Source organism: Paenibacillus sp. LBL (assembly GCF_029893715.1).
GTDB lineage: Bacteria > Bacillota > Bacilli > Paenibacillales > Paenibacillaceae > Paenibacillus_AQ > Paenibacillus_AQ glucanolyticus.
The window spans coordinates 576,714-634,384 of sequence record NZ_JARXYU010000003.1 but is presented as its reverse complement, the minus strand read 5'-3'; the positions used below and the strand labels follow the sequence as shown (position 1 = coordinate 634,384).

51 protein-coding genes, 1 tRNA gene and 1 riboswitch (2 of these 53 cut by a window edge) are annotated in these 57,671 nt (G+C 50.2%); of the genes, 19 read left to right on the top strand and 33 right to left on the bottom strand.

Annotated features, from left to right (window positions below):
- On the top strand, nucleotides 1-5,633 hold the 3' portion of the coding sequence (locus M2277_RS11125) for a WIAG-tail domain (protein WP_280754770.1). Its footprint begins 247 nt before the window's first position; 5,633 of the gene's 5,880 nt are visible here — the last part of the coding sequence; its start codon lies off the left edge, out of view; its stop codon occupies nucleotides 5,631-5,633.
- A gap of 118 nt (nucleotides 5,634-5,751) precedes the next feature.
- Here M2277_RS11125 and M2277_RS11120 read toward each other — a convergent pair whose 3' ends face one another.
- Nucleotides 5,752-6,999, bottom strand: coding sequence for an MFS transporter (locus M2277_RS11120; RefSeq protein ID WP_006208036.1), 1,248 nt, complete (start codon nucleotides 6,997-6,999; stop codon nucleotides 5,752-5,754).
- 356 nt (nucleotides 7,000-7,355) lie between these two features.
- Here M2277_RS11120 and M2277_RS11115 point away from each other — a divergent pair, with 356 nt between their 5' ends.
- On the top strand, nucleotides 7,356-7,874 hold the full coding sequence (locus M2277_RS11115) for a sigma-70 family RNA polymerase sigma factor (RefSeq protein WP_006208035.1): 519 nt from the start codon (nucleotides 7,356-7,358) through the stop codon (nucleotides 7,872-7,874).
- Complete coding sequence (locus M2277_RS11110; protein WP_280754769.1) at nucleotides 7,871-8,719, top strand: hypothetical protein; 849 nt, start codon at nucleotides 7,871-7,873, stop codon at nucleotides 8,717-8,719. Before M2277_RS11115 ends, M2277_RS11110 begins: the two co-directional genes overlap by 4 nt.
- 352 nt (nucleotides 8,720-9,071) lie before the next feature.
- Here the strand turns inward: M2277_RS11110 and M2277_RS11105 are convergent, their stop codons facing one another.
- The 3 genes from M2277_RS11105 to M2277_RS11095 all read right to left on the bottom strand — a co-directional run bounded on the left by M2277_RS11105 (nucleotide 9,072) and on the right by M2277_RS11095 (nucleotide 14,412).
- Nucleotides 9,072-10,133 (bottom strand): NAD(P)-dependent alcohol dehydrogenase, encoded by a 1,062-nt coding sequence (locus M2277_RS11105; RefSeq protein WP_280754768.1) that lies wholly within the window; start codon nucleotides 10,131-10,133, stop codon nucleotides 9,072-9,074.
- Between the two features lie 39 nt (nucleotides 10,134-10,172).
- On the bottom strand, nucleotides 10,173-11,849 hold the full coding sequence (locus M2277_RS11100) for a glycoside hydrolase family 13 protein (protein WP_280754767.1): 1,677 nt from the start codon (nucleotides 11,847-11,849) through the stop codon (nucleotides 10,173-10,175).
- Nucleotides 11,850-12,159: 310 nt separating this feature from the next.
- On the bottom strand, nucleotides 12,160-14,412 hold the full coding sequence (locus M2277_RS11095; RefSeq protein WP_280754766.1) for an ATP-binding cassette domain-containing protein: 2,253 nt from the start codon (nucleotides 14,410-14,412) through the stop codon (nucleotides 12,160-12,162).
- 291 nt (nucleotides 14,413-14,703) lie between these two features.
- Between M2277_RS11095 and M2277_RS11090 the strand changes: the two genes are divergently transcribed.
- Together M2277_RS11090 and M2277_RS11085 are read left to right on the top strand one after the other, a co-directional pair.
- Nucleotides 14,704-15,279 carry a 5' nucleotidase, NT5C type gene (locus M2277_RS11090; RefSeq protein ID WP_006208029.1) on the top strand — a complete coding sequence of 192 codons (576 nt, stop codon included), beginning with the start codon at nucleotides 14,704-14,706 and terminating at the stop codon, nucleotides 15,277-15,279.
- Nucleotides 15,276-15,506, top strand: a complete 231-nt coding sequence (locus M2277_RS11085) for a hypothetical protein (RefSeq protein WP_006208028.1) — start codon at nucleotides 15,276-15,278, stop codon at nucleotides 15,504-15,506. The genes M2277_RS11090 and M2277_RS11085 overlap by 4 nt, the downstream gene beginning before the upstream one ends.
- 46 nt (nucleotides 15,507-15,552) lie before the next feature.
- On the opposite strand, the gene M2277_RS11080 is transcribed toward M2277_RS11085, so the two are convergent.
- The 4 genes from M2277_RS11080 to M2277_RS11065 all read right to left on the bottom strand — a co-directional run bounded on the left by M2277_RS11080 (nucleotide 15,553) and on the right by M2277_RS11065 (nucleotide 19,897).
- Entirely contained in the window at nucleotides 15,553-15,708 is a 156-nt protein-coding gene (locus M2277_RS11080) for a hypothetical protein (protein WP_006208027.1), read from the bottom strand.
- 109 nt (nucleotides 15,709-15,817) lie between these two features.
- Nucleotides 15,818-16,093 carry a phage holin family protein gene (locus tag M2277_RS11075; RefSeq protein ID WP_006208025.1) on the bottom strand — a complete coding sequence of 92 codons (276 nt, stop codon included), beginning with the start codon at nucleotides 16,091-16,093 and terminating at the stop codon, nucleotides 15,818-15,820.
- A 256-nt stretch (nucleotides 16,094-16,349) separates the two neighbouring features.
- On the bottom strand, nucleotides 16,350-18,155 hold the full coding sequence (locus M2277_RS11070) for an ABC transporter ATP-binding protein (RefSeq protein ID WP_280754765.1): 1,806 nt from the start codon (nucleotides 18,153-18,155) through the stop codon (nucleotides 16,350-16,352).
- Nucleotides 18,152-19,897 (bottom strand): ABC transporter ATP-binding protein, encoded by a 1,746-nt coding sequence (locus tag M2277_RS11065; RefSeq protein WP_280754764.1) that lies wholly within the window; start codon nucleotides 19,895-19,897, stop codon nucleotides 18,152-18,154. Before M2277_RS11065 ends, M2277_RS11070 begins: the two co-directional genes overlap by 4 nt.
- A gap of 346 nt (nucleotides 19,898-20,243) precedes the next feature.
- Here M2277_RS11065 and M2277_RS11060 point away from each other — a divergent pair, with 346 nt between their 5' ends.
- Nucleotides 20,244-20,576: a hypothetical protein gene (locus tag M2277_RS11060; RefSeq protein WP_006208022.1), complete on the top strand. Its 333-nt coding sequence runs from the start codon at nucleotides 20,244-20,246 to the stop codon at nucleotides 20,574-20,576.
- Nucleotides 20,577-20,825: 249 nt separating this feature from the next.
- Here the strand turns inward: M2277_RS11060 and M2277_RS11055 are convergent, their stop codons facing one another.
- From M2277_RS11055 to M2277_RS11045, 3 genes are all read right to left on the bottom strand, one after another.
- Nucleotides 20,826-21,557 (bottom strand): N-acetylmuramoyl-L-alanine amidase, encoded by a 732-nt coding sequence (locus M2277_RS11055; protein ID WP_280754763.1) that lies wholly within the window; start codon nucleotides 21,555-21,557, stop codon nucleotides 20,826-20,828.
- A 247-nt stretch (nucleotides 21,558-21,804) separates the two neighbouring features.
- A tRNA-Thr gene (locus tag M2277_RS11050) sits at nucleotides 21,805-21,876 on the bottom strand.
- A gap of 107 nt (nucleotides 21,877-21,983) precedes the next feature.
- A complete protein-coding gene (locus tag M2277_RS11045; protein ID WP_006208019.1) occupies nucleotides 21,984-22,289 on the bottom strand; it encodes an MTH1187 family thiamine-binding protein in 306 nt (101 codons plus the stop codon).
- 357 nt (nucleotides 22,290-22,646) lie between these two features.
- A riboswitch (cobalamin riboswitch) is annotated at nucleotides 22,647-22,878 on the top strand.
- Nucleotides 22,879-23,067: 189 nt separating this feature from the next.
- On the opposite strand from M2277_RS11045, the gene M2277_RS11040 reads away from it, so the two are divergent.
- Nucleotides 23,068-25,401: a ribonucleoside-diphosphate reductase subunit alpha gene (locus tag M2277_RS11040; RefSeq protein WP_280754762.1), complete on the top strand. Its 2,334-nt coding sequence runs from the start codon at nucleotides 23,068-23,070 to the stop codon at nucleotides 25,399-25,401.
- A gap of 726 nt (nucleotides 25,402-26,127) precedes the next feature.
- Nucleotides 26,128-27,159, top strand: coding sequence for a ribonucleotide-diphosphate reductase subunit beta (locus M2277_RS11035; protein WP_006208017.1), 1,032 nt, complete (start codon nucleotides 26,128-26,130; stop codon nucleotides 27,157-27,159).
- 393 nt (nucleotides 27,160-27,552) lie between these two features.
- On the opposite strand, the gene M2277_RS11030 is transcribed toward M2277_RS11035, so the two are convergent.
- From M2277_RS11030 to M2277_RS10985, 10 genes are all read right to left on the bottom strand, one after another.
- Nucleotides 27,553-28,815 (bottom strand): MFS transporter, encoded by a 1,263-nt coding sequence (locus M2277_RS11030; RefSeq protein WP_006208016.1) that lies wholly within the window; start codon nucleotides 28,813-28,815, stop codon nucleotides 27,553-27,555.
- A gap of 405 nt (nucleotides 28,816-29,220) precedes the next feature.
- The gene (locus tag M2277_RS11025) at nucleotides 29,221-30,162 is read right to left on the bottom strand and encodes a GNAT family N-acetyltransferase (protein ID WP_006208015.1); all 942 of its coding nucleotides are present in this window, start codon (nucleotides 30,160-30,162) and stop codon (nucleotides 29,221-29,223) included.
- A 122-nt stretch (nucleotides 30,163-30,284) separates the two neighbouring features.
- Nucleotides 30,285-30,428 carry a hypothetical protein gene (locus M2277_RS11020; protein ID WP_006208014.1) on the bottom strand — a complete coding sequence of 48 codons (144 nt, stop codon included), beginning with the start codon at nucleotides 30,426-30,428 and terminating at the stop codon, nucleotides 30,285-30,287.
- Between the two features lie 154 nt (nucleotides 30,429-30,582).
- Nucleotides 30,583-31,380 carry a DUF817 domain-containing protein gene (locus M2277_RS11015; protein ID WP_006208013.1) on the bottom strand — a complete coding sequence of 266 codons (798 nt, stop codon included), beginning with the start codon at nucleotides 31,378-31,380 and terminating at the stop codon, nucleotides 30,583-30,585.
- A 303-nt stretch (nucleotides 31,381-31,683) separates the two neighbouring features.
- Nucleotides 31,684-33,111, bottom strand: coding sequence for an MDR family MFS transporter (locus M2277_RS11010; protein ID WP_006208012.1), 1,428 nt, complete (start codon nucleotides 33,109-33,111; stop codon nucleotides 31,684-31,686).
- An 82-nt stretch (nucleotides 33,112-33,193) separates the two neighbouring features.
- A complete protein-coding gene (locus M2277_RS11005; RefSeq protein WP_006208011.1) occupies nucleotides 33,194-33,601 on the bottom strand; it encodes a MarR family winged helix-turn-helix transcriptional regulator in 408 nt (135 codons plus the stop codon).
- 259 nt (nucleotides 33,602-33,860) lie between these two features.
- Nucleotides 33,861-34,628 (bottom strand): AAA family ATPase, encoded by a 768-nt coding sequence (locus M2277_RS11000; RefSeq protein WP_063478500.1) that lies wholly within the window; start codon nucleotides 34,626-34,628, stop codon nucleotides 33,861-33,863.
- Nucleotides 34,629-34,808: 180 nt separating this feature from the next.
- The gene (locus M2277_RS10995; protein ID WP_036643755.1) at nucleotides 34,809-35,399 is read right to left on the bottom strand and encodes a P-loop nucleotide/nucleoside kinase family protein; all 591 of its coding nucleotides are present in this window, start codon (nucleotides 35,397-35,399) and stop codon (nucleotides 34,809-34,811) included.
- A gap of 53 nt (nucleotides 35,400-35,452) precedes the next feature.
- Nucleotides 35,453-35,998, bottom strand: a complete 546-nt coding sequence (gene ssuE / locus M2277_RS10990; RefSeq protein WP_006208007.1) for an NADPH-dependent FMN reductase — start codon at nucleotides 35,996-35,998, stop codon at nucleotides 35,453-35,455.
- Between the two features lie 327 nt (nucleotides 35,999-36,325).
- On the bottom strand, nucleotides 36,326-37,141 hold the full coding sequence (locus tag M2277_RS10985) for a VanW family protein (protein WP_006208006.1): 816 nt from the start codon (nucleotides 37,139-37,141) through the stop codon (nucleotides 36,326-36,328).
- A gap of 214 nt (nucleotides 37,142-37,355) precedes the next feature.
- Here M2277_RS10985 and M2277_RS10980 point away from each other — a divergent pair, with 214 nt between their 5' ends.
- Entirely contained in the window at nucleotides 37,356-38,264 is a 909-nt protein-coding gene (locus M2277_RS10980) for an SDR family oxidoreductase (protein WP_006208005.1), read from the top strand.
- Between the two features lie 27 nt (nucleotides 38,265-38,291).
- Nucleotides 38,292-38,774: a hypothetical protein gene (locus tag M2277_RS10975; RefSeq protein WP_006208004.1), complete on the top strand. Its 483-nt coding sequence runs from the start codon at nucleotides 38,292-38,294 to the stop codon at nucleotides 38,772-38,774.
- A 49-nt stretch (nucleotides 38,775-38,823) separates the two neighbouring features.
- Here the strand turns inward: M2277_RS10975 and M2277_RS10970 are convergent, their stop codons facing one another.
- Complete coding sequence (locus M2277_RS10970; RefSeq protein WP_280754761.1) at nucleotides 38,824-40,572, bottom strand: NAD(P)H-hydrate dehydratase; 1,749 nt, start codon at nucleotides 40,570-40,572, stop codon at nucleotides 38,824-38,826.
- A 72-nt stretch (nucleotides 40,573-40,644) separates the two neighbouring features.
- On the bottom strand, nucleotides 40,645-41,277 hold the full coding sequence (locus M2277_RS10965) for an NAD(P)-dependent oxidoreductase (RefSeq protein ID WP_006208002.1): 633 nt from the start codon (nucleotides 41,275-41,277) through the stop codon (nucleotides 40,645-40,647).
- Between the two features lie 341 nt (nucleotides 41,278-41,618).
- On the opposite strand from M2277_RS10965, the gene M2277_RS10960 reads away from it, so the two are divergent.
- The gene (locus M2277_RS10960; RefSeq protein WP_280754760.1) at nucleotides 41,619-42,515 is read left to right on the top strand and encodes a hypothetical protein; all 897 of its coding nucleotides are present in this window, start codon (nucleotides 41,619-41,621) and stop codon (nucleotides 42,513-42,515) included.
- 394 nt (nucleotides 42,516-42,909) lie between these two features.
- Here M2277_RS10960 and M2277_RS10955 read toward each other — a convergent pair whose 3' ends face one another.
- The gene (locus M2277_RS10955; protein ID WP_006208000.1) at nucleotides 42,910-43,662 is read right to left on the bottom strand and encodes a MerR family transcriptional regulator; all 753 of its coding nucleotides are present in this window, start codon (nucleotides 43,660-43,662) and stop codon (nucleotides 42,910-42,912) included.
- A 22-nt stretch (nucleotides 43,663-43,684) separates the two neighbouring features.
- Nucleotides 43,685-44,668, bottom strand: coding sequence for an alpha/beta fold hydrolase (locus M2277_RS10950; RefSeq protein WP_063478497.1), 984 nt, complete (start codon nucleotides 44,666-44,668; stop codon nucleotides 43,685-43,687).
- Between the two features lie 148 nt (nucleotides 44,669-44,816).
- On the opposite strand from M2277_RS10950, the gene M2277_RS10945 reads away from it, so the two are divergent.
- Nucleotides 44,817-45,728 (top strand): hypothetical protein, encoded by a 912-nt coding sequence (locus M2277_RS10945; RefSeq protein ID WP_063478496.1) that lies wholly within the window; start codon nucleotides 44,817-44,819, stop codon nucleotides 45,726-45,728.
- Nucleotides 45,729-45,988: 260 nt separating this feature from the next.
- Here the strand turns inward: M2277_RS10945 and M2277_RS10940 are convergent, their stop codons facing one another.
- From M2277_RS10940 to M2277_RS10925, 4 genes are all read right to left on the bottom strand, one after another.
- A complete protein-coding gene (locus M2277_RS10940; RefSeq protein WP_006207997.1) occupies nucleotides 45,989-46,210 on the bottom strand; it encodes a YezD family protein in 222 nt (73 codons plus the stop codon).
- 147 nt (nucleotides 46,211-46,357) lie between these two features.
- Nucleotides 46,358-47,224 (bottom strand): sulfate ABC transporter permease subunit CysW, encoded by an 867-nt coding sequence (gene cysW / locus M2277_RS10935; protein WP_280754759.1) that lies wholly within the window; start codon nucleotides 47,222-47,224, stop codon nucleotides 46,358-46,360.
- Between the two features lie 15 nt (nucleotides 47,225-47,239).
- Nucleotides 47,240-48,088 carry a sulfate ABC transporter permease subunit CysT gene (gene cysT, locus M2277_RS10930; RefSeq protein ID WP_006207995.1) on the bottom strand — a complete coding sequence of 283 codons (849 nt, stop codon included), beginning with the start codon at nucleotides 48,086-48,088 and terminating at the stop codon, nucleotides 47,240-47,242.
- Between the two features lie 37 nt (nucleotides 48,089-48,125).
- Nucleotides 48,126-49,205, bottom strand: a complete 1,080-nt coding sequence (locus M2277_RS10925) for a sulfate ABC transporter substrate-binding protein (RefSeq protein WP_006207994.1) — start codon at nucleotides 49,203-49,205, stop codon at nucleotides 48,126-48,128.
- Between the two features lie 358 nt (nucleotides 49,206-49,563).
- On the opposite strand from M2277_RS10925, the gene sleB reads away from it, so the two are divergent.
- Nucleotides 49,564-50,223, top strand: coding sequence for a spore cortex-lytic enzyme (gene sleB / locus M2277_RS10920; RefSeq protein WP_280754758.1), 660 nt, complete (start codon nucleotides 49,564-49,566; stop codon nucleotides 50,221-50,223).
- Between the two features lie 170 nt (nucleotides 50,224-50,393).
- On the opposite strand, the gene M2277_RS10915 is transcribed toward sleB, so the two are convergent.
- A complete protein-coding gene (locus M2277_RS10915; protein ID WP_006207992.1) occupies nucleotides 50,394-51,458 on the bottom strand; it encodes a lactonase family protein in 1,065 nt (354 codons plus the stop codon).
- Between the two features lie 240 nt (nucleotides 51,459-51,698).
- Here M2277_RS10915 and M2277_RS10910 point away from each other — a divergent pair, with 240 nt between their 5' ends.
- The 4 genes from M2277_RS10910 to M2277_RS10895 all read left to right on the top strand — a co-directional run bounded on the left by M2277_RS10910 (nucleotide 51,699) and on the right by M2277_RS10895 (nucleotide 54,334).
- A complete protein-coding gene (locus tag M2277_RS10910; protein ID WP_280754757.1) occupies nucleotides 51,699-52,859 on the top strand; it encodes a stalk domain-containing protein in 1,161 nt (386 codons plus the stop codon).
- Between the two features lie 144 nt (nucleotides 52,860-53,003).
- Complete coding sequence (locus tag M2277_RS10905) at nucleotides 53,004-53,378, top strand: hypothetical protein (RefSeq protein WP_006207990.1); 375 nt, start codon at nucleotides 53,004-53,006, stop codon at nucleotides 53,376-53,378.
- A gap of 158 nt (nucleotides 53,379-53,536) precedes the next feature.
- Nucleotides 53,537-53,953, top strand: a complete 417-nt coding sequence (locus M2277_RS10900) for a hypothetical protein (RefSeq protein ID WP_006207989.1) — start codon at nucleotides 53,537-53,539, stop codon at nucleotides 53,951-53,953.
- Between the two features lie 171 nt (nucleotides 53,954-54,124).
- Nucleotides 54,125-54,334 (top strand): DUF6199 family natural product biosynthesis protein, encoded by a 210-nt coding sequence (locus M2277_RS10895; protein WP_280754756.1) that lies wholly within the window; start codon nucleotides 54,125-54,127, stop codon nucleotides 54,332-54,334.
- Between the two features lie 2 nt (nucleotides 54,335-54,336).
- Here M2277_RS10895 and M2277_RS10890 read toward each other — a convergent pair whose 3' ends face one another.
- From M2277_RS10890 to M2277_RS10880, 3 genes are all read right to left on the bottom strand, one after another.
- Complete coding sequence (locus M2277_RS10890; RefSeq protein ID WP_006207987.1) at nucleotides 54,337-55,734, bottom strand: DUF4179 domain-containing protein; 1,398 nt, start codon at nucleotides 55,732-55,734, stop codon at nucleotides 54,337-54,339.
- Nucleotides 55,727-56,257 carry a sigma-70 family RNA polymerase sigma factor gene (locus M2277_RS10885; protein WP_076151160.1) on the bottom strand — a complete coding sequence of 177 codons (531 nt, stop codon included), beginning with the start codon at nucleotides 56,255-56,257 and terminating at the stop codon, nucleotides 55,727-55,729. The genes M2277_RS10890 and M2277_RS10885 overlap by 8 nt, the downstream gene beginning before the upstream one ends.
- 219 nt (nucleotides 56,258-56,476) lie before the next feature.
- Nucleotides 56,477-56,668 (bottom strand): hypothetical protein, encoded by a 192-nt coding sequence (locus M2277_RS10880; protein WP_006207985.1) that lies wholly within the window; start codon nucleotides 56,666-56,668, stop codon nucleotides 56,477-56,479.
- Between the two features lie 244 nt (nucleotides 56,669-56,912).
- On the opposite strand from M2277_RS10880, the gene M2277_RS10875 reads away from it, so the two are divergent.
- Both M2277_RS10875 and M2277_RS10870 read left to right on the top strand, forming a co-directional pair.
- On the top strand, nucleotides 56,913-57,632 hold the full coding sequence (locus M2277_RS10875; protein WP_063478491.1) for an MBL fold metallo-hydrolase: 720 nt from the start codon (nucleotides 56,913-56,915) through the stop codon (nucleotides 57,630-57,632).
- Nucleotides 57,629-57,671 carry the beginning of a TetR/AcrR family transcriptional regulator gene (locus M2277_RS10870; protein WP_036643796.1) on the top strand. It continues 533 nt past the right edge of the window, so only the first 43 of its 576 coding nucleotides appear in the window; the start codon lies at nucleotides 57,629-57,631; the stop codon falls past the right edge of the window. Before M2277_RS10875 ends, M2277_RS10870 begins: the two co-directional genes overlap by 4 nt.

The following is a 57,671-nucleotide window of genomic DNA, read 5'->3' as shown; positions in this document are numbered from 1 at the left end:
ACCAAAATTCCCTTTTGCAAACTGCCCCAGATTCAGATTCGACCAATGAAACCCCTGCCTTCGATCTAGCATCACAAGCTGTCGATTCCAGCAATCCTGCTGCTTCGGATGTCGATCTCAGTTCTCCTGCAGTATCGGATGCCGAGCAAGTGCAGCTCATAACGGAAAAAGAAATGCCAGGAATCAAAGGAGCATTCATATTCACTGAAGATATTGGTGAATTTGCCATAACCGAAAACCGGATCGCTTCCAAAGCGGTCACAGCATCCAAACTGGCGCGCGCATCGGTGGGTCCCGAAGCCATCCAGGACCATAGCGTTACCAGCCTTCACCTGGCCGACGAAGCGGTGACCTCGGGTAAAATCGCGCCATTATCGGTCACGGGAGATCATCTGATGGATGGTATCTTATCCACGCGCAAGCTTCGGGACGGCTCTGTGAATGCCAGTAAAATCAAGGATAGCAGCATCACTTCACAGAAGCTGGCAGACCACGCTGTGACTGGCGATAAAATCGCGGATGGTGCCATATCTGCCCGTCACCTTGAGCAGCTTCTCATTACAACCGAACTGCTTGATAACCAAGCGGTTCACGGGGACAAAATCGCATCAAGCGCCGTGGAAACGCGCCATCTCGCGAATGAGACCGTGCACAACTCCAAGCTGGCCGACCTTGCGGTTACCTCTTCCAAAATCCGTGACGGTGCCGTCACCGGAAATAAAATTGCCAACGATGCCGTAAGTGGTTCCCACATCCTGCCGCAGAGCGTTGACAGTGAGCATCTGGCGAAGAAGGCCGTCACAGAAAAGCATATCGCACTCGGCAGCATTGGATCAGAGCAAATCGCGACTGGAGCTGTTAACGCTGCACATATCAAAGAAGGTTCGTTGAACGCCCGCCATCTGGAGGATGGAGCCATTGGATCAGAGCAAATCCAGCCGGGTGCCATAGGACCGGTCCAAATCAATAAAAACGCTGTATCCGCCCACCATCTGGCCGATTTCAGCGTAACCAGCTCCAAGCTCGCCGATCAGTCTGTTCATACGGCAAAGCTGGTTGAGCAAGCCGTTACGGCTTCGAAAATCGCAGATCAGAGCATTCTCCCGCACAAAATCGCCAATGAGGCTGTTCAAACGCGCCATCTGGCCAAGGGAGCTGTGGAATCCAGCCAAATTGCAGCAGCGGCTGTTCAAACCGAGCATTTTGCTGCACAGGCAGTGAATGCAGAGCATATTGCAAAGGGCAGTATCCTACCTCAGCATTTGGCTCCTCAAAGCGTGCCTGGCACTGCCATTCAGTCCAAAACGATAACGGACCAGCATCTGGCTGACGGAGCTATCGGGAAACGGCATCTTCAGGCCGCATCCGTCGAAGAAGATACGCTGGCACCCGAGAGCGTAACCAGCCAAAAGCTCGCGCTAGGTTCGGTTGGCGGGGCCATTATTGCACAGGATGGCGTGACCTCCAGCAATATTGCCAGCCAATCGATACAGCAGCAGCACTTGGCCGTAGGCAGCGTAGGTACGAGAGCCTTGCAAGAAGGGGCCGTTCACGAGTCCCACCTGGCTGAGAGTTCCATTGCAAGCCGTCATCTGCAGAAGGAAAGCGTACGGACAGAATCGCTCGGATTCGGCTCCGTAACGACAGATAAAATCGCGGCTGGCAGCATTCTGGAGTCCTCCATCGGCGATGGAGTTATTGCGCCTCGGCATTTGGGTGACCATGCAGTAACTTCTCTGAAGCTGTCTCCGGAAAGTGTATCCACGGATAAACTGACCGACCTTGCCGTAACGACATCCAAGCTTGCCGAGGGCAGCGTATCTGCTGGAAAAATTGCAGCACAAGCGGTTCAACCCATTCATCTGTCGCCTGATGCTGTAACCGCGGAAGCGATTCAGAATCAGGCCGTAACCTCAGATAAGATTGCACCGCAAGCCGTAGAGGGCGCCCATCTGGGACTGGAAACCATCTTGGGTAAACACATTGTGCAGGAAGCCATTCATGGTTATCACTTGAAAAAGAAATCCGTCACCTTAAGCCATCTGGCCGACGAAAGCCGTTCTGCAGAAGTGTTATTTGCCGATGCCAGCATTCCGGGCACTAAGCTTGAGTCACAGTCCATTACAGAAAACCACCTCTCGCCTTCATCGGTCTCGGGTACAACACTGCAAGCACATGCCGTGAGTGGCGACAAAATCAAGCCTCTCTCCATCTCTGCTGTTCATCTGCAGGAGGCGAGTGTCCAGTCGGATCATCTGGGTGTGGAGATAATCAAGACCCAGCATATTGACGAGGACTCTGTGACCGATCGCCATATTGCTTCCGGCTCCATCAACGCTGGGCATATTCAAGATGAGAGCATTGAGTCCGCGCATCTCACGAGAGGCGCTGTTCTCTCAGAGCATATTGCCGGAGAATCGATTGATGGCGGGCATCTCACCGAGGGTGCTGTTGGCTCCAGACATGTGGAATTGTTCTCGATTCAGAGCAATCACTTGGCTCCGTATTCCATCAACTCTGCACATCTTGGAAATCAGTCCGTCAGTCATGTCCACCTGCAGCCAGACAGCGTTGGAGTTGATCAATTGCAGCCAGGTGCTGTTAAATCTCGGCAGCTGGCCGAAGGCGCTGTTCTTCCGCATCACCTGCAAACCCATTGCATCGGTTCGCAGCATATCGAAGCTGGTGCGATCACAACAGAACTTCTGCAGGATGGCGGAATAACAGGAAGCAAGATTGCAGAGGCTTCCATCACCGGGGTACATGTTGCCGATGGCTCTCTTACTGGTACTCAAATTGCCAATAGTTCCCTTACCGGCGCTCAAATCGCTGACAGCTCCATCGGCAGCAGACATCTCGGCCCTAATGCCTTCGATAACTTCGTATTAGACGAAGGTTCTGTGACTGGGGACAAAATTGCGAAGGCTTCTATCACTGGGGCGCATGTGGCCGATGGCTCTCTTACTGGCACTCAAATTGCCAATAGCTCCCTGACAGGTGATCAAATCGCTGACGGCTCCATCGGCAGCAGACATCTCGGCCCCGATGCTTTCGATAACTTCACCTTATTCGAGGGCTCGATTTCGGGAGAGCATATTGCTGCTGGCTCCCTTACCGGCGATAAAATTGCAGAGGTTTCCATATCGGCTGCGCATGTTGTCGATGGCTCCCTTACTGGCACTCAAATTGCCGATGGGTCCATTACCGGCACTCAAATCGCTGATGGCTCCATCGCCAGCCAACACCTGGGTCCCGATGCCTTCGATAACTTCGTATTAGACGAAGGTTCTGTGACTGGCGACAAAATCGCCAAAGCTTCTATCACTGGGGCGCATGTGGCCGATGGCTCTCTTACTGGCACTCAAATTGCCAATAGTTCCCTGACGGGTGATCAAATCGCTGATGGCTCCATCGGCAGCAGACATCTCGGCCCTGATGCCTTCGATAACCTCACCTTAGTCGATGGTTCGGTCACTGGGGACAAAATCGCAGAGGCTACTATTACTGGGGTGCATGTGGCCGATGGCTCTCTTACTGGCACTCAAATTGCCAATAGCTCCCTGACAGGTGATCAAATCGCTGACGGCTCCATCGGCAGCAGACATCTCGGCCCCGATGCTTTCGATAACTTCACCTTATTCGAGGGCTCGATTTCGGGAGAGCATATTGCTGCTGGCTCCCTTACCGGCGATAAAATTGCAGAGGTTTCCATATCGGCTGCGCATGTTGTCGATGGCTCCCTTACTGGCACTCAAATTGCCGATGGGTCCATTACCGGCACTCAAATCGCTGATGGCTCCATCGCCAGCCAACACCTGAGTCCCGATGCCTTCGATAACCTCACCTTAGTCGATGGTTCGGTCACTGGGGACAAAATCGCAAAGGCTTCTATTACTGGAGAGCATATTGCCGATGGCTCCCTATCCGGCAGCCAAATCGCGGGCGGTTCCTTGACTGGTTATCAAATTGCTGATGGCTCCATTGAAAGCCGCCATCTCGGCCCTGATGCCTTCGATAACCTAACCTTAGTCGACGGTTCGGTCACTGGGGACAAAATTGCAGAGGCTTCTATTACTGGAGAGCATATCGCTGTTGGCTCCATAGCCAGCCAACATCTGGGTCCCGATGCCTTCGACAACTTCACCTTATACGAGGGCTCGATTTCGGGAGAGCATATTGCTGATGGCTCCCTTACCGGCACTCAAATCGCTGATGGTTCCATTGAAAGCCGCCATCTTGGCCCTGATGCCTTCGACAACTTCACCTTAGTCGATGGTTCGATCACTGGGGACAAAATCGCAGAGGCTTCTATTACTGGAGAGCATATTGCCGAGGGCTCCCTGACAGGTAATAAAATTGCCGATAGTTCCATTGAAAGCCGCCATCTCGGCCCTGATGCCTTCGACCACTTCACATTAGTCGATGGTTCGGTCACTGGGGACAAAATTGCGGCGGCTTCTATTACTGGAGAGCATATCGCTGATGGCTCCATCGCCAGCCAACATCTGGGTCCCGATGCCTTCGACAACTTCACCTTAGTCGATGGTTCGATCACTGGGGACAAAATTGCGGCGGCTTCTATTACTGGAGAGCATATTGCCGATGGCTCCATAGCCAGCCAACATCTGGGTCCCGATGCCTTTGATAACTTCACCTTAGTCGATGGTTCGATCACTGGGGACAAAATCGCAGAGGCTTCTATTACTGGAGAGCATATCGCCGATGGCTCCCTATACGGCATCCAGATTGCCGATGGTTCTCTTTCCGGCACTCATATAGCCGATGGCTCCCTTACCGGTTCTCAGATTGCCGATGGTTCCATCGAGAGCCGTCATCTCGCTCCCGATGCCTTCGACAACTTCACCTTAAACGAAGGCTCGATCACGGGCGACAAAATCGCAGAGGCTTCTATTACAGGAGAGCATGTGGCTGAGGGCTCCCTATCCGGTATCCAAATCGCCGATGGCTCCCTTACTGGCACTCAGATTGCCGATGGTTCCATCGAGAGCCGTCATCTCGCTCCCGATGCCTTCGACAACTTCACCTTAAACGAATGCTCGATCACGGGCGATAAAATTGCAGAGGCCACTATTACAGGAGAGCATATCGCCGATGGCTCCCTATCCGGCATCCAAATTGCCGACGGCTCCCTTACCGGCACTCAAATCGCCGAGGGCTCTATCGACAGCCGCCATCTCAGCCCGGATGTCTTCAGCAACTTCACCATAGACGAAGGATCAATCACTGGGGACAAAATCGCAGAGGCTTCCATCACAGGAGCACATGTTGCCGATGGAACGATTACCGGACAACAGCTGGCTGAGGGTACTATCACGACAGAACACTTGGACTTTACTCCAATACGCGGCATAGCTGGACAGCCGAAGCTGCAGCAATTCGGAATGACTCCTTTCGTGTTTGGAGCTGATGCACTGACCGAGGTAACCGTCCAGTTCGATGAGCCCTTTGCCGGAATTAATTATGTCATAGTAGGGATGAGCAACAATCCGGGCTTCCAGATCTCCTTGAAGTCCCAGCGCGAGAACAGCGCCGTCTTGGAAGTGATCCGTCAGCAAAACTGCAATCTTGCCTACGGCTTCATGTCCTGGATTGCCATCGGTCCTTCCCTGTAACCTCCACACCAATTCAAGGAGGCTCTCCCGCAGCATCCAACGGGAGAGCCTCCTATTTCAGTGACCAGATTGTTCAAGGATGCAAAAAAAGACGAGTTTTAAGCTCGTCTTTTTTCCATTAATTCAGAGATGAATCTGTGCGGAGCCCCTCACCTATTTCCGGTAATCTCGAACGTATCCGCAAGGCATAACAGCCCGAAATGAACATAATCGCAGCTGCAATGATATACGTAGCCCGCACACCGAATTGGTCGGTAATGAAGCCGAACAGCAGTGTGGACACGCCGAATACCAGCGATATCAGAGCACTTTGAGCCGCATACACTTTGGGCAGCAATCGAACGGACACACTTCGCTGCAGGGTGGTTTGTAGCGAAACAGCCTTCAATTGTTCGAACATACCAAAGCCGGCCGAGAACACGAGTGCCAACCAGGGCAACGAGGTAAGTCCGAAGCCGAACGTCATGAAGCTGATGCCAAAGGAAGAGATAATTACAAACTGACGGATGTTGCGGTCAATCACCTCCGCAGCTCTCATTCCAAACAGTCCGCCAAGCATGAGCCCGAGGAAGAAGCTTGCATTGATGTAACCCCACCACGCCTCTTCCCTATGCAGCACCTCCGCTACATATACATAGATGATAGCCGCAATCCAGATCACACCCGCAATCGTCTCCAGCACAAAAATCACATGGATCGCCCGGAGTGAGGGCTCCCTCCAAATAAGTATCCACCCTTCTTGGATCGAACTCCAATGCGATACTCCGGATTTTTCCTTCTGCCCTTGGGTTGTTTCATGCTGATCCTCGATCAGCCTCATGAAAATAGCGGCGGCTGCAGCCAGAACAAAGGTAACCCATATCACATTGCTGCCCCCAAGGGCTGCCACCAGCAGTCCTCCTACGGCCCATCCGCCCAGTTGAATCATCTGATCGACAAGCGCTATGAAGCTGTTCGCTTTCGTTAACTCGCTGGTATCCACGAGACGCGGCAGCATGGCATGGCTTGCAGGCGCAGCCCAGCCATCAAGCAATGAGATGAGGAATACGAATCCGAGAATGGCGTAGACCGTCATCTCCTGCTCACCCAGCGCATAGTCGGTCATGATCAATAGAAATAACATGGCCGTTTTTCCAATTTGAGACGAAGCAAGCAGCGACTTGAGATTGTATTTATCCATTAAAATGGGCGCAAAGCTCCCGCTTATAAACCGTGCCATCGTTGTGGCAAAAGGAATCAACGCCATAAACATGGCAGATCCTGTTATCCCATGAACGATAGCCATCAAACCGACAATATAAAATAAATCGCCGCTGTTGGCGAGTGCCTGACCCACCCAGAGATAACGAAAAGATTTCCTCTTCATCTTTCTACCCCAATTCTGTATTTAGTTGTGTTGGTTAGGGTAGAAAAACCTACATACTCTGGCCTCCAGACATTTTATATGCTTAATATAGTAACATCATTAAAGACTCCTGTTAAGGTAATGGCTTATTTTTCAGACCCTCCCTTTCCCTGCCGGTATCAGCTTTTGATGACCCTGATTTTACTGGTACATCTCCCCATTCGCCTATTTTTTGTCCCAAGCTAAAACTATTTGCCCGGCTCCAAGGTCTAATGATCAGTCAAGCGCACTCAAGTACTTGAGATGATCCAAGCCAGCCAATGAATAGATCAAACGAATTCGTGCAATGACATTAATACTAGTGCTAGTAGTTAGGGGTGAGTGAACTGAGAGCGAAAGAATCGCAGCAAAAACAGTTCAGCGAAAATATTGAGAAATGCAGAAACAAGTTATATCGGGTGGCCTATTGCTATGTCAAAAACGAGCAAGAGGCGCTGGATATCGTATCGGAGGCGACCTATAAGGGGTACCTCGCATATGAGCGGATGAATACGCCGCAGTACTTTGATTCCTGGATGACCCGAATTGTCATTAACGCTGCCATCGACCATCTCGGTCGTAAAAAACGGGTTACCTATATGGAAGACCACGCTCAAGACTATGCAGCTGCCGAGCATGCCGTGCCACTGGAAGAAAAACTGGATTTATATGATGCGCTGGACAGACTGATGCCAGAAGAAAAAACCTATATCATTCTGAAATTTTTTGAGGATCTGCGCTTTCGAGAAATGGCGGATGTGCTGTCATTATCCGAGAACACCGTCAAGACCAAGTTCTACCGCACTATCGGTAAATTAAAAACGTATCTAATCGAGGGAGAGGTCGATCGTCTATGACAGGAAAAGAACGCTATGAACACATTGAAATCCCAGCCCAGCTTGCCAGCGTTATGGAATCGGCTCAGAGAAAAGCAGCCGCACGTAAAAGATCCATGCGAATGATGAGGTACTCTTCCGTTGTTGCAGCAGCCGTTGCCCTGCTCTTCGTGATAAATATTCCGACGGTGGCTAATGCCCTATCCAAAGTACCCGTAGTGGGCAGCATCGTTCAGGTGCTCCAATTCGGAGGCGGAGGCGAAGTCACAGACGGTGTTACCGTGGGAACGGAAGCTTCCGAGGATGTGTTCAAGATTCATTTTGACCAGGAGGGCCAGTCCGTTTCCAGCGTACCTGCCTACACTGTGGATCACCGTGATGCGCCAAACCGTCTGATCTTTACGTTCAACGGGGTTCGAAACTTTGATTACGAAACCATCAAAAAAGATATGCTGGCGCTCCCGCTCGTGAAGGATGTCTATGAAAACGTCATTTTGGATGATTCGGCCATGCGATTTGTTGTTGAACTGAAGGATGGCGTGAAACATACCGTTTCCGAATATAAAGATCCTGGGTATATCGAGCTGAAGCTCACTTCTACCGGCGAGCCGGTAACACCGCAAGAGGTCTTCTACATTCGCAGTGAAGAGATGCCGCAAGGGGAATCCCTCGCTATCCTTGAAGAGATTTATATTGAAGACGATGTGACTTTCATCAAGACCGCCAGCAGCAACTTCATTGCGGTCATTGGCGAATTTGATACCCGTGAAGAAGCCGAGCAGAAGCTCAGCGAAATCTCGGCTCGTGAGAGCTACGGCGATGATCTCCGCATCGACAGCTGGATGAGCAATGAACGCCCGGACTAATCCGGATTATCAAAAAAGCACCGCTCCGACAAATGTTGGAGCGGTGCTTTTTATAGGATTCGACTTCGCTCTTTAGCGTTATGAACGCGTCAGACCCGGAAGCGACTCTCCGGCTGCAGGGGCAGAGCTTCCACACGCGCGGTGTTCGGATATTTGATTCCCGCTCCGGTGTTCAGCACCACCACGGTACAGCCGCTCCAAATCATATTTGCCAGCCTCCCGTTCATGTCGTCTATTTATTATTTCAGGATATTCCGACTTTTTAACTATTTACAACAGTTTCTTATGCATACAAAAAAGCAAGGCTCCTTCCCGGAGCCCTGCTCATTCTTTCGAAAAATTCAGCTGAATATTATGCGGTTGGATGAGGATAGATCATGACTTTTACACTGGTTTCCTTCTGCGTTCTGGCTAGCTCGACGGCTTCCTCAATCTGATCCAACGAAAACCGATGGGTGATGATGTCCCGTATGCGGCTGTCCTTGTTCTGCAGCATCTGAATGGCGGCCGGATAAGTGTTCGCGTAGCGGAACACCCCGAATACATCCAGTTCGGCATCAACCAAAGCGCCAATGTCCATCGGAATGGCATCGCGTGTCGGCAGGCCTACAAATACAATCCGCCCCCCGCGATTCACGTAACCGATCGAATTCGAGATGGCACCGGCATTACCGGATGTTTCAATGATAAGATCAATCCCTTGGCCGCCCGTAAGTTCGTACAAGCGGTCGGTAACGTCCTCCTCCAGTGGATTGATCACGCCGGAAGCTCCCATCTGAAGGGCCAGATTACGACGGTATTCAACGACGTCGCTGCCATACACCTGAGAGGCCCCGGACATTTTGGCGGCTTCGAGAGCCAGCAAACCGATCGGTCCCAGCCCGAGCACAAACACTCGATCCTCCGGGCGGATACGCCCGCGGCGGACGGCATGGAGGCCTACGGACAGCGGCTCAAGCAAAGCGCCCTCTTCAAAGGACATCTCATCCGGCAGACGGAACAGAAAATCGCTGCGAACCGCCACGTATTCTGCCCAAGCCCCATCCACCGGAGGCGTGGCCATAAATACAACATCCGGACACAGGTTGTAGCGCCCGCTCTTACAATAGGAGCAGCGCCCGCATGTGACACCCGGCTCTACGGCCACACGGTCGCCGACGGCCACGTTTGTCACCTTTTCTCCTGTTTTTACAACAACTCCTGCAAGCTCATGTCCCAGAATCAACGGTTCTTTGACCTCATACCTGCCTATTCGTCCGTGCTCATAGTAATGCACATCCGAACCGCAAATGCCAATGCAATAAACCTGAATCAAGGCCTCATCCGGCTTCGGCTCCGGAATAGGGACCTGCTTCACCCCAATGGATAAAGGGCGATCAAGAACCGCTGCAGACATCATGTTAAGTTGTGACAAACTGCATTCACCTCTAATCTCAAGAAATCGCTTTCTTACTTAGTTTACACGATAAACTATCGCTTCATAAGGCTTTAGAGTGAATTGATTCAAACTTCGGTCAGAACGATCATAATTCGAGAGTACAACTTCCGGAAGAAGGTCACGCCATTCCGCTGGAAACTGAAAATCTGTCGTTCTGCCATAAAAGTTCAGCACGATCAGATAGCTTTCCTTCCCTAAGGTTCTGGAATAAGCGAATATTTCCGGATGCTCCTGAAGTAAAGCCTGATATTTACCGTAGATCAGCACTTCACTGGATTTGCGCAGACGAATCAATGCTTTATAGTAATTCAAAATGGAATCAGGATCCGTTAGCTGCTGCTCCACATTGATCTCGTGATAATTCGGATTGGAGCGGATCCAGGGCACAACGGTTGAGAAGCCGCCATAGAGCGTGTCATCCCACTGCATCGGCGTCCTTGCATTGTCCCGAGCCCGGTAAGCTATTCTGCGCATCGTCTCGGATACATCCTTCCCGTCAAGAAGCCGCTCTCGATAGTAATTGTAAATCTCGACATCCCTGTAATCACTCAGCTCGGCAAACTCCACATTCGTCATCCCGATTTCCTGCCCCTGGTAAATAAACGGCGTTCCCTGCATTAGCATAAAAAAGGTCGCCAGCATCTTGGACGATTCCTTGTGATAATGAACCGGATCGCCAAAGCGGGATACCGAGCGCGGTTGATCATGGTTTTCCAAATACAGGGCATTCCAGCCTACGCCCTCCAGACCGGTCTGCCATTTGTTCATGATGCGCTTCCATTCAGCCAAATCCCAGGTTGCATAATCCCAACGTCCTTCAGGACCAAAATCCAGATTGACGTGCTCAAACTGAAAAATCATGTTCAATGCTCCGCTCGTTTCCCCGATCCAGCGATCTGCTTCAGTTATCGGTATCCCGCTTGCTTCGCCAACCGTCATGATATCGTAGTCTGCAAAAGCTTCCCGTTTAAATTGCTGGAGAAACTCATGGATTCCCTCAATATTCCGGTGACCCGGGTTGGAGTCCACGTAACGGAGATTGTTCGAGTTTGGCATATCCGGTAATCCCGGAAGCTTCTTAATATGGGTAATCGCATCCACCCGAAAACCATCGATCCCTTTATCCAGCCACCAACGGATCATGCGAACCAGGTCATGCCTGACCATTGGATTCTCCATGTTTAAATCGGGCTGCTTTTTGGAATAGAGGTGGAGGTAATACTGCTCCGTATGTGCGTCATACTCCCAAGCGGAACCTGTAAACACCGACTCCCAGTTGTTTGGCTCCGCCCCGTTCCTGGCATCCCGCCAGATATAATAATCACGCTTCGGATTGCCACGGGAGGAACGGGACTCTATAAACCACGGATGCTCATCCGAGGTATGGTTGATGACAAGATCCATAATAATACGCATGCCCCGCTTATGGATTTCTGTCATCAGCAGATCAAAGTCGGCCATCGACCCGAACTCCGTCATAATGTCCTGATAATCGCTGATATCATAACCGTTGTCGTCGTTAGAGGATCGATAGATGGGACAGATCCAGATGATATCAATCCCTAGATCCTTCAAGTAATCCAGACGGGACATAACCCCTTGCAAATCTCCGATGCCGTCTCCGTTTGAATCCATGAAACTGCGCGGATAAATTTCATAGGCAACGGCTTCCTTCCACCATACTTTATGCATTGTTGTATCCCCCGTTTAAATAAAGCTCATAGCGCTAATTCTATTTGGATAAGCTGCTTCGTGGACCCATAATCAGACTGCCTGCGCGCATCTGGAAAAGACTAGCCCACCTGCCTTTTCCTGCAGGCTGATGCAACATACAGTATTGCCTTATAGGGTATCTTATAAGCCTAAGAACCATAGAATGGCTGGACCACGGGGAAACGGGGTCCAGCCATTCTATGGTTTACACTGCGGCTTCCTCCAAGTCCCTATTAGGGACTTGCACCGCTATAACAACGCGCCACTTCCTTGACGCGACTTCGTCCAGTTATCCCTTCACATACTTTCCCGTCAAGGAATGTTCCGCTGTAATCAGCTCAGCAGGGGTTCCCTCAAACACCACCCGGCCTCCTCCACTGCCGCCCTCCGGTCCAAGGTCTATGATCCAATCCGCCTGGCGGATTACATCCAGATTATGTTCAATGACGATCACCGAGCTGCCGTTATCGACCAGTCGGTTCATCATATCAAGCAAATGTCCGACATCCGACATATGCAGCCCGGTTGTCGGCTCGTCCATAACATAGATCTTCCCCTGCTTGTGCAGCTCGCTGGCCAACTTGATGCGCTGGCATTCGCCACCGGACAGGGTGCTCAGCGGCTGTCCCAGCGTCAGGTAATGCAGGCCCACATCGTTCAGAGTCGCCAGACGCTGCCTGATCTCTTTTTTCTCGAAAAAATCGAGCGCCTGCAGCACCGTCATGTCCAGCACGTCCGTAATCATTTTTCCATGGAGTTTATACTCCAGCACGTCATCCTTAAAGCGCCTGCCGTCACAGGTGTCGCACAGAGTCTTGATGCCTTCCATAAACGCCAGGTCGGTGTAAATGAAACCGAGTCCGTGGCAGTCGGTGCATGCCCCTTTTGAATTGAAGCTGAACAAGGACGGACTCTGATGGTTAGCCTTGGCAAACAGCCTTCGGATGTCATCCATAATACCCGTGTAGGTGGCAGGATTGGAACGAATCGAAGTGCTGACGGCAGACTGGTCGATAACAACAGCCTCAGGATGCTGGGACAGGAAGGCATGGTGAATCAGTGAACTTTTGCCGGATCCCGCTACCCCCGTTACCACTGTCAATACGCCTTCCGGAATATCCACGGTTACATTTTTCAAGTTATGCTGATTGGCATCGGTAATCCGCATCTGCCCGGTGGGCATCCGGAAATGTTCTTTCATCGGCATGCAGCGTCTCATATATTGCCCGGTTAACGTTGCCCCCTGACTATGCAGCTGCTCAACCGTACCCTCGAAGACAATTTCCCCTCCCCCGGTACCCGCATTCGGTCCCACGTCCACCACATGGTCGGCAATCCCGATCACATCACGGTCATGTTCCACCACCAGCACCGTATTGCCCTTGTCACGAAGTTTCATCAACATTCCGTTCAGACGGTGCACATCCCTTGGATGCAGACCGACACTCGGCTCATCAAAAATATACATCATATCCGTCAAACTGCTGCCCAGATGCCTGACCATCTTCACCCGCTGCGATTCTCCTCCGGACAGCGTGGTGGTCTCCCTGCTCAGCGTAAGATAGTCCAGTCCCATATCCACCAGGTGCTGCAGACGCTCCGATAAGCTTGCCACCATACCGGCGGCTACCGGGGCCGTAATCCCCATAATGACCTTTCTCAACTCTCCGATCTCCATGGCTGCACACTCGGCTATGTTATACCCATTAATTCTGCAGCTCAATGCTGCTTGGCTCAGCCGTGTTCCTTGGCATAACGGGCATGTGCCGTGCGCAATAAAGTTCTTCACGTGATTCAAGGTTCTTTCGGACAACTCGCTGCTGTCGCGCTCGATATAGAGCCGATTGAATTTCAGCACAAGACCTTCAAAGTCAGACTCCACCGGTCCTCCCTTGGACGGAAACCTCACCTTACCCTCCTTGCCGTACAGGAGAAGATTCCACTCCGCTTCGGAATAGTCGGCCAGCTTCTTGTCATTATCAAAAAAACCGGACAGCGTGTAATTCTTCAAATACCAGCTATCCACCGAAAAAATGGGAAACCGCACCGCCCCCTCATTCAAGGATTTGGTCGTATCCAGCAGTTTATTGAGATCCAGTTCCACCTTCTTGCCAATTCCCTGACATTCCGGGCACATGCCCTGCGGGTCGTTAAAAGAAAAAACATTGGAGTACCCCACAAACGGCTGCCCCACCCTGGAAAACAACAGACGGAGTATGGCATACAGATCGGTAATCGTCCCCAGCGTTGAGCGCGAATTGCCACCCAGACGCTTCTGGTCAATGACAATGGCCGTAGACAGGTTCTCGATTGCATCAACATCAGGCTGGCTATGCCGCGGGAGACGATTGCGGACAAAAGCGGTAAAGGTCTCATTGAGCAGTCTCTGAGCCTCTGAACTGATGGTATCAAACACGATCGAAGATTTGCCTGAACCGGATACCCCGGTAAACACCGTAATCTTCCGTTTTGGGATTTGCAGCGAAACATTCTTCAGATTATTCTCCCGGGCTCCACGAATCCGGATATATTCTTGCGGCATGGCGTTTCCTCCCACATCCCTGTAATACGCTAATTATAGAAGGGGAATTATGACATGTACTGTCATAATGGATGAAAGAGTTTATGATTTATCGCGATATTCCCTGGGCAAGGAAATAACAGGAAGGTTGCAGGCTATATTAATGCTATACTTAAATAGTAATGTGTCAGGATTATATAAATCCTATATTGTTCCATTTCTGATTTCGATTTGCCAATTCTGAGCTTGTCCATTACAATTACGGAAAATCATTGATTCCAGATTTCATGATTACAGGAGAGTAGTAATGATATGAGCAAAAAAATAGTAGCCATTGATATGGATGATACGATCTGCCATCTGATACCCAAGGCCATTCAGTATCACAATCTGCAGTACAAAAATCCTCAGCTTACGCTGGATCAGATTACCGATTACAACCTGAACGAGATTTGGCATCCTGAATGCTCGGAAGAATTCTTCTTCGGAAAACCGGGTTTATATGAAGAACTTGAACTTTTTGATGAATATACGATTGACGAAGTCCACAGAATGACACATGATTATGACGTCATTGTTGTAACCGCAGCCCGCCCCTCCTCGGTGCCGGAGAAGTGGAGATGGCTGCAAATGCACATGCCTTTTATTCCATTCGAGAATTTTTTCGTAGCCAAACGCAAGGATTTGGTGGAGTTCGACCTGCTTATTGATGATGGACCCCATAATGCGATTGCCGCGAGAAAAGCCGGAAAACAAACGATTCTGATTCCGCGTCCCTGGAACGCCCGCATTCAGCATGAATTTATTCTGAAGGATTCCTGGAAGGGAATGCATGAATTAGTAGACCAAATTTTATCAGATTCTAACCATCAAGGGGATATGAAATGAATACAGACCGCAATAGCCGGTACCTATCACAGGACGTCCACTTTTTTGCTGCCGCCTTATCGGAAACACTGGTTTCCGTATGGGAGGAAGATCCCGCAAGCGTTTACGTGGAGATTGAACGAGGGTATATTGAATGCTACACACCGGATGTCGTCCGCATCCGCAATGAAGAAACAGGATATCTCACTCACTACAGCCGTGACACCGCTATGTTTCAGCGGATGTAATACGATAAGAGCCGCCTCCCGGGAGGCGGCTCTTTTATGGCCCAGTTTATCTTTTCGCTGACAGGACAAGAAACAGGGTGGCGAGCGGCCCCAGCAGCAAAGACAGCAGGAACCAGTTTAATCCCGTTCTGTTTTTTCCTTGGGCCAGCCCGGCATTGATTAATGCCAGTGTCCCCCATCCGACATAAAATTCGTTATTCATGGTATTCCCTCCGTCACCGTGTTCTGTTTATCCTGATTATTACGCACGGCAGCATAGATCGTTGCAGCAAATGGAAAGGACAGGGTATGCTCCCTGCCCAAGCGAGCCCTTACTTCTTCCTTGTCGCAATGGCCTCCGCCGTCTGTTTAACGGCCTGATGTCCGAATACGGCAAATGCTCCTGCGAGTATACCCTGAATGATATTTTCTACGCTCCAGCCAATCAGGCCGGCAGTAAACAGGATGGAGACCACAATAACTACGTATACAATGCTCCAGTTCGGAACCTTAGGCGTTTGCTTCAGCACATATCCGATCACCCAGCAGGCAGCAACAACCATGAACAGCCGCGGGTCAATCAATTGAAAAATGACACTCCATTCCATCGTAAACCCACCTTCCCTATTGATCTCCTACATCCTATTCCATCAGTCTATCGACCGGCTTGTATTTATATCCTTATTCTTGTGAGCAAAATAATAGAATCAGGGGATGGCGATTAACGGCATCGATACACACGGCCCATCATGTTGCATACTCCCAAGACATACAAAAATGGCAGCTCCCGACGGACGGAAGCTGCCATAATCGATGCTTGCTCAATTCAAAAGTCCCCAATTCCAATTCTGCATTCCTGTGCGGTTATATCTTGCTTACCTCGACTTCATCTCCTGCCGCGGCTTCCACCTCGACAGCGGATTGTTCACCTTGCCATAACAGCTGCATCTCTTCGCTTGTAGCAAGCAGATCCGCCAGGCTGCCTTCAGCCTCGATCCTGCCATCCTTCATGACGATGATATGATCTGCCTTCGAGAGAGCCGCCCTGCGGTGCGATACCGCAATACAAGTAACGTCACGCTCCTTGAACAGTCCATCCCACACCAGCTGCTCCGTCTCCACATCGAGCGCGCTGGACAGATCATCAAAGATAAACAGATCCGCACCCGTCATCAGCATACGCGCCGTAGCCGCGCGCTGAATCTGTCCGCCGGACAGCATGACGCCCCTCGGGCCGACAAACGTCTCCAGTCCCTTATCCAGGTTCTCGATGTCCTTCTCCATGACGGCAAGACGAATGGCCCGTTCGAGAGATTCCTCCGCCCGATCCTTTTTCCCCTGCACAATATTCTCTCTTAGAGGATCGCTGAACAGTCGTGGAACCTGTGGTGTATACGCTGCGCGAGGCGGCATGAGGAAGGTGGCCGGATCGACCTCTTCTCCGTTCCAGCGGATCGAGCCCTCCTCTTTTGGCAGCAGTCCGAGCAATGTCCGAACCAGTGTCGATTTGCCAGCCCCGATTCGTCCGGTGACCACCAGAAATTTGCCGCGCTCCAGACGGAGATTAATATCCGATATTCCATTCTCCGAATTCGGATAATGATAGGATAGGTTCCTGACTTCAAGCTCTTTCAGCTTCTCCCCCGGTTCTCTGGTGATGACAGGCAGTTCCGGCGGATCTTCGTTCAGGTACGTTTCCCGAGCCTCAATAATCTGATCTTCCTCACCCGGGCGAAACAGTGACCGCATCCGGTCAAAGGAAACCTTAAGCCGCTTGTGCTGGAACACCATATAACCGAACAATGAAATACTGAAGCCGATATTCGCCAGATATGTCGTAAACAACGCAAAATCTCCGACGGTAAAATGTCCGGCCTGCATTTCAGCAGCGCACATCAACAGAATCAGACCCGTGCAGATGCTTAATACATGCTGGTTCAGGGATCTCATCCACTGTTTAAACAGATTATCCTTCAGCGCTGCCTGACGGCGGTCTTCATTCAGCTTCGTGAAGCGCTCATGAACATGATCTTCGGCCTGTCCCAGCTTCAAAGCTTGAACGGCACCAAAGGTTTCTGCGATGAAACTCGTAATCCGCCCCGTCGCTTCACGGTTCTTCAGCCCGTAGCGGCGGGCCCGGTTACCGGAGAGGTTGTTCAGCAGTGTCACCACCACGAGTGGCAGGACGGCTACCAGCATGATCTTCCAGTTGATGCTTGCCATGACTGCAACGGAGACAATCGCGAACACGAGTCGTCCCCAGAAGTCCACCCACGACTCCGCATACTCTACAACCTCATCCACGTCATCGCGGAAGCGGCTCATCGCCTCCCCCGGCGATGCCGGCAGATTTCGTCCCGGCCAGCGCATGATGCCTGCCAGCATATTGGTTCGCAGAATAGCCTGAATATGATAGATATACGTTACCCAGGCGTAGAACGCGGCGAAGAATGTGCCTACGCGGGAGAACCTGACAACCGCAATGAAGATGAGCGGCATGGCAAGCCACACGTAATCCGTAGAGCTCGCCGTTGCCCGATCAAAGAACCACTGCATGCCAAGCCCAATTAACAAAGGCAGTGAATGAAAGATACACCATAGAATTCCGTTCACGATAAATAAAGATGGCCGGTAGCGAAACAAACGCCCGATAAATCCGGTAATCGTCATGCAAGCTCCTCCTCTCTGCCCGTAATCAGCAGTCTGGCATAATGTGAAGCCGGATCTTGTGCAAGTTCTTCCCGTGAGCCGAATTCCAGAATCCTTCCGTCACCCAGCACCATAATTTTATCCACCTGCTCCAGCGTGGCCAGACGATGCGCAATAATGATGCCCGTACAACGGCTCATCAGCTGATCCACAGCTACCTGCAGCATTGTTTCCGTTGCGGCATCCAGGCGTGAAGAGGGTTCATCCAGAATCACTAGGCTCGGCTGCGTCAGGAATACCCGGGTTAAAGCGAACAGCTGTGCTTCCCCGGCAGACAGCGAGGATCCGCCTGTTGTCAGATGCGTTTCCAGGCCCTCCGGCTGCGCATCGATCCACTGACGAAGTCCAAGACGCTCCGTCGTTTCCAGAATGAACGCGTCGGATACACCCTTATCAAACAACGTCAGGTTGTCGCGCAGCGACCCATCAAACAGCTGCACGTCCTGCGTTACCATACCGACCCGGCGGTACAGCGCAGGCAGCTTCAGCTTCGTAATATCGGTACCTCCCACGCGGATTACCCCGCTGTCGATGTTGTACAGGCGCAGCAGAATTCGGCTTAGGCTTGACTTCCCGCTTCCGGTGCGCCCGATAATACCAAGACGTTCACCCGGCTTAACGGTAAAATTAATGTCTTGCAGCACCGGTTTATCTTCGTTGTAGCTGAAGTTAACTCCCTCAAACTCCAATCCGAGCGCACCCTCGGGAAGCTCTTCTTGCTCTCCGTCCACAATCTCGCTCTTGTTGGACAGGAGTTCCCTGGAGCGGAGCATGCCGGATTTTGCCTTTTGAAACTCTTGCACCTGATCGCCCAGCATCTCAATCGGGTCGTTCAGCATCTGTGTATATTGATAGATCAGGAACAGGGTTCCCAGCGTAATCTCGCCAATCAGATAATAACGGACCCCCAGTAACAGCACAGCGGTAACGGCAAGTGCAAACAGAACAACCGTGGTATTCCAGGGAATGACCCGCAGCATCCAGGCTTTTCTCCCTTTCAGGAATACACTGCGCATCAAGCGGTGAAACCGATTCATTACGTACGATACATTGCCGTTCGCCTGAACGTCCTCAATGCCTGCGATACGCTCTTCAATCAAGCCGAACAGCGAAGCACTGGCTTCCCGTTCGCTTTTGGATGAATTAACGCCCATGTTCCGGATGAACACCATAAACAGAATCGACAGCAGCGTGAAGACCGTCATGACGATGGCGATAGGCAGACTCACCGTGAACATGAACCCCAATATCCCGGCCAACAGCACAAAACTGCCGATGACCTGCACGATAAACATCGCAAAAAAATTCGAGATGCTGGTTACATCACCATCGACCCGCTCAATCATTTCGCCTGGCGTCTTGACGTTATGAAACCGCATATCCAGACGCAGGCAATGCTTCAAAAGATCGCCACGCAGCCGGTTCGTTGCGCGCCACGAAATATCGTTACCCAGATAACTGACAGCCACCGTAATCAGCTGGTTAATGACAGCCACAACCAGGAATAATCCCGCCAGCTGAATCAGGCTGGCCAGAACACCGCCACCAGCTGCCGTATCGATAAACCGTTTAATAATCTGCGGATTCAGCAGCTGCAAGCCTGTCGACGTCAACAGCATAATAAGCAGAAGCAGCAGTCGTCCTTTGACCGGCTTCAAATATCGCAGCAGCCACGACATAGAAACCTTTTCTTTTTTGGGCACAGTGCCCACCCCCATATGCAAGCAAGTATGTACAAACCTCCATCACCCCAAAAAACAAGGCATGGCGGCAGTAAATCATTACCAGTCTACATGAAAACCACAGCCATTCCTAGGTAAAGAATAATTATAATGGGATGTGCGTTTATTCAGGAATGCATGATACATAAATGTCGCAGCCACGCGAAATTTCCCGGTTGGACATGACTATGAAGAAAGCTCATTTATTTTTTTCTTCCTATATAAATCTTCCAAGTCAAGACCCGCTTCAAAAAAAATCGAATCCCATAATTCAGCATACTCGTATATGTATAATAGAGTGACGTGCAACTTTTTGGAGGTGGGCATAATGAATACTGGGATCAGTGGATTAGACGGACTGGATGAAGAGAAGCTATTGGAAATTCGAGAAAATGCCTCAAAGCTCTCAGATATGAAACAAGAGGTGCCCGTGGAAGAACTGTTCTCGGAATCATTTATTCAACGGCATACCAAGTTTTCTTCCATAGATCACTTGCTGAAAGCTGCTGGTTACGAGGGAAGCACGGATGAAGATTTTGACATATTCATACAAGGAAGTACGATTAACCCGTTTATCGTTGAACATACCCCATTTCGAAGCTGGAAGGATTTTCAGGAATTAGCCGTATCCGCCTATATCACGAAATGGCTGGGATTCTAAATAATGTTGGCAGAATATCAGGTCCACACTAAGGTCTAGTTGAGGATCGAAAGAGCAGAGGATCGAAAGAGCAGAAGACCAAAGAAGCCCCTCTAACCGAAGTTAGAGGGGCTTCTGATATATTTTTTAAGGGGTGCTTTTATTATATTCTGCGAATCTTAATGGGAGATTAAATTTTAATTAAGGGGAACTAAAATGTGGCTGGACGATTGGCTCATGGGTTATGGGTTATGGGTTATGGGTTATGGGTTATGTCTCCTTTGTTATCGTTGCTGTCTTTGTTTTATTGTCCCATCCCACGGTTGCACCCAGTGCCTCGGCAGTCGCCCGAAGCGGTACATAGGTCACCCCGTTAATCAGCTTGCCATCCTGAATTGGTTTGCCGTTTACAATAACATTCACCTTATCACTCACCTCACCAGCCGCCTCCTTCTTTTGCAACCCGAGATATTTTGCAATGCCGGCAACATGACCTTCGATGAGGGCACCTACGACATCCTCTCTCTTAAGCTTAGCTGCATCCGCGGCAACATCAACAAACAAATTTTCTGTCAGTACCGCAGGCATGTTCGATTCACGGACCATGTGCAGGTTCTTTGCCTTCTGCCCCCTGTCGATTACGTTAAAAGGCTTTAAGGCCGTCATAATCTCGGTATGAAGCACATTTTGCAAAGAGGCTGTTGCAGCCGACGTATGCGTGTACTTATAGGATTCGAAGCCACCGGCTCCTCCTCCTGCATTACAGTGGACGGAAACCAGGATATCTACCCCAGCCTTGTTGGCCGCCTCGGTCCGCTCCATTAGCGTAGGAAAGACATCCGCAGATCTGGAGAGCAGCACCTGCACGCCATTGTACTCGGCCTCCAGCCGTTTTTTTACGCTCAGGGACACCGCTAGCACGATGTCCTTTTCCAACAGACCATGAGCAGTCGCTCCGGTATCTTTTCCACCGTGGCCTGGATCAATAAATACCTTCTTCATCTCCCTTCACCTCATCTTTCCGAGCCGCAGCCCGTTTCATCTTTTCGACAGCGAAGGCCACGAACAAACTCGAATAATATGAATCGCTTACTATGTAATATATGATATAAAATGCCGAATGATAGGGCGCTCTCTCCTTAACAGGAATAGCCCCCGGATCACCCAGGGGCACAAAAAACACGCCTTGCGGCGCCATTTTTATATCATTCCAGCCAGAAATCAGGATATGATCTCCTTGCAATGAACATGCTGGTGAAGGGAATTGAACCCCCGACCTACGCATTACGAGTGCGTTGCTCTACCCCTGAGCTACACCAGCATATGTGGTTCGAAAACAAGCCTCCACGAACAGCAAAATTATTATAATACTTTAGCAGCAAAATACAAGTCCCAGCCTAGCCGGAACATCCCTTGCAATAAGCAAGATTATCCGCCTAATTTTTCCTGCACCGATTGAATCTTTTGCTTGCTGGAGGAGACTTGATCCCTGCGGTCATCAATCTTGACCGAAGTCGATACGCGCTGGGCTCCAGATAGAAATGGCGCCTCATGCAGAGCTTCAATCGCTCGCCAGATCATATTCAGCTCGCCCTCTATGATGGTGCTCATCGAAGTCAGCTCATATGTAATCCCGTCCTGTTGTTTCAATATACGCTGCATCTCGGCCACATAAGAGCTTAAGCTCGTTGTTGCTGTTCCAATCGGAATCACCGTCACTTCCGCTATAGCCAATACCAAAACCTCCCTCGCAACATCTCATATATAGAACTCTTCAATCTCCAGACACAGATATCATATCAATTCTGATCACTCATATCAAAGCCCCTAACTCGCTATTCACAATAAAAAATAGTCTGCTCCTTCCACCACAGATCCAGTACGCAACTATCGTATTTTGTCAAAACGATAATATACGTGGTATGTGTGCAGAAAAGGTCGCATTCGGTCACAATCCAGGAAATGTTATGGCCTTTTGACAGTTTCTTAGCTGGCACAATGACCGCTCGTTTGCTATAATTCTTTTTGCGTTCAATTTTAAGAATATGGTTTACAAACACAATATATTGGGTTAAATTAGATAAACAACAACCAAATATAGTGTGTATAGGTGCCGGAACAACCTATAAGGCGGTCCGGCTTAATAGGGAAGCATGGTGTAAATCCATCACGGTCCCGCCACTGTAAGGGCTCTCGGCTATTATCCTATCCAGGCCGAACCAAATCATGGAATATTCTTCTGGCGGACCTCATCAAGGTCTTGGGGAAGGCTCCGATTTGTCAAAGTCCGAGTCAGGAGACCTGCCTGTACGCAGCCAACACCAACCTACGGGACATTAGGTAAGTGTTCGTTAAACTTGCGTCTGTACATAACATCAGGCCCCTTCAAGGGCTTATGTCAAACGTCATTCACGAATCACAGCGCACGGACATTTTCAAGCCTGCGGGTTTTAGAAAATGTTTTTTTGATGTCCTTTTTCATATTTCCCCCTAAGAAAGCGAGGAATTATTCATGCCCCAGCTCGTAGTTAAACCGAACAACCGTCAGCTCGCCTTTGATGAAATACGCCTCTCTGTCTATGCCGACCGCAATCTGAAAGGATTGGACATGCTTGATAAAGAGCGCCTGCTTCGCGGCGTAAATGCTAAACTGCGCGGTGAGCAAGTCACCGGCGAAGAAATCAGCAGCGCCTTCACGATGTCCGCGCTTGAGCTTGTGACAAAAGAAGAGCCGAATTGGAAGTTTGCAGCTGCGCGTTCGTTTCTGACCTCTTTATATAAAAAAGCGGCCACCAACCGCCGATACAAAGCCTACCCGGAAGAGCCTTACGGTGCCTTCTACCCGCTCATCACAGAGCTTGTACAGAAGGGCATCTATCGCGAGGATCTTCTGACCAGCTACACCAAGGAGCAAATCGAAGAGCTCGGCGAATGCATCGATCCAAGCCGCGATCTGCTGTTTGATTACATTGGTCTTTTGACACTGGCTGAGCGTTATTTGGCAACCGACTTTGACGGTCGTGTCATGGAACTTCCGCAAGAACGCTACATGGTAATCGCAATGTTCCTCATGCACAACGAGCCAGCCGACAAACGTATTGACCTTGTAAAAGAAGCCTACTGGGCGATGAGCAACCTGTACATGACAGCTGCCACACCGACCATGTCCAATGCAGGCAAAAAAGTAGCAGGCCAGCTCTCCAGCTGCTTCATTGATACCGTTGACGACTCTCTGGAAGGCATCTTCGATTCCAACACCGATATTGCCCGTCTCAGCAAAATGGGTGGCGGCATTGGCGTGTACCTCGGTAAAGTCCGTGCACGCGGCTCGGATATCCGCGGTCACAAGAACACCAGCTCCGGCGTTATCCCTTGGATTCGCCAATTGAACAACACTGCCGTAAGCGTTGACCAATTGGGAACTCGTAAAGGAGCCATCGCGGTTTATCTGGATGTGTTCCACAAAGATATTCTGTCCTTCCTGGATCTGAAGCTGAACAACGGTGACGAGCGTATGAGAGCCCATGACGTGTTCCATGGCATCTGTCTGCCTGACCTGTTTATGGAGGCTGTAGAGGCCCGTGAGGAGTGGAGCCTGTTCTGTCCTCATGAAGTGAAGAAGATCATGGGCTGGAAAGACGAGAACGGCCGTTCGCTTGGCCTGGAAGACTTCTATGATCAAGCTCAAGGCGATGGCGAGTTCCGTCAAAAATATGCACAAGCCGTGGCGAACCCGCAGTTGCCGCGTATTACGGTACAAGCGATCGACATTATGAAACGCGTGATGAAATCCCAGCTTGAAACGGGTACACCGTACATGTTCTACCGCGACACGGTAAACCGTGCGAACCCGAACTCTGCACATGGCATGATTTACTCATCCAACCTGTGCACCGAGATCATGCAGAACCAATCTCCAACCGTTGTCGAGCAAGAAGAGTTGGTAACAAAGGATGGTCAAACCCGGATCGTTATTTCCAAAATCCCTGGCGATTTCGTTGTCTGCAACCTGAATTCCATCCACTTGGCTCGCGCTGTACCGGCCGGTGTGCTGGAGCGTCTCGTTCCTATCCAGGTTCGTATGCTGGATAACGTTATCGACATCAACAATATTGAAGTTCTGCAAGCCCAATATACCAACAGCCAATACCGTGCGGTCGGTCTTGGAACCTTCGGTCTGCATCACTTGCTGGCGCTGGAAGGTATCCGCTGGGAGTCCGACGAAGCCGTTGCCTATAATGACAACCTGTATGAACACATCAATTACCTGCTCGTGAAATCCAGCATGGAGCTGGCCAAGGAAAAAGGCCACTATCCGAAATTCAAAGGCTCCGATTGGGAGAGCGGCGAGTACTTCACGTTCCGCGGTTACACCGACGGCGAGCATGAAGGCAAATTCGTAACCACCGAACAGTGGCGTGAGCTGCAACAGGAAGTACAAGCCAATGGTGTCCGTAACGCATGGCTGTTTGCCATCGCACCGAACGGCTCCACATCGATTATCGCCGGTTCCACAGCGAGCATCGATCCATTGTACGAACTTCTGTCTTATGAAGAAAAAACCACCTACAAAGTGGCTAACCCGGCTCCGGATCTGTCTGAAAAAACAATCTGGTACTACAAGACCGCTTTCCTGATCGACCAGCATTGGTCCATCAAAATGGCGGCTGCGCGTCAACGTCACGTTGACCAGGCGCAAAGCTTTAACCTGTATGTTCGCCCTGATATCCGGGCTTCGGAATTCCTGGAGCTGCACCTGCATGCATGGAAAGCCGGCATCAAGTCCACGTATTATGTGCGCAGCCGTGCGTTGACGATTGAAGAGTGTGAGTCGTGCGCAAGCTAAGAGTTTAATGTAAACTATTTCGAACCCGCCCAAACCCTCCCTTCCAAGGGAGGGCCCCAAGGGCTCTGCCCTCTGGACACCCGCAAGGTGTGCAGGGAATGAATGAGGCGCTTCTATGTTACTTTGGTGGCTAGGAGCGCTTTCTCCCTTCGGGAACGCTGGAATGTAGTGCGGGGACTATGGCGTTACTCGTGCGTTTATTGAGTTACTTCCTGCGTGGACCGCTCTCCCTTTGGGAGTCGCTTCTCATCTTGTGCAGGGACTAAGGCTGCTTCGTGCGTTTATTGAGTTACTTCCTGCTGGGATCGCTCTCCCTTTGGGAGTCGCTTCTCATGTTGTGCAGAGAGTAAGAGCTGCTTCGTGCGTTTATTGAGTTACTTCCTGCTGGGATCGCTCTCCTTTTGGGAGTCGCTTCTCATGCGGTGCGGGGACCTTTGAGGTACTTCGCGCGGTTGTTGAGTTGCTGCCTGCTGGGATCGCTCTCCCCTAGGGAGTCGCTTCTCATGCGGTGCAACAAGCATCGAACGGCTGTAAGCGGGATTGAATATACTTTCTAATACAAGACTACAAGGGTAAGGGTATCCAAGCGGAAGAGTTTACGTCCGCCTTTGGGAGCCCTTTGATACCATTAAATACATTCAAGCAAAGGGCGGACAACAGCGGCTGGAGAGTGGATACCCGTCCCTCAACCCGCCCTACTATGATATGCAAGGAGAGAGAATTGGCATGCAAATGCAAAAGATATTTAACACCGAAGCACCCAACCGCTCCACCCGTGTAATTGAAGGTGAGTGCTCCGGGATCTTGAACTGGAACGACATTCGGATGCCTCATATGTATAAACTATACAAGGTGCTGCTGCTGAACCACTGGATCGCGGACGAAATCCCGATGTCCAAGGATGCGCAGCAGTTCCCTACACTGGACTCAGAGGAACAGCGTACCTTTAAAATCAACATCTCCCTGCTGGCTGTGCTGGATTCCATGCAGACGATGTTTGTCAGCGATGTGAAGCGTTATTTTACCGACTCGTCACTCGAAGCCATCTCGGCCATCATCGGTCAGCAAGAGGTCGTTCACAATCAATCCTATTCCTACGTGCTCTCTTCCATCGTTTCGGATCAAGAGCAGAAGGAAATCTTCGAATACTGGAAGCATGATCCGGTTCTGCTGGAGCGCAATCAGTTCATTTCAGATATTTATCAGAACTTCCGCGATAATCCGTCGCCGCAAACCTTCTTTGAAGCGATGGTGGCCGACCTGATCCTGGAAGGTATCTTCTTCTATAGCACGTTTGCCTTCTTCTACAACCTGGCTCGCGACCAGAAGATGATGGCAACCAGCCAGATGATCTCTTACATTCAGCGTGACGAGAACCAGCACTGCTACTTCTTCGCCGAAGTATTCAAACAGCTGCTCAAGGATTTCCCAGAGCTGAACTCCCAAGAGAACATCGACTACCTGTACCGCACCATCGACCGTGCTGTTGAGCTCGAGACCAACTGGGCACACTACACGCTCAGCAATGTACGCGGCATCGATCTGAACGAGTTGGGCGACTACATCAAATACATCGCAAACCGTCGTATTACGATGATGGGTCTGGAAAAAGCTTACCAAGGCGTAGACGTCAACTGCATGCCATGGATCAAGCCTTTCTCGGATGAAGCTCTGAACGCAACCAAAACCGATTTCTTCGAAGCCAAATCCCGTAACTACGGCAAGGTTGGCGACGACAACGGTTTTGACGATCTATAACAGAGTCTTCAAAGTCCTTGGGACACCCGCAAGTTTTGCAATGAGTTTATAAAGCGCTTCTAGGCTAATATAGCACTAGGAGCGCTTTTTCTCTTTGGGAATGCTGGAAGATTGACGTAGGGACGATGAAGCCATTGTGTACTTATGTTGAGTCTCTGCCTTCGGAGGCTGGTCTTCTATCGGTCGGTTAAACTGAGCTACCTCAACAACATCTCACACGAGATCATTAGGCAGGTCCCCAAAAAACGAACAAACCTCGGAGTCATTGTCTCCGAAAGTATGATGTGATTTTCTAAGGGGGGAATCGCTTTCTCGCTTAATAAAGAAATTCGCTCACTCAAATAATATTCAATTTATGGATATTTTCTAAATTCCATTAGAAAACTTTATATTCTAATGGGTTGTATTAATCTGTTTTGCCGCTCCGACAACAATGTGTTTTTTCACATAGAATATAAAGAATATTCCTAGGCCAACTTCTAACACACTGGTCAGTATAGGTACAGATCGAATTCCAAAATAGTATATAAAGACTCCAGTTAGAAACGCCCCCACTTGTATAGAAGCTAAACTACAAGTGTTCCAAAGGCCAAACAATCTGCCTCGTAAATGAGCAGGCACGTCAGTTTGCATTATTTGTCGTTCAAAAGGTACGATAAATGCACCTACAAAAGCGAATAACATTAAACTAATCGCACCTTGATAGAGCTGCTCTGTAAAACCAAAGAGCGTCCAGGTCAGCCCCATCAATATATATACATAACCATATTTATAAGGGTTCTTAAACAAGAACTTGTTATTAGCTAACCAGTAGCCTACCAATACTGAGATAATACCTTCAGATATATAGAGTAAACTGATACCATAATGCTTTGTTTCATAGACATTGGATACAAATTGCTCTAACATCAAATTGAATGATCCAATGATTATTCCCCCTGATAGAGCTGCAAGTAGGACAAGTTTTACAAATTTTTGTTCTTTTATTACTTGTATTCCTACAACAAACTCCTTTTTGATGTTCTTGGAACTCACCATTTTCCTATTGTTTTTCAGGGTAATTCTACTACTTATAATTGCTGAAACAAAAAATGAAAGCGAGGTAACCATCCAAGCAATATCCAGATCTAAGAAGGAAATTAAGGTTCCACCAGCTGCAGCGCCTAGTAATCTAATAGAACTTGTTATTGTGAAATTAAAGGAGTTAGCTACAATTAAATCATCCTCTTCAATTAAATCAGGTATGATCGTTTGACGTGCAATAGTTGCTAAAGAGTTTAGAAGTCCACCTACGAACCTTAATAAACAGAATAAAATCCAAGCATACATACCACCTAGTAACGGAACAACGATATATCCTAGAAATAAAATTCCCCGAAATACTTCTGAAAAAACAATCACCTTCTTCGGATTAAATCGATCGACTAAGAAACCAACTAAAAAACTAAACATTAAAGGCGCAAGTCCACTTACAGCCCATAACATCCCTAGTTGAATTCCATTGTCTGTAATTTGATTAAGTAATACAAGCATCGCTATGAAGGAACCCCATGAGGTTAAACCTGTTAGAATGTTCGTATACGTTAAATATTTGTAACTGGGATATTTCCTCCAAATTAATGAAATCTGGTTCGTTTTTTTCAATTTAATCCCCATCCCCTCTCTTTAAGTAGGATTCGAATTCTTGCCAATCTATTTTATTAAGTATCTTAAGGCATTCTAAAGTCATTAACTCTCACAAATTATCATTTCGCCTCCTTCATTTTATGTGGAAATTTTAACAATATATTAAGAAAATGTATATTGAGAAATTATTCTCTGTTGATAGGTCTTATAAAATTCTTAACTTAAATATTGGAATAATATTAAAAAAAATATAAATACATTACGTCTGCCTGAATCCTTGATCCAATGATATTAAAATTGAAAAAATCAAAAAAAACTCCTTCAACAAACACAAACCTCCGCGATATTCCTGCCAGGAATATCACGGAGGTTTTTTTAACGCGCTTGGATCGGCTGCATTCCAATCATCATCTTATCATCTTGCTATCTAGCGGGTTACCACTTGGCTGCCCATACCTCGATTTCTACCTGAATGGACGGCATCGCAAGTGCCGGCACGTAGGCCATTGTCATGGCCGGCGCCTTTCCGCCATGGAACTTTTCCCACACCTGATGGAAGTGAACCCAGTCCACCTGCTGTGCTGCCCAAATATTGATTTTGACGATATGATCCGCCGAGAGTGCTTCTGCTGCCAACAGGCGCTGAATGTTCGCCAGGGTATTCTCGACTTGTTCCTTCATATCATCCGGCAATCCCCCCTCCATATCGGTTCCCACCTGCCCGGACAAGACCAGCAGCTCGGCTCCCTTCGGAACCTTGGTAACATGGGTATAAGGCCCGATTGGCGGAGCGATGACAGAGGGATTGTACCGCTGAACTTGGGACTGAGACCGGTGATCCTCTTCATTCAGAATAGCCAGCGTCTGATGGTCCTCCCACTGTCCGTTGATGTTTACATTTTTTCTGGCAATGCCTTCCTGATGGAATCCGGCTTTACACAGCACTTTAATCGATCCCAGGTTATGCGGCATTACCCCCGCCTCAATCCGGTGGAACTTCAATTCCTGAAAAGCATGCTTCACCACCAGCTGAACGGCCTCCGTCATATAACCCTTTCCATTATGGCGTTGGTCCAGGAAATAACCGATCCAGCAGCTCTGCAGATTCCACCGCACCACTTCGGTCAGCATGATCTCCCCGATAACCTCTTCGGTGTCTCGCAGCCCAATCACATAGAGATATCCCTGATCCCCTTTACTTGATTCCAGGGCTTCTTGAATCCGTTCCAGCTGTCCCTGGCGGGTATAGAAGGCTTCTTCTCTTAAACCCGTGAACCGTTGAAAAAAATCCCGATTCTCCACCTCAAGCTTCAGCAGCGCATCCGCATCCGATTCCTCTACTGGCTTTACATAAATCTGTTTTCCTTGCAATAACATGGCGTGCCTCTCCTCTACCGGAAAAATGAAAAACACAAAAACACCACAGAGCTCCTGTGGTGTGCATGCCGATCTATGCAGCCACAGGTAAGCGACCTGTGGTGTTTAATTCCACTGCATCCTCATTCGAACAACCGAATGGAAGGATCCTTGATCGCTGAATATCCGATTATGGACATACTTATCCCGTCCTCGGATAGATCAAAGAAAACAGCGGTGGAGCATCCCATGCCTTTGGACAAAGACGCCAACGATCTTTTTTTCATGTGAACCCCCTCCGTTCCATCTCATGTTGTTCCTATATTCCAATCCTCTATATTCAGAACATACTCGTTCTCATCCTGCATCTTCAACGTAAGTCTATAGTTAACCATAATTACCCGTGTTCTGCAAGCAGGATCCAATATCAACGGAGCCGCCTCACATAACCGTTCCCTTGGGATTGTCCTTGGACGGCCCTCTGCCCAGCTTAAGGTGCTTCAACTGAGCCACGATGATGACACTGATCACCACCAGCAGGAACCACGAGCTGATTTTGCCGATATGCACCAGACTCCATGTCCGCTCCTGACCCGGATAGGTCCAGGCCCCAAGGAAGGTTGAAATATTCTCCGCAATCCAGATGAAGAATCCAATCAGCAGAAACGACAGCACCAGTGGCATCCGCAGTGTTTTGCCGTCAACGTCAAAGTACACCACCGTTCTGCCGAACACCACGAATAATAGCGCCGTAAGGAGCCAACGGGCATCCCATACATAATGATGGGTGAAGAAATTGGCATAGATCGCGGCGCTCAGCAGTACGGTGAGCACAGGCAGCGGCCAGCCGGTAATACGCAGATTCATTCGCCGCCAAGCCTGACAGATATAACTCGCAACACTTGCATACATAAAGCCGCTGTACAGCGGCACCCCGCCGATTTTACTCCAGGCTTCCTCAGGGTAAGACCACGATCCCATATGGACCTTATACAGCTCCAGCATCAGGCCGATGACGTGAAAGACACAGATCACCTTCAGCTCATCCCACGTCTCCAGCTTACTGACAAGCATCCCGATTTGAGCCAGCACACATATAAGAAGAATAAGATCATAACGCGGGATTCCTGGAATTTCAATGATTTTGCTCAATGCGAGCGCTCCAAATATGATAACCGGAAAAATACAGGACAACGCCTGCTGATAACCGAATACCCATAACTTTCGTATAAAATCCATAAGTCCCTCCTGCATAGCAGCACATTACGTTCACCCTACCACAGACCCTGATTTGAATAAAAGAACAGCATTGTCATAATTGACCCAGGTTATCCTCGATAAAAAGTAAAAGAGAGAGCAGCTCCTTCTGCTGCTCTCTCTCCGTTCAATATCGTTCCAGACTATTTGTATTCGCGTGTCAGCACCCTCATGCAATACAACGCATAATCGTTTAATCGCTTGATTTATTAGAAATCATTTGCCATAGGTCATGCTTTAGCGATCGGATGAATGACCTTCCTCAAATACCCGATACCGGCGTGGTCAGACTGCGACATGCTGAACCGGTTTTTTCTTTTTGACTCGTAACAAAAATGTAAGAGGTATGGCCACGACAGCCACCATCGTCCCGATCAGAAATACGTCATCGATGCCCATCGTGGTGGCAACGCCCTTGGTCGTGGCACCCGCTCCCATATAGTATGAGGTTCTGGATACCACCAGCGCACTGAAAATGCCGATGGACAACGAGGCAAGCCCTTGACGAGCCCAATTCGTTATGGATGACGCATGGCCCGAATATTCACTGGACACCGCACTCATCGCTGCATTCGTTAACGGCATATTACACAGCGCGATACCAAGACAGCGGATCAATTGCAGCAGTGAAATGTACAGCACCGAAGTATGAGTGCCGATTCCGCTGAAGGCCAGGGTGGCGGCCACAATAATCAGGACACCTGTAATCACCAGCCGAAACGGACCGATCCGATCATAAAATTTGCCGATAATCGGCGAGGCAGCCGCCATGACAATCGCTCCCGGCAGCATGATCAGCCCCGTATCCATTGGAGACAGCTTCAGCACAGTCTGCAAATACAGCGGCACCAGAAGCGTTCCGGTATAAAGCGATATCGTCACAATACAGTTCAGCATTAAGCTGTACCGAAACCGCGGAAACTTGAATACCTTGAGCTGCAGCAGCGGGGATTTGATGCGCAGCTCCCACCTAACAAAGAACAACAGCAGCAATATGCCGGAGAGGAGCAAAGACAGCGTCTTCCAGGAGCCCCATCCCCAGTCATTGCCGTGACTGAACGAGAGCAGGAGCAGGGAACTGCCCAGCACCACGGTCAAGAACCCGAGGAAATCAAACGTCTTTTTCTCCGTCAGTCTGTAGAAGGGTATGAATTTACTTACGATGACGATAGATATCAGGCCAATGGGAATATTCAGAACAAAGATCGATTTCCAGCCAAAATATTGAACCAGCCAACCTCCCAGGGTTGGTCCGATAACGGGTGCCAGCATGGAGGCAAGGCTCCACAGCCCCATCGCATAGGCCTGCCGCTCACGCGGGAATACCTGATAAATAATCGTCATCGTAATCGGGATGATCATCCCCCCGAATACGCCTTGCGTAATCCTGAACGCAATCAGGGTCTGGATATTCCAGGCGACAACGCATAGCAGCGACGATAGGGTAAAACCTATCAAAGCAAAAATGAACAGCCTTTTATAACTGAGCTGGTCCCCCATATAGCCTACGATGGGAGCCACAATTCCGGTTGCAAGCAGGTAGCCGGCCATCAGCCACTGGGTGGTGCTCAGCGTAGCATCGAACTGCTCCATCACAACCGGGAAAGCCACATTAATCGTGGTAATGCTCAGCACGGCCAGAAAATTGCCGAAAAACACAGCGCTCATAATAAGCCAAAATGAAGATTTCTCTTGTGTCTCTTGTGTATTCACATGAAGCCTCCTAAAACAAAATAAACCCGCCCAGGTCTGGTTAACAGAGCGGAGGCGGGATGCGAGAGCATCGACTTGAACGTTATGGAAATAATTTTTTGCCCAGCAATCGGAGCAAAATATACAGATGATCCGCCTCATCCTGATCCATCTGCCTGAAGGATTCCATGACGGCATAATCCCCCTCGCTGCGAGCATCAAGCACAAGCTGCCGGCCAGTCTCCGTAAAATTGACATAGTGGCTTCGTCCGTCGCTCGGATTGGGCGTTCGAGCCACCAGCCCCCGTTGCTCCAACGCATCCACCAAATACGTAATCGTCGCAGCTTTAAGCTCCATATGCTCAGCCAGTCGATTGGGAAGCCATGGCCCCTGCTGCTCAATCAAACTTAAGATCTTATACTGATTCATCGTCAAATCGTTCTTTCTCAGATGACTTAGAAAAGATACGACCCGATGCCTCGTCATTTTATCCGACAACTCACGATACATGTCCATGAGTCTCTCAACGCTTGCTTCTCTTTCGTTCTCCAGAGCATTTCACCTCGGTTCTTATTTTAGTTCAATAATTCTAAGTTGTAAACACCATTTTCATGATTTTCATTCCTTAATATCCTTAAATATAGATGATATTCGCTTAATTACTTAGAAAATTCAAAGTTTATTTCTCATGTTTGAAGTGGATTTCTTCCGAGAAAAAAGGGCGCCTCCGATCCATAAGATCTTACGGCACCCCTTGCTGTTATGTTAGCTATTCCTCATCGTCTGCAAACAATTCGCGAAGCATCGCTCCCCGATTGTTAACAAATTCCTTCGTGATCATATAATGGTCCGTTTCTTCCAGGCTCGATTCCTCCACCCCGTCGGAGGTCAGCTTGTATATAATGGAATCCGGATAAGCCATGACGATAGGGGAATGGGTGGAAATAATAAACTGCGAATCCTTCTGCACCAGATCGTAAATCCGCCTCAGCAGCGCTAACTGACGGAACGGGGACAGCGCCGCTTCCGGCTCGTCCATAATATAGAGCCCGTTTCCCCAAAAGCGATGCAAAAAGGTGGCAAAAAACGATTCACCATGTGACTGCTGATGGAGCGATTTGCCGCCGTAGGAATCTTTAATGGGAGGGCCGATGCTCTCTTCGGCATCCAACCGGTCGATATTTGTCGCGACGTTATAATAACTCTCCGCCCGGAAGAAAAACCCGTCACGCGGTTTCCGCGCGCCCCGGACGGTTCGAATATATTCGTGCAGCTTGGAATGGGTCTCCTCGGTCGAGAATGAGAAATTTATCGTCCCCCCTTCCGGATTAAATCCGAGTGCCGTCGCAATCGCTTCCAACAGCGTCGATTTCCCCATGCCGTTCTCCCCGACGATATAAGTAACCTTCGGATGAAAATCCAGCCCGTCCAAGCCCGCTACAGCCGGCAGATTAAAAGGATATTCATGAAATGAAGGAATCCGCTCCCTCATCAGCTCAACACTTCTCAGATAGGCAAGCATAATCGAACGATCCAACCCTTTCCCTCCTTGGTCTCCATAAGCAATTCCTGGATCTACTATATAACATTCCTGCCTCTGTTCCAATTCGGAGCGCGGTTGCTTGCCGCCACCCTTGCAGCCACAAAAAAAGCGCGCAATCACAGACAACGGATGGGAGCCTGTGACGGCGCGCTTCTTCTATATATGCCAAGTGAACTATTCGCGAACGATAAATTGATAGAGATCCTCGACCTTCTCTTCCGTTAAATCTCCACTGTTATCAAACACCTTGATTGATGCTTGCGGAATATCCCAGTTCACTTCCGGAACAAATTCGACGCGCTTCTTAAAGTCGTCCCAGTGATCAAGCTTCCACTGATCCCGCTCGGTCCGTCTGTCAATGATCCGCTCCTTCTGCAAATCCATATCCTGAAGCGCAACCACAATGACCTTCACATCCACATCCTTCTTCGTTAACCCCGCAGACGTAATAACCTCTTCGATCCATTCGCGGTTTTTGAGCTCGGCGGTAAACGGAGAAATCATGAACACGTTCTGTCCTGCATTCAAGTTCTCGATGCAAATATCCTTGGTTGTATCATACTCCAGATCACGCAGATTCTCTTTATAGAAAGAAGAGTCCCGATCGTTTGGATCATGGCCGTTACTTTCAAGGAACTTTTCAACAAAGCGTCCTCCAACCGTATCACGGTCGAGAAATGCAGCCGGCATGCGGACTGCCAGCTTTTTGGCTACTGTAGTTTTACCTGTACCTGCTACCCCAACAAAAAACACCAACTTTTGCAAAATGATACCCCTCCATATCCTATCTCCCCGGTTCTAATTCCTGACCATTATAACTAAACGCGTTCTGTCCGATAACGGGTTTCTTCAATAAGCTCCTCCATCGCGGAGGCCAGGCGTTCCTGCAGCACTTCCGCTACATCGAATCCGCCTTCCTCGGTACGGGCTACCTGAGCATCCACTGCATACACCCCGCCCAGAATATGCCGGGCACCGATGGATGAAAGCACCGGCTTCAGTGAATAGTCAATCGCCAGCAGATGTGCAAGACTGCCGCCAATGAACATCGGAAGCACAATCTTACCAGCCAAACCTTTTTCCGGAATAAGGTCTAGAAAGGTCTTCAGCACACCCGTGAACGAAGCTTTATAAACCGGACTTGCCACAATCACGGCATCCGCTTCGGCCACAAGACCGTTCGCTTTGACAATATGCTCGCTCTCAAACTTCGTATGAATCAAATCCTCCGGCGGCAGTCCCGCCACGTCGATCCGGCTTACTTGGAAATGGGCAGCAGCGAGCGCCTGCTCCGCTATATCCATAACCGCATTCAAGCGGGATCCGACTGTAGGACTCCCGTTAATGATAACAGCTTTCGCCATAACAATTCACCTCGGCTAACCTTATAATGTCATCCTTATCCGTTCCATAAAACAGCTATTAATCTCAGAAAAAAAAAGACTTCACATGGTACTGCAAAGTCTTCTGGTGATTGGCTTGCTTGATCCGACTTTAACAGATATAAATCAGGGCAAACTTGTCAGAATTAATATCATCGTATCAATGTGTCCGCGCTTTTGTCAATGCAGCAGGGAACGGTCGGAAAAACAAACCGCAGAGATGGCAGTAACCAGTGATAACGAATGAGGGAGATAGCCTTCTTGTGGATCCGATTGATGAACATACGTATCGATCGCTCAATGGGCAGATCAGGATGTAACGGTCCCCTTCTCAGGAAGCAGCGGCGAATACATCATAAGCGCATGATTCTCCGTGATCCACTCATCATGAATCAGCTCGCCTTCCCTGCTGAACACCTTGCGCCCGATGACATTATGCCTCGCATATCCGCCCCACGCTTCCTGGGTTATGCGATGATCTCGTTCATAAACTTCATAGCTATAGAGCGGGACGGCGGTGGAGCGCCATTCTCCAATCAGTGCCTCCTCTGACACATGTACCGCCAGCTGGTAGGTGTCGCTGGTTGGATTATAGATCTGAAGGTCCAAATAATTATAGGCACACGTAGCTCCGCTGCCAAACGGTTGGGTCCGATTCGAATCCGGAAAAACATCGTAGCTGTGCCGATGCCGCTCCCTCACTTCAAGCGGGGTGTGCAGGGTCATCCAGTAGATAAGGTTGGAGAGTTGGCACAGCCCTCCGCCCACACCGGCCTTAAAACCTCCATAAAACAAAACCATGCCGTCTACATACCCTTTCCTGCGGGTCGGACGTCCAATGGTCCTCCAATAGGACAGCGTCTCTCCCGGTCGGATCAGAAGTCCGTCCAAATGACGAACGGCAAGACGCAGGTTGATCGCCTTATTATGCTGATACCACATATCAACATTCTTCAACTGGCGTTTTAGCGGAGTTTGGTGCCCGAATACCGAATAGTCCAATGGCGCTGAAGCATGAGTACGCGCGAGTTTACTGCTGCTCTTCATCCATTCCCAATAACGCCGGCAGGTAAAATACTGCTTGCCTGCCCATAAGCGGAATTTTGACCGTTTGACGGGTTTCATCAGGTGACCGTCCTCCCTTGGGTCATTCGATTTAAATTTTGGAAATATTTTACCACACTGCAACCAAAAGATCGTGTGAAAATTGGCAGGAGCTCCTCAGGCATACGATCTTTCTCCTATTTCGGCCGTAAACGGCACCCGGGACTGGGCGAATGCATAGAGATAAGTAATGCATCATCAATCCATGTCATTGATATACCAGAGGAGGAATGAAATGAAGCCCCAGCAGCCCATTCCATATGTAGGCTCCAAAACCGAATGCAAGGAGCAGCCGATCGCCTTCCCTCCCCAGCATCAAAACTGCCAGCCTGGTTTAGAGAGCCTGATGTCGCCGCGCCCGATCAGTGAGGACCCCGCCTACCGGGGCAGCGGTAAGCTGGATGGCAAAGTCGCCATTGTAACCGGGGGCGACAGCGGCATCGGCAAAGCGACGGCCATTGCTTTTGCCAAGGAAGGTGCCGATCTGGTCATTCCATACTTATATGAGACCTCGGATGCCGAAGTCACTAAACAACGAATCGAGTCGCTTGGCAGACGCTGTCTTCTGATGAAAATCGATCTGCGGTACAAAAAGAACTGCGAGACCGTGGTTAGCGAGACATTAGCCTGCTTTGGCAAGGTGGATGTGCTTGTGAACAACCATGCCGTTCAATATGTACAGCACAGCATTTTGGATATTACGGAAGAACAGCTGTATCACACCTATCAGAGTAATATCTTTCCTTTTTTCTTCATGATTCAAGCCGCCCTGCCTCACATGAAATCCGGAGCCTCTATCATTAATACGGCCTCCATTACCGCTTATGAAGGATTTAAGGAGCTTATCGATTATTCCTCAACCAAAGGCGCCATCGTCTCCCTGACTCGATCCCTGGCCCTTTCGCTAGTGGATCAAGGCATCCGCGTCAATTCCGTCGCTCCGGGCTCAGTATGGACACCGCTCATACCTTCCAGCTTCTCTGCTGACGAGGTTGCCGTATTCGGAACGAATTCACCGATGAAGCGGGCCGCACAGCCCTATGAGTTGGCACCAGCCTATGTCTACCTGGCTTCGTCCATCACCTCCTCTTTTGTCACGGGTCAGGCCATTCACGTAAACGGCGGAGAGATGGTCACCAGCTAGTATGGATTCAGCAGGACGTTCGTGGAAATGAATATCAAGCAGAGGATGTGTATCATGAATACCGGTATTCCCAGACGGTCCGGCCGTATGGACATGGGGTTTTACGCGTTAAACAAGCTGGCAAGCGCCGGCATTGCCGTGTTATTGCTGAGCCTGCTCGACTGGGTGTGGCCTTCCAGCGCTGAAAGGGCCTCGGCATGGTTAGGACTTTACATGCCGCAGGAGCACTGGGTATACGGATATGCGTTGACGGCCTCTCTCGCGGCCGACGCTATCCTCTCGTTCCTGCCCACACTGCATAAAGGCAAACAAGCCGCCGTGTACGGAGCGGTCGGATTTCTGTTCTTCGCCCTGTTTACGGGCGGCAATCCGGAACATCTGTGGATCCGCGCAGCAGCTGGAACGCTTACACTTCTCCTATTCTTGTGGGGGAAGCATGCCTTCTCCAGCCAATCCCTGGCCACTCCTTTCTTTGCGTTGGCCGTCCCCGTGCTGTGCTGGGTGATCTGATCCGTCGATTTAACAGAAAGAAGGGCCTTCTGATGAAGGCCCTTCTAGTTCAAAGCATATCAATGACATCCCCGGCGATGACCGATGCGGGATGTCCCCGGTGCCGTGCGGCCCACTCACCGGCACGGCCATGCAGCCACACACCGAGCGCGGCTGCAGACGGACCGGCATAACCTTGCGCCAGCAGGCTGGCAATGATGCCGGTGAGCACGTCCCCGGTACCTCCGGTCGCCATGCCGGAGGTACCGGTTGTGTTGATGTAAGCCTGTCCGTCCGGCGAAGCCACGACGGTACGCGCCCCCTTGAGCACGAGGGTAACCCCGTGCTCGGCAGCAAACCCTGTAGCAGCACCGATCCGGTCCTGCTGCAGCTCCGCGGTCGGCGTGCCCAGCAGCCGGGACATTTCCCCCGGATGCGGAGTCAGCACCGTGGCCGCGGAACGCGGTCTCCAGGCGCTGAAATCGCCGGACGATGACAGCATATTAAGCGCGTCGGCATCCACCACCAGCGGTCCTTCCCACGCTTCCCACAGTCGCCGAAGCCATCTGGAGTCGCCGTCAAAGCGGCCGAGTCCAGGACCTACAGCCAGCACGTCCCGGGTCTTGGCGAGCTCCAGCACCCGCTCAACGGAGGCTTCATTCCAGTTGCCTCCACTCTCTTCATCTGTTGCCGGAGCGAGCATGATTTCCGGTGCAACTCCGCTTAGCGGCAGCACCAGGCTTGCGGGCAGCGCCCAGGTCACGAGGCCGCAGCCCGCGCGAAGCGCCGCACGGGAAGCGAGCAAACCTGCGCCGCTCATCGTGCGGCTGCCGCCTACGGTCAGCACATGACCGTAGGTGCCTTTATGTCCTTCCGCCGTGCGATAACGCGTGACATCCGCATCCAGCTCCGTCCGAAGGACCTGCGGAGTGAGCAGGTGCGTGTGGACGCCCTGCTCCCGGCACAGCGATGCAGGGATGCCGATGGAGCGCACCACCACCCGGCCTGCCGACTCGGCGCCGGGGTACTGCACCAAGCCTCGCTTCAGGAAAGCGAGGCACACCGTCACCGCCGCCGAGATGCACGGCTCATGCCGCGCGCCGGTATCGGCGTCCAGTCCGCTCGGAATATCCGCGGACACGACCGGCAGGCCGCTGTCATTGGCGGCCTGGATCAACGCGGCGTAAGCGCCGCGGGGCGCGCCCGACGCGCCCGTGCCGAGCAGCGCGTCCACGATGCCGGTGAACGCGCCGTAGTCCACGGCGGCACGGCCGTGGACCAGAGCCGGGATGCCGAGCGCTGCCGCGGCATCCCGCTGCACCGCCGCCTCGCCCGTAAGCGAGGACGGCTCGGCGGCGTAGAGCAGCGTGACGCGTACGCCGGCGTCACGCAAGTGCCGGGCGGCGACCACGCCATCGCCGCCGTTATGGCCCTTGCCCACCAGAATGAGCCAGTGCTCCTGCGCAGAGAGCGCGGTGGGCAATCGCACGTCTCCGTCTAGGACAGGCGACGGACGGCTCATCTCCAGGGCAAGATCATTCGCGGCAAAAGGGGGGCCCATAGCAGCCGAATGATCCGTTAAGGCTTCGCCTCGCTCCTGTCCGCTTGTCTGCTCAGGCGCGGAGGCAGTTCCGGCTGCTCCGCTCGTTCCGGAAGATGGTAAGCCGTTCCTTCTTCCCCGCTCGCTCAGGCATAACTTCAAAACTTCCTCTGCGATCGCCTTGCCCGCATTTTCCATAAGTGCTGCCGCCGGAATACCGATCCTATGGATCACATGGTTGTCCAATGCCCTCATCTGTTCAGACGTCACAACATACATCCAAGCTCTCCCCTTTGCTTCGATATTCCTTACACCCTTGCGCCAATGACTGAGGCTGCATCTCCACTACAACTAATAAGCAACGGTAAAACGGGACTTTACAAACTGGGGGTCATCCAGCTCATCGATTATCGCAACGGCGTAATCCTCGGCCGAAATCCGGCTGCTACCGCTCTCATCCGTCACCAGGCGGTCCATGCCAATCCGAAACTGTCCGGTTCGTCTTCCCGGCTCGATGATGGCTGCCGGACTGACATAAGTCCACTCCAAATCACATTCCTTATAGATCTCGTAAGCATCCGCATGCGCGCGGGCGAGCGGTCGGATCTCCTCCGGAAATTCAGGTGTATCCATAAGAGGCACCCCGCTGTCCGCAATAAGACTTCCTGCACCCCCAGCAATCAGCAGACGGGATACGCCGCCGCGTCTCGTTCCCTCCACAATAGTGCGCGCAGCAGCAAGGAGTTCCTCTTCCTGCCCGAATTTGGGACCAAATGCGCTGATCACGGCGTCATGACCTTGAATAGCCTTCTCCAGCGATGAAGGATCCATCACGTCGGCCTCCGCTTTCTTCAACCGTTCATGCTCCGTATCCATCCGATTCGGATTACGCAGCACCGCCGTCACTTCATGACCCCGGCGCAGGGCTTCCTCTGTAATTCGTCTGCCTATCGTTCCACTTGCACCAATGATGGCTATATTCATGTTCATCGCTCCTTAGACTTAAAATTATACTATATCATCCTTCTTCATAAGCGGCATCTATTCTACAGTCCATAGCTTGTCCACCCCCAGCCTTGCTTAGGCAAGACTCTTCTCCTAATTAATTATCCGGTTATGTTCCTCTTCAAACTCCTATTATGCATCTTTACACCCATAATAAAGCCTAAAGACCTATAAAATACGGCGAAAGTAACTCCGATATATACGTAAGTGCTGCATAAATATGAATATAATTCTTTCACAATGACTTTAAGCGCAATCCTTACGTTGCATGCACCTGTCGATTCATGTCGTGTAAGATATCGAAAGGAGAACAACCCTTTATGAAAAAATTTAGTATTCGCTTGCTGACCCTTTGTCTATCCAGCAGTCTCTTGCTGCTTTGCAGTTTCTCCATGTATCCACCCGGCCCGGCCGAAGCCAAAGCCACCCAAAAAGCTACCTGGTTCTGGGAAACTCCGCTGATTGAGAATGCTACACCGGAGATTCTGGATTTCGCCTCCGACCAAGGGGTCAATGTACTCTATCTGCAGATGAACCGTGATGTCCGTCCGGAACATTACCGCAAATTCATTCGCCTGGCCGGTCGGCAGGGCATTGAAGTGCATGTCCTTGGCGGTGCGCCGAACTGGGCGCTGGAATCCGAACGCCACCGTCTCGAAACCTTTATCCAGTGGACGGCCGAATATCAGGCTTCTGCTGCCCCGGATGAACGCTTTGCCGGTATTCACGTTGATATCGAGCCCCATGTGCTGGGCGAATGGAAAACCAATTATGATGCGGTCGTGAAGCAATGGCAAAACAACGTTCGCTATCTGGTAAAGGAAGCTCGCTCCTTAAACCTGCCGATTGCGGCAGATATGACCTTCTGGCTGCATACCTACAAGCTGCCCGATCAATCCATGACCCTCAGCAGCTGGATGATCCAGCAGTTTGATCAGATCGTCATTATGGCATACCGGGATTCCGCCCAGAACATTTACAACCTGGCGGCTGCCGAATTAGCCGAAGCCGACAAATATGGTAAGGAAGCGCTGGTCGCCGTTGAGACCAAATCGAGCAATGAAGGCAACTACGTTACCTTCTTCGAAGAAGGAACGGCCTTTATGGAAAAAGAGCTGTCCAAGGTCACTGCATTGGCAGGCGGCCACGCTTCGTTCTCGGGAACCGCTGTTCACGAATACAGATCCTGGAAGGAATTGCATGGCTTAAACCGCTAACATTGCAACGCACTCATCGTTATCATTCGAAAAAAGATGGCGTCTCAAGAGGCTCTTCCTCTGACGCCATCCTTTATGTTCAGTAGAAGGAATGAGTCCCCTCCATCGGGTAGATCCCTGATCAATCTCAAACGGCCAACATGAGAAGCAGTACGTAACCCACTGTCATCTTCGCTCGCTGAAACGGCGCTTTCTTTACCTGCAGTTCCGTGTTCATCCTGACCCCTCCCGCTCTTTCGATGCTACCGTCTTATTCATATACTATATGCGGGACGGTCTCTTATGTTGCCTTGAGGAAAAATTGTTTGCCAAGAAAAAAACGATTAGCCATGCAAACAGTAGAGTACGATTTAGGCTTCCTGCATAAGCAGCATAACCTTGGCTGCAATGCAGCTCATTCACGATCAGGATAGCGCTTCAAGACGTCCTGCAAATATTGTTCTGCTTCCATTACAAGCTGACGTTCTCCCGTGTTCCATTGATCCCGATTTCGATCGACTGCTAAGAAGGCAGCATGAATCCGTTCGTCGCCATATGTCACACGTTGAACCATCCGTTGCCATTCTTGGGCTAAGGTCCTGGCTAAACGGGATTCGATGGGAACCTTTGAGGCCTTATAAGCTGCAGCTTGCAGCGATATTTTTCTGAACGCATTGTAAAAATCCAATGCAGCCTGCTCAGAGTTAAATGCTTTTTGAAATAGCCGCGAGTCTTCCTCCGAAAATTGGTATTCTTTCCAAGCCGACATATCGACCTCATTCAACGAACGCATGAGATGGGCTAACAGCTCCCAGGGAACGTTGTAACCTTCTTTCATCATTTCCTTTGCGACATGCAATCCGTCAAGCTTGGCTTGGATACTCTCTTTCTGTGAATAGAGCACCGATTCCTGGTAATCTAGAATGTTCTCGATATCCTGCTCCTCGGTGCCCACGATCAATTGTTCTTTGATCTTTCTTAAAGAGAAACCGATGGCTCTATAGAACATAATCTGTTCAAGTACATACAACTGTTTATCATAATATACCCTATGCCCCAGCTCATCTCGCTCCGCCTTAAGAATCCCTTCATTATCGTAATACTGAATGGTTCGCGGAGTTATTCCCGACAATTGACTGATTTCTTTTACGGAATATTTTTTTCCCATGAACCCATTCCCTTCCTGTCCCTTACTCGATTTTCGCTAAAAAAGCTTCTATCGTTTCCAGTAACTCTTTAGGGTATTCCCCGTTAATTGCATGCGAGGCATCTTCAAATACGACCATCTCGCTATTAGGGTCTTTCAGGGAATCCATCCCCGTTTGATACGACTTTTCAGCGTGATGCATCGTCGATTGTCCAGCTAAAATTCCGAGCACCGGTATCGTCAGCTCAGCTAATCGTTCCGGCTTGATGGCTTCCGGCATGGGCAGCTTGCTCTTGAATGTCCGCATACCGGTTTCGATTAATTTGGCGGTCGGGTCGCTGTCATCAACTTCAGCCCCGCCGGATATATAGCTGAGCATTTTCTCCCGGATCGGTTTGGGCACCATGGGCACAGACGCCGGAATGGATACAAGTATCATTTTCAGTGGAATGGGGCCAAACACATAGACAGGGTCCAGCAATATGAGCGAGTGAATCTTCTCATGATGCTTGAGCGCCACATTCGCCGCACTCCACCCGCCGAACGACAGCCCTAATAGGTGGATCTCTGATTCCGGCAGCTGGTCCAGCACTTGCTCTAACCAATCTGCTTGGTCCGCAGCGGTTTCGATCCGTCTGGTTTCTGTGCTTAAACCCGGCTCTCCTATCAAATCAAGGGTATATACAGGCCGGTGTTCTAAAAAGCCGCTTAGATTGGCCTCCCACATGGGTGTAGCAGATCCTTTTCCGGGAAGCAGCAACAAGGGTGTTTTATGTGGTGTATCGCTCTCCCGGAACTTGTAGAGCTGCACCACGCCAAAATCGGTATTAACCTTAATCGATTCAACCGGTTCTGGTAATTGATTCATCGCCTCATCATAAGCCGCCGCGTATTCCTTCTGCCCATCCTCTGTAACAAAACCGCTTAACGACCCGTCATCTCTGAATAGAAAGCCTATTACCGTCAGTATAGCTAGTATAGCAATGAGAATGCTACCCAAGATCAACCATCCTTTTTTTCGTTTCAACTCAATCCCCTCCTAAGGTGACTATAGGATATGACGTAACGTTATACGCAACCCCCATGCTCTCCATAGCTGCCTGTTTCAGAATCGGCTTGAATTCCCTTCCTTCTTGTGCAATAGTGAAAGGTAGAATATTGAAGGAGGGATCGGCTTGTCCCTTACGGAATGGATGGTTGATATCTTTGGCTCTCTGAACGCGCTGGTGGCTGTGCTTCTGGCCACAGCGGTATTTTCGGGCCTGTACATATACAGTGCATCCCGTCTCTTGGGTGCACGCAAGGATTCGCTTGCCCGTATTCGTCAGTCCTTGTCCATCTACACCAGGCTTGCGGGACCTCTCGGCACGGTAATCAATCGACCGACTCGAACGGCTATCCCGGAGGATCTCCTCATCCGACTGCTTCAGGAATGCAAATCCGCAGACCTGCTGATTCGGGAACTCCACGAACAGATTGATACCTTTCTAAGCGACCGCGATGAATCCAGGCTGACAACACTGCACAAACTGCTGAATCGCGAAATCGACCGGCTGATGAAGGAACGCGATGAGCTGGTTGGACGTCTTGAGAAACCCGGATGGGGGATGGGACTATGGCTGCTTCTGAAACCTGCCGTACCTGCACTGTCACTGGGAGCTGCGATCCTGTGGACTGCGATTCTCGTCCAGGAGCTCCGTCAGTCCTCTGCCTGGACAAACCCCGAGGTATGGTGTTTATGGCTCTCCAGTATGATTGCAACGATCTCTTTCTACCGTCTGTTGATGGATTCCAGAAGAAGGTCTCATGGCGTTATCTATACCGTACTGCATCTGCTGATTCTCATCTCTGCATTGACTAATTTAATCTGGATTGAGGCCTCTCCTTACGTTCTGGCTACCCAGTGTTTGCTGTATCTGGCAGGTTTTCGGGTTACAGCCACGCGACAGCGACGCAAGCGTCCCTACGCAGGTCACCCGGAGCTGATGGAGCAATTCCTGCACCCTGCCGGAGAATATGATCCTCTAATTGACTCAGCTGGTCTAACTGAACCGGAGACCGTCAACAGCCCTTTGCGGTCAAGATAAAACAGAACGATGCAGCACATCCAGCCCGCGCCGATCAATACGGCCGGGCTGTTATTTATAATTCATGATCTTCAGATCGCAAGATTTTACGTAAGTACGGATTAATAATCCACTTTTCTCGTGCTTATACAAAAAAAAAGAACTTCCAAATTAGTCATGACATGCGCCTATCATCTGCATCGGTTAACACTCCGATGTCTGCTCAATAGGCCGCATTTCATTATATCTGCGGAAGTTCTGTTTCTGCTTATCCTTAGGGATCATCTTGTGTTCGTTCTTCGCTGCTGGCCGGGCGCCCGGGCTGGTCCCGACGTCTTGACCGTGCCGGAGGCCGTATTCTCGAAACGCTTGCGCTCCGTTCGTTCCATCTGGACGATTTGACCCTCATGCACTACGATTTGCAGCGAACCGAATTCCATGTCGTTCAGCAGGCCTGCTATGCGTTCGAGCCACATTTCATCCACCTTTAACGGTTTAGCCATGGATACGCCTCCTTACCGGGCAAAGCCCCAAAATATATACTCATCGACACGACCTGAAATGATGGGTTACACTTGCTTACACTCGTTAATCATTCTTTTCCAACCAACATAGTATGAATTTACATTAGCATGGGTTGGAAAGGACTGTCAATGAGCATTTTTTCGTGTAAACCAATTTTTAAGCAGCAGTGTAACCAGCGCTAATAACAGCAATAATGAGGCGACGGCGAACGATGCCGAAAATTGATACTCGTTATACAAAATTTCGACATGCAGCGGTAAGGTGTTGGTCTCGCCGCGGATATGGCCGGATACAACGGAGACCGCCCCAAACTCGCCCATCGCCCTGGCGTTGCACAGAATAATGCCATACAGCAGCCCCCACTTAATGTTGGGAAGGGTAACCCGCCAGAATATCTGCCAGCCCTTGGCGCCAAGCGTTACGGCTGCCTCCTCCTCCTTCGTCCCCTGCTCTTCCATGAGCGGAATCAGTTCCTTTGCCACAAACGGAAACGTAACGAATAACGTAGCAAGCACAATGCCGGGTACAGCGAATATAATCTTGATATCATGGGCGCCCAGCCATGGGCCGAACCACCCCTGCCGGCCGAATATGAGCACGAAGATCAGCCCCCCGATGACGGGCGATACCGCGAACGGCAAATCCAGCAGCGTGACAAGCAGATTCTTTCCTTTAAAATGAAACTTCGTTATGGTCCAGGCTGCGATAACGCCAAAAATCGAGTTGAGCGGTACCGCAATTGCCGCTACCAACAATGTCAGCCGAAGTGCGGATAAAGCATCGGGATCGGATAAGGCAGCGATGTATACCTCCCATCCCTTCTTAAACGCCTCAGACATCACGGTAACAAGCGGCAATACGATTAGCCACAGAAGCACAAATCCAGCCAAGCTGATTAATGTCCATTTTACCCACGGTCTCTCCGCTGCTGCCGGAGAGGAGGGAGCGCTGCGTTTCGCTGCAGAAATAGCAGAAGGCACAGTTCCAGCCATTATGTAACCCTCCCCTTAGCGCGCGGTTTTCCGCGACCAATGCTGTAGAATGTTAATGCCCAAGAGCAGTACAAACGAGATGAGCAGCAGAATCAAGGCAACTGCCGTTGCACCGGCGTAATCAAACTGCTCCAGCTTGGTCATGATCAAGAGCGGTGCAATCTCCGTCTTCATAGGCATATTCCCCGATATGAACACCACGGATCCATATTCCCCAATTCCGCGGGCGAAAGCTAATGCAAAACCAGTGAGCAGCGGCGGGATCAGGGTAGGCAGGATTATGGTACGAAAAGTACGCCATCGACCTGCTCCGAGTGTCGCTGCCGCTTCTTCCGTATCCCGCTCCGCATCCTCCAGCACCGGCTGTACCGTCCGTACAACGAACGGTATGCCAATAAACATCAAGGCAAGCGTTATGCCCATGGGCGAGAAAGCCGCCTTGATGCCAAGAGGCTCAAGCAAAGATCCAATCCATCCGTTAGAGGAATAGATCGCAGTCAAGGCAACCCCCGCCACTGCGGTTGGCAGCGCGAAGGGTAAATCGATCAAGGCATCCCACAGTTTTTTACCAGGAAAGTCATACCGCACCAGCACCCATGCCAGCAGCAAACCCAGTAACGTATCGATCAGTGCCGCCATCGCCGCCGTCCCGAGACTCACTCGGTAAGAAGCAAGTACCCTCGGATCACTCGCAACAGACCAGAACTTCTCCCATGTAAGTCCGGTCTGGTTGAGAAGTAATGCAGACAAGGGCACCAGCACTACCAAACTCATATATAACACGGTGAGTCCCATTCCGATTCCAAAACCGGGGAGCACTCTGCGATTACCTCTACCTTGTCTCTGTACTTGGATCAAAGCCATATCCTCTCATCCCCTTCTGCCTTCGGCTTGATGCCGATCAGCTGCCTGGCACGTAAATCTGATTAAAGATGCCGCCGTCATTGAAATGCTTGGTCTGTGTTTCTTCCCATGTTCCAAATACGTCCTTAAGCGTAAACAATTCGATAGTCGGGAATTTCTCTTTGTACTTGTCGGCTACGCTTGCAAGCGTCGGACGGTAATAGTTCTCAGCCGCAATCGTCTGCCCTTCTTCACTGTACAAATAATTCAAGTAAGCTTCCGCAACTTCACGGGTTCCCCGCTTGTCAACGTTCTTATCCACTACGGCGACCGGCGGTTCTGCCAAAATACTGACCGATGGATTCACGATTTCAAATTTATCCGGCCCGAGCTCGTTGATGGAGAGGTAGGCTTCATTCTCCCAAGCCAGCAGCACATCCCCAATCCCACGCTCAACAAACGTCGTTGTCGCACCACGGGCACCACTGTCGAGCACGGGCACATGGGTAAACAGCTCTTTAACGAATGCCTGCGCTTTCGCTTCATCGTTATTGTTCACTTTCAAGGCATATCCCCACGCCGCGAGATAGTTCCAGCGTGCACCGCCGGAGGTCTGCGGATTCGGCGTAATGACTTCCACGCCGTCCTTGATCAGATCCGGCCAATCCTTGATGCCTTTCGGGTTGCCCTTGCGAACGAGGAATACGATGGTCGAGGTGTAGGGAGCGCTGTTATGCTCAAACTTGCTCTCCCAGCCTTCATTGATCAAGCCTGCCTGACGGATCGCATCGATATCATAACCGAGGGCCAGCGTGACCACATCCGCCTCCAAACCGTCGATGACCGAGCGGCTTTGCTTCCCTGAACCCCCGTGCGATTGCTTGAACGTGACCTTCTGTCCCTGCTCCTTCTCCCAATGGGCTGCGAAGGCTTTGTTGTACTGGTCATATAACTCCCGAGTTGGATCGTAAGAAACATTGAGCAGTTCCACACTTGGCTTGCTGCTTGAACCCGAAGCCGGCGCTTCTCCATCGGCGGTTGCAACTGTCTCTGTTTTCTGTGCACCGCAAGCCGTAAGCGCCGCCGTCAACAGCACTGTCAAACCTACGAGTATCCCTTGCTTCAACACCTTTTTCATATGGATCACTCCCCCTACTAATCTCTACTAAACAGGCCTTATGGCAAAAAAAGACGGAGGAAAGCTCGACAGAACAGAGTCAAACCGGCTTCATGCCGTGCCTGCATTGTCTTCGAGCGTTCCTCCGTCGATACGGTGAGAACAATATAATATAATTCCTACCTGTTTAGTGTGTTATGTAGCTATTGTAATAAGTACTCCCCCAGCTGTCAAACCTTTTTTTCAAAAAATTTCAAGTTCGTCACAACTCGGTCCACAGAACCATTTTTGGTGCCACTAACGCAGTCACTGCGCGATTTTCCATTTACTGATGGTTGTATGAAGCTGTTTCCATCCTTATAATTCAACCCCAAAGGAGATGATCACCATACGAAAGCAATCATGGAAAATAATTTCTGCTCTTTTCCTGAGTATCCTTCTGTTCATGCCCGCATTTGCCCAAACAACAGAGGCAGCTCCGCTGTTAAAGCCGGGCAGCGAGAACGGGGATGTCTGGGACCTTCAATATCGTCTGAAAACACTGGACTTCTACACGCAACCGCTGGATGGCATATATGGAGCTAACACAAAAGCAGCCGTTACGCGTTTCCAGAAGGAATACGGGGTGCCCGCTGATGGAATTACCGGTGCACAAACCTGGAGACAGCTGAAAAAATATACGTTAAATCAATCCGAGATGGATATCATGGCAAAAGTCATATACAGTGAAGCCCGCGGTGAGCCCTACAAAGGACAAGTTGCGGTGGGAGCCGTTGTTATGAACCGCATTCAATCCGGCGAGTTTCCGAATGATATTCGGGGCGTTGTTTTTCAAAAGGGCGCTTTTACAGCCGTCGATGACGGCCAATACTGGCTAACGCCGGACCGAACCGCTTATCTCGCTGCAATGGATGCCGTCCGCGGATGGGATCCGACGTACGAATCCCTTTATTACTTCAATCCAAAAACAGCGACCAGCCAATGGATCTGGTCCAGACCGCAAGTGGTGCAGATCGGCAATCACATCTTTGCTCATTAATCCACTGAATGATTAAACACCTGAATTGCTGCAAGCATCGCTCTGGCGAATGTGAACGCTGCGATTTGTAATCAGGTTATCAGGTATACAACAAGGGCTGCCACTCGGCAGCCCTTTTCGTCTTGTTCTATTGTTTGTCTGGTGCACAATTCATGCTAGCTTAGCAGCTCTTATGCCTTCGCTTTCTCAACGGGACAGATGCACACCGGACGTGTCACTTCTAATGTATAGCCTGTAGAGACCAGATTGCCAGTATCCGGATCGATCCGGTAACTTGCGATCAGGCCATTGTCCTGATTCGCCGCAAGCAGGAAGCCATCCGGCAGAATATTAAAATGGCGCGGCGTTTTACCGCCGGAAGACACCCAATTGACTGCACGAAGCGTACCGGCTTCCTGATCGATTACATACTGCACGATGCTGTCATGCCCCCGATTGGAAGCGTACAGATAACGACCGCAAGGAGACACCAGCAGATGCGAGGAGGTGTTGCTGTCCATCACAACGTCCTCCGGTAGGGTGGAAATATGCTGCAATATTTTCAAATCCCCGAACGTTGCATCGTTGGCATAAGCCGTTACCGTACTGTTGAGCTCATTCGTGCCGTATACCCACTTGCCTGACGGATGAAAGGCAACATGCCGCGGCCCCGAGCCCGGCGGCAGACTGATCTCGCGGTGGGTCACGAGTTTGCCGTCCTCCAGACGGTACAGATTCACATCATCCATGCCCAGATCACTGACTACGATATATTGGTTCAGCGGGTCTTCAAATATCGAATGCGGATGCGCCTCCGATTGACGGTCATCCCGGAGCCCGCGTCCGCTGTGCTTGATTTTGGAAGTAATCTCCCCTACCCTGCCGTCTTTCTCCAAAGCAAGCACCGAAATATGTCCATCGCTGTACCCTGTCGTGAGCAGATACTTCCCGCTGGACGTACGAGAGACATGGCATGCCCCGGATGAACCGGTGGACTGAACATTCAGCAGGGTCAATTCACCGTTCACCAGATTGGCCGAATAAGCAGACACATCGCTTTCACCCTTCTCGCTGGCCGCATACAGCACGGAGATGGAGTCGTCAAAATCAAGATACGTCGGGTTCTCTATGCCAGCCGTACCGCCCAATAGACGCAGCTCGCCCGTTCCCCGATCCATCGCCCCCCAATGAATTCGATTCTCTTCCTCTGAACCATAGGTTCCTATGTAAAATATCAGTTCCTGTCCTGCTGTCATGTGCTCCACTCCTTTGTTTAATGAATTGGGCCGGTTGACCCGGCCTGACTCTTACTATGTATTACCCAGCGGAGCCTCATGCTTACCCGACTTTTTACAAGTGGTTCCGGCAGGCAACCGTCTCCTGGTTACTACCAATAATTACTTGTAAAGAAATGTATTGCTACCGTTGGTTTTATCATGTACGATTACCACAATTACCTCTCTATTCTATCATTCGTTGAAGGAGATGACAGCAAATTGAAGAAAAAAATCAGCCTGCTGGCTATCGCATTCCTGTTCCTGTTCGCAAGTGCGGCACAAGCTGCTCCGGCGAAGAATCAGGGGAAAATCCGGGTCTACCTCGATAACCAGGAAATCAAGTTTCAGGCAGCGCCTATTATGAAGAACGGGGTAACCTTCGTTCAATTCCGTCCTTTGTTCCAGGCATTGGATTATAAGGTCAATTGGAACAGCGCCAACAAGCAGGTGACAGGTACATACCTCGATCAGAAGCTTCAAATGACCATCGGCCAGAAGACCGCGTATGTCAATGGAGTCAAAACCTCGCTCCAGATCGCACCCTTTACCGATGCCGGCAACACGCTGGTGCCCCTTCGTTTTGTAGCTGAAGCTACAGGGCTGCCAGTGAAGTGGGACCCCAAGGCGCGCACCATCAAGATTGACCGCGAAGGCGCAATCGACAAAGCCACCGATGAGGTGAAGAAGCTTTACCACGCACTTGAAGAAGCAGGAAATGCCAAGAAATTGGATGCCGCAATGGCCTTATTCCATTCGAAGTCTCCTGTTCTTGCGAAGACCAAAGAAGGCTATCAGAACCAATTCAAATACGACCTTCATGTATCGAGTGATGTATGGGAAGTAACGGTAGCGGGAACATCAATCCACGCATTCACCAGCGTTACCCTTGAGCGCAGCAGCGGCCCTTTTACATGGGATGTTACACTCCATTACGAGAATCTCCTGAAAAAGGATGCGTCGGGTGCCTGGAAAATCTATGATCTGAATCAATATGATACGGAATATCTGGCAGGGGATAATCTGCTCGATGCGAATCCGAAGGTGCCGGAAGCAGAACTGAAAGCCATCCGCGAATCCATTGACACGCAGTACAAGGGCTTCAATGAAGAGAATGGTCCCCTGCTCATGTCCGTTATTCATCCGGACTCGGCATTCTATGAGATGTTCCAGAACAGCATTGCTGAAGGCATCTTCGATGAAGTGAATTTCAACCTCACAGCTGAAGTTGTCCGTCCGGTCTTCTTCCAGGGAGAGGAAACCGTAGTCTACATCGAGGAAACCGACGATGCGGACGGGGATATCATCAACACAACTTCACTCTACTGGCTTAAAAAAGCAAACGGCCAATGGCTAATCTATGATGTGCTGGAGCTTGAATAGATCTGAATGAACCAAACACTCACAATAACCGATGATCCTCGCAAGGGTCGTCGGTTTCTTTTTTTTGTTAAATCTTCCTCCATCCAGGTCTACTTCACCACAGGTGACATATATCATAGTAGTCATGCATTTAGGAGGGATTGTATGGGTGTCAAATTAATCAGGATTGCTGCGGTTTACTTTGTGCTCGGGGTGCTGCTTGGAATGTACATGTCGATATCCCACAGCTATGATTACGCCTCTGTTCACGCACACGTCAACCTGCTGGGCTGGGCGTCTCTGGCTCTTGCAGGCGTTATCTATCATCTGTTCCCTGCAGCCGGGGAATCGACCGTTGGCAAAGTGCATTTCTGGCTGCACAATATCGGTCTGCCTGTCATGATGATTGGTCTCGCACTACTGATGAGCGGTGTTGAATCCGTTGAACCGGTAATTGCGGTAGGTGGCGTTCTGGTAACGCTGGGCATTCTGGCTTTCCTCTATAATGTGCTGATCCACGTCAAGAGCAGCACGAAGTAGGATGAAGGTTAGGTATTGGACGATGTATTTGGAAGGATCACCCGAATAAGGGTGGTCCTTTTTCATGTTTTCTGGTGCTTCCCCGGCGGGAGATGGGTCATAGTTACCGAGTATTGGGTAAAAAGAGAATACCTTTCTCTTAGAAGGAGGCAACACACATGGAGACAAACACAAACACAGCAATTCAAGTCCAGTTCCACTGCCGTCAGTGTCAAACTGATATCCGGGTTGCGTTCGAATCAGAACAGTTTAACACGGTCCACTGCCCGCAGTGCGATTTCAGCTATTCACTCATGAAACCTACGATAGGTGAAGAAATATTGCTTGATTGGGAGAAAGAAGCCGTATTTCAAAAAATTCGGGCAGACCAAACCGAACATGACAAAATGGAGCTGATGCTCCTGGTCATTAAGGTAGTTGAGCTGCTGACCTGGCGGGATGAAGGGAATGGCCACATTCGGGCCATCGAGACGCTGCGTCAATGGCTGCTCCTTAACGGAGTACCCAAAGCTCTGATCGAGCTGCTCGATGCAAAGGGAACCGAAGGAAGCTCGCCTAACAAGCATAGGGAATAGTGCAATCAATCTACGATTTAGGATATAGAGAAACAAGAAAAGGAACTGCCCCCGTCATCAGGTCGGGCGGCAGTTCCTTTTGTGTCCAAGAGTCGTCCTTATAGCATGCTTGCAAATGTGGGACCATTCCAGATCATCATACGTAATTATGGTTAAAGGAGCTGATTATCCATGTTCAACTTCATTTTTACTGCGTTAATAGGCATTGCACTCATCGCGATTGGCATATATTCCATCCGACATCCGGATTCATGGTGGTTCAGAAGATCGAGAGATGACATTGAGCTCAGCGATTTGAGAATATGGTACTTAAAATTTGCTGGCAAAATGATCATCGCATTCGGTGCATTGGTTATTCTGATGAGCTTTCAGCATCTCTAATTTCATTGAATCGGCACCTCGAAGGCCTGCTCCATGACGCCAGGGTAGCTGCTTAGTGTGAACGTGAGCGGCTGAGGATATTCTTGCGGTTTAAGGTATATATACTGAGTAATCCTGCTTATTCCCGTATCGGAAGAAGAATGGGATGATGAGTTGACTCCCCCTGCATCCTCATTAATCATATGTTTGTTCCCCTCACCATCCACGAACTCGGGCTCAATCGATACACTGCCCATATGCCTGTCGGCCCGCTCTTCATATTCCAGTGTCAGCATATGCTTCGTATACTCTCCGAACTGAATGTCTCCATCCGGCGAACGGATTACTTTCCCCTTCTCCGTATCAACAACGAGCTGCATCGTGGAAGGGTCAACTGCCTGGAATCCGTCCGCCTTCAGCATGATTGATTCGGGTTTCTCCAATATATTGCTTTCGAAGAAATAAGTCATATCTCCTCCCCCGGCACCCGGCAAGAACGCGGAATCGCTGTTCAATCTGATCTTCTCACCGTTAACGACAGTCTCCAGATAAACACCCCACAGACCGGATACCTTCATGGTATTGCTTGACGGAATGTTGGCTTTCACAACAATTCCAGCCGGTGACAGAACGGCTTCCTTCAAGTAGAACCTCTGCTTCTCAATCTGCAGCATTTTGTTGATTGGAATCGTGGTGAGGTACTTCTGGGCAGTCTGTACATCAATGGAAACGTTAATATCGATCACCTGCTCGTTTTCCGCCGAGGATTCATAGACCGTATTCGTGGAATACGGGGCCAGGATAAAAGAAAAGGTCAGCTCCTGCGGCAGCGGGGTGTCCTCATTCGTCTGAACATCCAGTTGGGATCGGTGCAGCACACCGGGTGCCAGCTTGTTCCCTCCGGAAGAGCCCACACTGTAGGGCAGCGGATCGCTTGAGCCCGGATGCTTCAGTACGACCCTCTTCAAGTCGGCCGGATCCTCCGCCATATTCTGGACAGTATAAAATACGTCCATCCGCTGGGAGCCCACCAGCACCCCGTTCACGGTTACGGTGTAGTCTCCCTTTGTTACCGATTGATTAACCGGCTGAATCATTCCATATTTATTCGCCGTATTCAGCGTAATATCTTCGCCAAAATCAAACCCCGTCAGCGGCGGATACGGCCCTTGAGCCGCCATCTGCTCCTTCGGCTTCAATCCGCTCTCGTCCCCGCCCCATACTGCCAGCAGCAGCGCGGCCGCTACGGTTACCATCACCGCGGAGAAGGAAACCAAACGGGCACGAAGCCGCCGGTGGCGCCGTCCTCTCCGCATCCCGCTTCGAACCGCCGCGTCCAGCGCTTCATCGGTGACAGCCTCTGTGCTGACCTCCGCGGATTTATTCATCTCTTTCAGCATGCGCTCTTCCTTCTCAAACATGGAATATGGCACCTCCTGGCTCGATTTTCTGCCGAAGCAGCTTTAATCCCTGATGAAGCCGGGTTTTGACGGTCCCCTCAGGACAATCCAGAATTTTCGCGATATCGGCGATCGTCATGTCCTGGTAATACTTCAGAATCAACACATGGCGGTATTTGGGTTTCATGCGGCTGAGTGCCTGCTCCAGATCCAGCTTGCTGTCACTGACCATCTCGGCAGCCATCTCCTGGCTGCGTACCTCCTCTACCGGCACCGTGCGCTTTTTTCGTTTCTGCTCATCAATACAGCAGTTAATCAATATCCGGATAAGCCAAGGAACAAACGCCTCCGGATGCTTCAGCTTCCCGCACTTCATCCACGCCCGGTATACCGTCTCCTGCAATACCTCCAGTGCGTCGCTCTCATTATGCAAATAACTGTACGCGATTGCGTATAAACGCCTGCGGTGCTCCGTTACGAGTGAATAGAATGCTTCTTCATCCCCTCTGCATGCCGCAGCGGCAAGCTCTTTATGATCCATCATGCGATATACCTTCCCCTCATCCGACCTGCCTCGTTATTCAATCACTGTATATAAGACTGCGGTGTGTTTCAAACGGTTTTTTTATTTTTCTCCAACCTCACTAGACAAACAAACAAAAGGCATCGTCTGACGACAAGTTTCAAGCCCCAGCGCATGCTGTCCCGAACAGGCACAAAAAAAGCCCACCCGGATAGGGCAGACCTGTATTTCATTCTTCGTTTAACTTCGTCTTCTGCGTATCTTGAAAAAGTAGTGGTATCCCAGATAGGCGATGCCGCATAACAGCAGCATAAGCGCAGAAATCCAAATGACAGGAAGCAAATATGGCGTGTGCTGGCTGGCTATATATAACAGTACAGCGGAGAAGGCATACATCACCATCAAAATAACGATGCGTTTGAAAATATCCATGTCGTCCGCCCCTCATTCTTCATAGTAAAACAATCTACAATTTTTTCCGATTATCTATCATTATGGTAACGCAAAACGATGAATATTGCACTCAAAATTTGGTAAATTTATAAAAATTTTAGCGATTTAATTGACAAATTCATGAAAATGTTACAATTCAGGCTTAATTTTAGGCTTGATAAAACTAATCATATTAGTTATAATACTAATATAATTAGTTTACGACGAAAGGGGAACTCTTTTTATGTTAAAAACTACGATAGAGCACGTGACCCAAATTTCTTTTCTTCCTCGTTTATTCCCGGTTAATGTCTACCTTGTTGAAGAAAACGACGGACTGACACTTATTGATGCCGGGATGTCTTTTTCCCAAAAAGGAATCCTTCAAGCTGCATCCGCTATAGGCAAACCCATAACCCGCATCGTATTGACCCATGCCCATGGTGATCATGTCGGAGCTCTCGACGGGTTAAAGAAGGAGCTTCCGGATGCCTCTGTCTACATCTCGCAGCGTGACGCCTTGCTCCTTAAAGGCAACGCCGAGCTCCTGCCTGGAGAGCAGCAAACTCCGATTCGCGGAGGGATCCCCAAGAACATAACCACGGTTCCCGATGTGCTGCTGAGCGGGGGCGATTCCATAGGCTCACTGAAAGCCATTGCATCCCCGGGTCATACACCTGGACATATGGCATTTCTCGATGAGCGCAGCGGTATCCTGATTGCGGGCGATGCTTGGCTAACCCGGGGCGGATTAGCTGTATCCGGCATGCTTAATCCCTTGTTTCCTTTCCCTGCCCTGGCTACATGGAGCAAAGAGCATTCGCTGCAAAGCGCCACATCATTGACTGCCCTGAAGCCCGCCGTTCTGGCTGTCGGCCATGGAAAAATGCTAACCAACCCAACCGCCAGCATGCAGCAGGCTGTTACGCAAGCGGAATCCGCTTTCAGGAGGAATACGAAATGAGCCCGAGACCCGGCATAGATCGACTCCAGCTGCTTCAAT

What these genes read in the sequence shown, in the direction of transcription:
- M2277_RS11120 (WP_006208036.1), bottom strand. Translation starts at nt 6,999, where the DNA reads ATGAAGAGGAAATCTTTTCGTTATCTCTGGGTGGGTCAGGCACTCGCC.
- M2277_RS11110 (WP_280754769.1), top strand. Translation starts at nt 7,871, where the DNA reads ATGACAGGAAAAGAACGCTATGAACACATTGAAATCCCAGCCCAGCTT.
- M2277_RS11100 (WP_280754767.1), bottom strand. Translation starts at nt 11,849, where the DNA reads ATGCATAAAGTATGGTGGAAGGAAGCCGTTGCCTATGAAATTTATCCG.
- M2277_RS11095 (WP_280754766.1), bottom strand. Translation starts at nt 14,412, where the DNA reads ATGCCGCAAGAATATATCCGGATTCGTGGAGCCCGGGAGAATAATCTG.
- M2277_RS11090 (WP_006208029.1), top strand. Translation starts at nt 14,704, where the DNA reads ATGAGCAAAAAAATAGTAGCCATTGATATGGATGATACGATCTGCCAT.
- M2277_RS11085 (WP_006208028.1), top strand. Translation starts at nt 15,276, where the DNA reads ATGAATACAGACCGCAATAGCCGGTACCTATCACAGGACGTCCACTTT.
- M2277_RS11080 (WP_006208027.1), bottom strand. Translation starts at nt 15,708, where the DNA reads ATGAATAACGAATTTTATGTCGGATGGGGGACACTGGCATTAATCAAT.
- M2277_RS11075 (WP_006208025.1), bottom strand. Translation starts at nt 16,093, where the DNA reads ATGGAATGGAGTGTCATTTTTCAATTGATTGACCCGCGGCTGTTCATG.
- M2277_RS11070 (WP_280754765.1), bottom strand. Translation starts at nt 18,155, where the DNA reads ATGACGATTACCGGATTTATCGGGCGTTTGTTTCGCTACCGGCCATCT.
- M2277_RS11060 (WP_006208022.1), top strand. Translation starts at nt 20,244, where the DNA reads ATGAATACTGGGATCAGTGGATTAGACGGACTGGATGAAGAGAAGCTA.
- M2277_RS11055 (WP_280754763.1), bottom strand. Translation starts at nt 21,557, where the DNA reads ATGAAGAAGGTATTTATTGATCCAGGCCACGGTGGAAAAGATACCGGA.
- M2277_RS11040 (WP_280754762.1), top strand. Translation starts at nt 23,068, where the DNA reads ATGCCCCAGCTCGTAGTTAAACCGAACAACCGTCAGCTCGCCTTTGAT.
- M2277_RS11035 (WP_006208017.1), top strand. Translation starts at nt 26,128, where the DNA reads ATGCAAATGCAAAAGATATTTAACACCGAAGCACCCAACCGCTCCACC.
- M2277_RS11030 (WP_006208016.1), bottom strand. Translation starts at nt 28,815, where the DNA reads ATGGGGATTAAATTGAAAAAAACGAACCAGATTTCATTAATTTGGAGG.
- M2277_RS11025 (WP_006208015.1), bottom strand. Translation starts at nt 30,162, where the DNA reads ATGTTATTGCAAGGAAAACAGATTTATGTAAAGCCAGTAGAGGAATCG.
- M2277_RS11020 (WP_006208014.1), bottom strand. Translation starts at nt 30,428, where the DNA reads ATGAAAAAAAGATCGTTGGCGTCTTTGTCCAAAGGCATGGGATGCTCC.
- M2277_RS11015 (WP_006208013.1), bottom strand. Translation starts at nt 31,380, where the DNA reads ATGGATTTTATACGAAAGTTATGGGTATTCGGTTATCAGCAGGCGTTG.
- M2277_RS11005 (WP_006208011.1), bottom strand. Translation starts at nt 33,601, where the DNA reads ATGTATCGTGAGTTGTCGGATAAAATGACGAGGCATCGGGTCGTATCT.
- ssuE (WP_006208007.1), bottom strand. Translation starts at nt 35,998, where the DNA reads ATGGCGAAAGCTGTTATCATTAACGGGAGTCCTACAGTCGGATCCCGC.
- M2277_RS10985 (WP_006208006.1), bottom strand. Translation starts at nt 37,141, where the DNA reads ATGAAACCCGTCAAACGGTCAAAATTCCGCTTATGGGCAGGCAAGCAG.
- M2277_RS10980 (WP_006208005.1), top strand. Translation starts at nt 37,356, where the DNA reads ATGAAGCCCCAGCAGCCCATTCCATATGTAGGCTCCAAAACCGAATGC.
- M2277_RS10975 (WP_006208004.1), top strand. Translation starts at nt 38,292, where the DNA reads ATGAATATCAAGCAGAGGATGTGTATCATGAATACCGGTATTCCCAGA.
- M2277_RS10970 (WP_280754761.1), bottom strand. Translation starts at nt 40,572, where the DNA reads ATGTATGTTGTGACGTCTGAACAGATGAGGGCATTGGACAACCATGTG.
- M2277_RS10965 (WP_006208002.1), bottom strand. Translation starts at nt 41,277, where the DNA reads ATGAATATAGCCATCATTGGTGCAAGTGGAACGATAGGCAGACGAATT.
- M2277_RS10960 (WP_280754760.1), top strand. Translation starts at nt 41,619, where the DNA reads ATGAAAAAATTTAGTATTCGCTTGCTGACCCTTTGTCTATCCAGCAGT.
- M2277_RS10955 (WP_006208000.1), bottom strand. Translation starts at nt 43,662, where the DNA reads ATGGGAAAAAAATATTCCGTAAAAGAAATCAGTCAATTGTCGGGAATA.
- M2277_RS10940 (WP_006207997.1), bottom strand. Translation starts at nt 46,210, where the DNA reads ATGGCTAAACCGTTAAAGGTGGATGAAATGTGGCTCGAACGCATAGCA.
- cysW (WP_280754759.1), bottom strand. Translation starts at nt 47,224, where the DNA reads ATGGCTGGAACTGTGCCTTCTGCTATTTCTGCAGCGAAACGCAGCGCT.
- cysT (WP_006207995.1), bottom strand. Translation starts at nt 48,088, where the DNA reads ATGGCTTTGATCCAAGTACAGAGACAAGGTAGAGGTAATCGCAGAGTG.
- M2277_RS10925 (WP_006207994.1), bottom strand. Translation starts at nt 49,205, where the DNA reads ATGAAAAAGGTGTTGAAGCAAGGGATACTCGTAGGTTTGACAGTGCTG.
- sleB (WP_280754758.1), top strand. Translation starts at nt 49,564, where the DNA reads ATGATCACCATACGAAAGCAATCATGGAAAATAATTTCTGCTCTTTTC.
- M2277_RS10915 (WP_006207992.1), bottom strand. Translation starts at nt 51,458, where the DNA reads ATGACAGCAGGACAGGAACTGATATTTTACATAGGAACCTATGGTTCA.
- M2277_RS10905 (WP_006207990.1), top strand. Translation starts at nt 53,004, where the DNA reads ATGGGTGTCAAATTAATCAGGATTGCTGCGGTTTACTTTGTGCTCGGG.
- M2277_RS10900 (WP_006207989.1), top strand. Translation starts at nt 53,537, where the DNA reads ATGGAGACAAACACAAACACAGCAATTCAAGTCCAGTTCCACTGCCGT.
- M2277_RS10895 (WP_280754756.1), top strand. Translation starts at nt 54,125, where the DNA reads ATGTTCAACTTCATTTTTACTGCGTTAATAGGCATTGCACTCATCGCG.
- M2277_RS10890 (WP_006207987.1), bottom strand. Translation starts at nt 55,734, where the DNA reads ATGTTTGAGAAGGAAGAGCGCATGCTGAAAGAGATGAATAAATCCGCG.
- M2277_RS10885 (WP_076151160.1), bottom strand. Translation starts at nt 56,257, where the DNA reads ATGATGGATCATAAAGAGCTTGCCGCTGCGGCATGCAGAGGGGATGAA.
- M2277_RS10880 (WP_006207985.1), bottom strand. Translation starts at nt 56,668, where the DNA reads ATGGATATTTTCAAACGCATCGTTATTTTGATGGTGATGTATGCCTTC.
- M2277_RS10875 (WP_063478491.1), top strand. Translation starts at nt 56,913, where the DNA reads ATGTTAAAAACTACGATAGAGCACGTGACCCAAATTTCTTTTCTTCCT.